This is a genomic window from Corynebacterium sp. Z-1 (genome assembly GCF_031844665.1).
In the GTDB taxonomy this organism is placed as follows: Bacteria; Actinomycetota; Actinomycetes; order Mycobacteriales; family Mycobacteriaceae; genus Corynebacterium; species Corynebacterium sanguinis.
The window spans coordinates 1,646,486-1,703,591 of sequence record NZ_CP134621.1; the positions used below are offsets into that span (position 1 = coordinate 1,646,486).

Below are 57,106 nucleotides of genomic sequence, written 5' to 3' on the forward strand. Positions count from 1 at the left end.
CCTACGTCGAAATCAACTCCGCATACAGCACCTAAGAGGGGCAACAACGTGTCACCTACCCGCAGCTTAAGCAACGCTGATCGCGCCTACGTCCTCGCCGAGGCGCTGCCGTGGCTTCAGCACTACCGCGACAAAATCGTGGTGGTCAAGTACGGCGGCAACGCCATGATCGACGAGTCGCTCAAGGCCGCATTCGCCGCCGACATGGTCTTTCTGCGCACCGTCGGCGCGAAGCCCGTGGTGGTCCACGGCGGCGGCCCGCAGATCTCCGCCATGCTGGCCCGGCTCGGGCTGGAAGGAGGCGACTTCGTTGGTGGCTTCCGCGTCACCACTCCGGAGATCCTCGACGTGGTCCGTATGGTGCTGTTCGGCCAGGTGGGGCGCGACCTGCTGGGCAAGATCAACTCCTACGGCCCCTATGCCGTGGGCACCTCCGGCGAGGACGCCGGCCTGTTCCGTGCCAAGAAGCGCTTCATCGAGCGCGACGGCGAGCAGCTCGACATCGGGCTGGTGGGCACGATTGTCGACGTCGACCCGTCCGCCGTGATGGACATCGTCGAGGCGGGTCGCATCCCGGTGGTCAGTGGCATCGCCCCGGGTGACGACGGAAACGTCTACAACATCAACGCCGACGAAGCTGCCGGCGAGCTGGCCGCCGCGATCGGCGCGGAGCGCCTGGTCGTGCTCACGAACGTCGAAGGCCTGTACACCGACTGGCCGAATAAGGACTCGCTGGTGTCCAAGCTCGAGCTGGGCGACTTGGAGGCGCTGATGCCCGGGCTCGACTCCGGGATGATCCCGAAGATGCAGGCGTGCATCACGGCGGTGCGCGGGGGAGTCAAGGCCGCCCACGTCATCGACGGGCGCATCGCGCACTCGGTGATTCTCGAGCTTCTGACCATGGGCGGGATCGGCACGATGGTCCTGCCGAACGACTACGATGCCGCTACCTACCCCGCGGGCACTGTTTTCAGGAAGGACGTGCAATGAGCGCGCTAGACAACTGGGGCGACGCCCTGATGAACAACTACGGCACGCCGCCGATTGAGCTCGCCTCCGGACGCGGCGCGGTCGTCACCGACGCCGCGGGCCGCAGCCACATTGACATGCTCGCCGGCATCGCCGTCAACGCGCTCGGCCATGCCCACCCCGCGGTGATCGACGCCGTCACCCGGCAAATCTCCAGCCTCGGCCACGTGTCCAACCTCTTCGCCTCCCAGCCCGTGGTGGAGCTCGGGCAGCGGTTGAAGGCCAAGCTTGACGACGACAGCGCGCGCGTCTTCTTCTGCAACTCAGGCGGAGAGGCAAACGAGGCAGCGTTCAAGCTTGCGCGCTTGACTGGCCGCCGCCGGGTGCTGGCCGCGCACAACGGCTTCCACGGCCGCACGATGGGCTCGCTGGCGCTCACGGGCCAGCCGGCGAAACGCGCGCCCTTCGAGCCGCTGCCCGCCGGCGTGGAGTTTTACCCCTACGGCGACATCGACTACCTGCGCACGCTCGTGGAGATGGACCCGGCGAACACCGCCGCTATCTTTTTAGAACCGGTGCAGGGCGAGACGGGGGTTATTCCCGCGCCCGAAGGCTTCCTCGAAGGCGTGCGAGAGCTATGCGACGACCACGGCATCCTCATGGTTACCGATGAGGTACAGACCGGTGTCGGCCGCACGGGCACGTTCTTCGCCTTCGAGCACGCCTGCGTGGTTCCCGACGTGATCACCATGGCCAAGGGCCTGGGCGGGGGACTGCCCATCGGCGCCACCATCGCCCGCGGCCGGGCCGCGGCGCTGTTTCAACCAGGCTCGCACGGCACGACGTTCGGCGGAAACCCGGTGGCCTGCGCCGCCGCGCTGGCTGTTCTAGACGTCGTGGACGACGCCTTCATCGCCGATGTGGCGCGCAAGGGAGCGCTTCTGCGCGAGCTGGTGTCCGACGTCGACGGCGTGGAATCCGTGCGCGGGCGGGGGCTGATGCTCGGTGTCGTGCTGGAGCGCGAGATCGCCAAGGAGACGGTCGCCGCCGGATTTGAGCACGGCGTGATCCTCAACGCGCCGTCGTCAAGCGTGCTGCGCCTGACCCCGCCACTGGTGATCACTGACGACGAGATCCGCGAGGCCACCAGCCGCATCGCGGCCTCGATCGCCGCCGCTACCGAAGGAGACACACACTGATGACCCGACACTTCCTCGCCGACGACGACCTCACGCCCGCCGAGCAGGCGGAGGTGCTGGCACTCGCCGCGCAGCTCAAGCGCGAGCCTCTATCGCGGCGCCCGCTCGAGGGCCCGCTTTCGGTGGCCGTGCTGTTTGACAAGACGTCGACACGCACGCGCTTCTCCTTCGATGCGGGCATCGCGCAGCTTGGCGGGCACGCCATTGTCACCGAGACGGGCAGCTCGCAGATGGGCAAGGGCGAGACCTACCAGGACACCGCCGCTGTGCTGTCGCGCTACGTCGAGGCGATCGTGTGGCGGACTTACGCCCACTCCAACCTGCTCGCGATGGCAGAGACGGCGACGGTTCCCATCGTCAACGCGCTATCCGACGACCTGCACCCGTGCCAGATCCTGGCCGATCTCCAAACCTGCATTGAAAACCTCTGCCCGGACGAGGGCGCGGCGGGCCTGCGCGGAAAGAAGGCCGTCTACCTCGGCGATGGCGACAACAACATGGCCAATTCCTACATGATTGGTTTCGCCACCGCCGGCATGGACATCGCGATTGTTGGGCCCGAAGGGTTCCTGCCGCGCCAGGAGTTCATCGACCGGGCGCAGACTCGCGCCGCCGAAACCGGGGCGACGGTGAGCATTACCTCGGATCTAGAGGCCGTCGCTGGGGCGGATGTCGTGATCACGGACACGTGGGTGTCCATGGGAATGGAAAACGACGGCAAGGACCGCCGTACCCCGTTCCTGCCGTACCAGGTCACCCAAGACGTGATGGATCGGGCGGGCGAGGGCGCGATCTTCCTGCACTGCCTGCCCGCGTACCGCGGCAACGAGGTCACGGCGGGGGTCATCGATGGTCCCGCCTCCCGCGTGTTCGACGAAGCAGAAAACCGGCTTCACGCGCAGAAAGCCCTGCTGGTGTGGTTGCTGGAGAACCAGTAATGGCGATACCGGTATCACGCACCGCGCGCCAGGCCAGGATCATGGAGATCCTCGGCACGGCCCGCGTGTTCTCGCAGGTGCAGCTCTCGGAGCTGCTCAACGACGAAGGCATCGATATCACCCAGGCCACTCTGTCTCGCGACCTCGACGAGCTCGGCGCCCGAAAGATCCGGCCCTCCGACGGTGGTAGAGCGTTCTACGTGGTCAGCTCGCTTCACGACGCGATGGGCGACACCGTCACCGGCCCGCGCGAGAAGCTGCGGCGGATGATCGAAGAGCTCGTCGTCTCCGTCGACCACTCCGGCCCGATGGCCGTGCTGCGCACCCCGCCGGGGGCCGCGCAGTATCTGGCCAGCTACATCGACCGCGTCGGCCTCGTACAGGTCGCCGGCAGCATCGCGGGAGACGACACGATCTTCGTTCTCGCCCGCGAACCTGCGGCCGGCAAAGACCTCGCAGAGAAACTCTTTATCCCCGGCGGAGCCATCTAGGCTCCCGCCGCGCCGCCCGTGTCTGGGCGGCGGGTAACCTAAACACAAAGCTTTAACTATCACAAGGAGATTTCAGCTCATGACTAACCGCGTTGTGCTCGCATACTCGGGCGGCCTCGATACCTCGGTCGCCATCCCGTACCTCGGTGAGATGATCGGCGGCGAGGTCATCGCAGTTGCCCTCGATCTCGGACAGGGCGGCGAGGACATGGAATCCGTGCGCCAGCGCGCGTTGGACTGTGGCGCGGCTGAGTCGATCGTGATTGACGCCAAAGATGAGTTCGCCGACGAGTACTGCCTGCCGACGATCAAGGCCAACGGCCTGTACATGAACGAGTACCCGCTGGTTTCCGCAATCTCGCGGCCGCTGATTGTGAAGCACCTCGTCGAGGCCGCGCAGCAGCACGGCGGCACCCACGTCGCCCACGGCTGCACCGGCAAGGGCAACGACCAGGTTCGCTTCGAGGTCGGCTTCCTCAACCAGGACCCAGACCTGGAGATCGTTGCACCCGCGCGCGACTACGCCTGGACCCGCGACAAGGCGATTGAGTACGCCGAGGCCAAGGACCTGCCGATCGAGCAGTCCGCGGCGTCGCCGTTCTCCATCGACCAGAACGTGTGGGGCCGCGCGGTGGAAACCGGCTTCCTCGAGGACCTGTGGAACCCGCCGACCAAGGACCTCTACGCCTACACCGAGGACCCGGCGATCGGCAACGCCCCCGACGAGGTCATCATCTCCTTTGAGTCCGGCAAGCCCGTGGCCATCGACGGCCGCCAGGTCACCGTGCTCGAGGCCATCGAGGAGCTCAACCGCCGCGCCGGCGCCCAGGGCATCGGCCGCCTCGACATGGTCGAGGACCGCCTCGTGGGCATCAAGTCCCGCGAGGTCTACGAGGCGCCGGGCGCGCTGACGCTGATCACCGCCCACAAGGCGCTTGAGGACGTCACCGTCGAGCGCGAGCTCGCGCGCTACAAGCGGCTTATCGACGCCCGCTGGTCCGAGGAGGTCTACGACGGCCTGTGGTTCGGCCCGCTGAAGCGCTCCCTGGACGCGTTTATCGAGTCCACCCAGGAGCACGTCACCGGCGATATCCGCATGGTGCTCAGCTCCGGCACGGCAACGGTCAACGGGCGACGCTCCAACCACTCGCTCTACGATTTCAACCTGGCCACCTACGACACCGGAGACACCTTCGACCAGACCCTGGCCAAGGGCTTCGTCCGCCTGCACGGGCTGTCCTCGCAGATCGCCAACAAGCGCGACCGCGAAGCCGGGAAGTAGGGGAAGCGCGCGTTGATGCAGCAGCACAAGACCAACGAGGGTGCCCTCTGGGGAGGCCGGTTCTCCGGCGGCCCGTCGGATGCGATGTTTGCGCTTTCGGTGTCCACTCACTTCGACTGGGTGCTCGCCCCCTACGACGTTCTCGCATCGAAAGCGCACGCCAAGGTGCTCCACCGCGCAGGCCTGCTGTCCGATCGCGACTTGGGCACGATGCTCGACGGTCTCGACGATCTCGGCCGCGACGTGGCCAACGGTTCGTTCGGGCCGCTGCCGACGGATGAGGATGTCCACGGCGCGATGGAGCGCGGTTTGATTGACCGCGTCGGGCCCGAGGTGGGCGGCCGCCTGCGCGCTGGACGCTCACGCAACGACCAGGTCGCGGCGATGTTCCGGATGTGGTGCCGCGACGCGGTTCGCGACATAGCGCTCGAGGTCGTAGACCTGATCAACGCGCTGAGTGACCAGGCAGCGGCTCACCCCGATACCATCATGCCGGGCAAGACCCACTTCCAGGCGGCGCAGCCGATCCTGCTCGCGCACTCGCTGCTGGCTCACGCACAACCCCTGCTGCGCGACCTCGAGCGCATCCGCGACCTGGACAAGCGCCTAGCTATCTCGCCCTACGGCTCGGGTGCTCTGGCGGGGTCCTCGCTCGCTCTGGATCCGGAGGCCGTTGCCAAGGAGCTTGGTTTCGCTGACGCGTGTGACAACTCGCTGGACGGGACGTCGTCACGCGATTTCGCCGCGGAGACCGCGTTCGTCTTGGCTCAGATCGCCGTTGACATCTCGCGCCTGTCGGAAGAGATCATCGCGTGGTCGACTCCGGAGTTTGGTTACGTCACGCTTGACGACGCCTGGTCCACCGGATCCTCCATCATGCCTCAGAAGAAAAACCCCGACGTCGCCGAGCTCGCGCGCGGCAAGTCCGGTCGCCTCATTGGCAACCTCGCCGGATTGATGGCGACGCTCAAGGCGATGCCGCTCGCGTACAACCGTGACCTGCAGGAAGACAAGGAGCCGGTGATCGACTCCGTGGCCCAGCTTCGGCTGCTATTGCCCGCGCTGACCGGGCTGGTGTCCACCCTGACCTTCCACGAGGAGCGGATGCGCGAGCTAGCGCCTGCCGGCTACACCCTCGCCACCGACCTGGCGGAGTGGATGGTGCGCCAGGGCGTGCCGTTCCGCGAGGCGCACGAGGCCTCCGGAGCGTGCGTTCGCCTTGCCGAGTCCAGGGGAGTGGGCCTCGATGAGCTGACGGATCAGGAGCTTGCGAGCGTCGACACGCGGCTTAAGCCCGAGGTCCGCGAGGTGCTGACCATCGACGGGGCGGTTGCCTCGCGCAGCACCCGCGGGGGAACAGCGAGGCCACGGGTGGAGGAGCAGCGGCAGCGAGTCGTCGACGCCGCGCGCGACCACCGCCAGTGGGCCCAGGCCCCAGTGCGCGACTTTTAAGTAGGATGACGGCCATGAGTCTCGATCCCAAGCTTCTCGACGTCCTCGCGTGCCCGCAGGACAAGGGGCCACTCGTCTACAAGGACGCCGAGCAGCTGCTCGTCAACGAGCGTCTGGGGGTTGCCTATCGCATTGACGACGGCATCCCGGTCCTGCTTATCGACGAAGCCCAAACGTACCCGGCCCGCTAAGCGCGGCCGCAGTCTAGAAGGATCCCCCAAAACTCCATGTCAACGCATACGGACATCATCGCCGAACTCGAGTGGCGAGGGCTGATCAACCAGTCCACCGACTTGGACAATCTCCGCGAGGAGACGCGCAACCCGATCACGCTGTACTGCGGGTTCGACCCGACCGGGCCGTCGCTGCATGCGGGGCACCTCGTCCCGCTGCTCATGCTGCGCCGTTTCCAGATGGCGGGCCACCGGCCGATCGTCCTCGCCGGGGGAGCAACGGGCAAGATCGGCGACCCGCGCGACGTGGGCGAGCGCTCCATGAACTCGGATGACACGGTCGCCGATTGGGCGCAGTGCATCTCGGGGCAGCTGTCGCGCTTTGTCAATTTCGACGGCGATAACGGCGCGATGCTGGTCAACAACAATGACTGGACGGCCGACATGAGCGTGATCACGTTCCTACGCGACGTGGGCAAGCACTTCTCCCTATCGACCATGCTCAGCCGCGACACGGTAAAGCGGCGCCTGGAAAACGACGGCATTTCCTACACCGAATTCTCCTACATGCTCCTGCAGGCGAACGACTTCGTTCAACTGCGTCGCAACCACGACTGTGTTCTGCAGATCGGCGGCGGGGATCAGTGGGGGAACTTGGTCGGCGGTGTCGACCTCAACCGTCGGATGGACGGCGCGCAGGTGCACGCCCTGACGGTTCCTCTGGTGACGGACTCCGAAGGCAAGAAGTTTGGAAAGTCCACAGGCGGCGGTTCGCTCTGGCTCGATCCCGAGATGACCTCGCCGTACACCTGGTACCAGTACTTCGTGAACACGGCCGACGCCGACGTGATCCGCTACCTGCGGTGGTTCACCTTCCTCGACAAGGAAGAGCTTTCGCGTCTGGAGACCGAGGTTGCGGAGCGCCCGTTCAAGCGCGAGGCGCAGATCCGCCTGGCTCAAGAGATGACCGACCTCGTCCACGGACCGGAGGCGACGCGTGGAGCCGAGCTCGCGGCCCAGGCCCTGTTCGGGCGCGCTGACCTCCGCGAGCTTAACGAGCGAACCCTTGCATCGGCCGTCTCAGAGACGCAGGTGTACGAAACGCCCGCCGATGCCGGGGAAACAATCGTTGACCTGCTTGTTGGGGCGGGCCTCGCTGACTCCAAGGGAGCGGCGCGCCGCTCGATTAAGGAGGGCGGCGTGTACGCAAACAACGAACGCGTGGAGTCCGAGGACTTCGTCCCGGCGAGTGAGGACTTCCTCCACGGGCGCTGGCTTGTGCTGCGGCGAGGCAAGAAGAACTTCGCCGGCGTTAAGCGCGTCTAGCGTCGCTCGATCTTAACCCCTTTGTACTGGGGATTTGTGTTGTGTGGGGTGGGGTGGTTATGGTTTTGTTCCGCTGCTTGTTGAGGTTGCTCTTGGGTTAACTTCTGGTGGTGGGTGAATTTCATAGCTGTTTGACTTTGTGTTGGGTGGTTGTGTAGATTCATTTTTCCGCGGTTGTTGTTGTGACTGCGGGTGTGTTGTGTGAGAACTCGATAGTGTGCCAATGTACTTTTTTGTTTTTGTTTGTGGTTTGTTGTGGTGTGCATTGTGGCGTGCCTGGCCTGCATTTTTGTGTGGGTGGGTGTGTGCTGGTGGTGGTGTCGTGAACCTTTGATGGCGATGTCACCCTGTGGCGCACGTTTTGTGTCATGGTGTGCGGTTTGATCGTAATGAATCGCGGGTGTGGCCTTGTTTGATGCATGGGTTGTGTGGTTTTCCTCGTCGGATGCGCATGGTCTGTGTTGGGGTTGCACGGTAAATATTTTTGAATTGAAGGTTTTGCCAGTACTGCCTTACAGGTTTTTTTGTGGGGTGGTGTGGTTTGTTTTTGTTGGGTTTGGGCTTTTCACGAGTTCTGAATTTCTTCTTTTTTGTGGAGAGTTTGATCCTGGCTCAGGATGAACGCTGGCGGCGTGCTTAACACATGCAAGTCGAACGGAAAGGCCACAGCTTGCTGTGGTACTCGAGTGGCGAACGGGTGAGTAACACGTGGGTGATCTGCCCTGTACTTCGGGATAAGCTTGGGAAACTGGGTCTAATACCGGATAGGAATCACATGTGGGTGTGTGGTTGGAAAGCTTTTGCGGTATGGGATGAGCTCGCGGCCTATCAGCTTGTTGGTGGGGTAATGGCCTACCAAGGCGTCGACGGGTAGCCGGCCTGAGAGGGTGTACGGCCACATTGGGACTGAGATACGGCCCAGACTCCTACGGGAGGCAGCAGTGGGGAATATTGCACAATGGGCGCAAGCCTGATGCAGCGACGCCGCGTGGGGGATGACGGCCTTCGGGTTGTAAACTCCTTTCGTCAGGGACGAAGCGAAAGTGACGGTACCTGGATAAGAAGCACCGGCTAACTACGTGCCAGCAGCCGCGGTAATACGTAGGGTGCGAGCGTTGTCCGGAATTACTGGGCGTAAAGAGCTCGTAGGTGGTTTGTCGCGTCGTTTGTGTAAGTCCACGGCTTAACTGTGGGATGGCAGGCGATACGGGCATAACTTGAGTGCTGTAGGGGAGACTGGAATTCCTGGTGTAGCGGTGAAATGCGCAGATATCAGGAGGAACACCGATGGCGAAGGCAGGTCTCTGGGCAGTAACTGACGCTGAGGAGCGAAAGCATGGGTAGCGAACAGGATTAGATACCCTGGTAGTCCATGCCGTAAACGGTGGGCGCTAGGTGTGAGTCCCTTCCACGGGGTTCGTGCCGTAGCTAACGCATTAAGCGCCCCGCCTGGGGAGTACGGCCGCAAGGCTAAAACTCAAAGGAATTGACGGGGGCCCGCACAAGCGGCGGAGCATGTGGATTAATTCGATGCAACGCGAAGAACCTTACCTGGGCTTGACATACACCAGATCGGCGCAGAGATGCGTTTTCCCTTGTGGTTGGTGTACAGGTGGTGCATGGTTGTCGTCAGCTCGTGTCGTGAGATGTTGGGTTAAGTCCCGCAACGAGCGCAACCCTTGTCTTATGTTGCCAGCACGTGATGGTGGGGACTCATGAGAGACTGCCGGGGTTAACTCGGAGGAAGGTGGGGATGACGTCAAATCATCATGCCCCTTATGTCCAGGGCTTCACACATGCTACAATGGTCGGTACAACGCGTGTGCGACACTGTGAGGTGAAGCTAATCGCTCTAAAGCCGGTCGTAGTTCGGATTGGGGTCTGCAACTCGACCCCATGAAGTCGGAGTCGCTAGTAATCGCAGATCAGCAACGCTGCGGTGAATACGTTCCCGGGCCTTGTACACACCGCCCGTCACGTCATGAAAGTTGGTAACACCCGAAGCCAGTGGCCTAAACCTGTTAGGGAGCTGTCGAAGGTGGGATCGGCGATTGGGACGAAGTCGTAACAAGGTAGCCGTACCGGAAGGTGCGGCTGGATCACCTCCTTTCTAAGGAGCTTATATTTTTTACACACCACACTTATTCTGACTGTGTTGGGGTGTGTGGTGTGGTGGTTGAGGTGCCGAGTGTGTACCTGCCACCTGTTTTTCAAATGAAATGTCCAGTTGTGGAGACACCCGCTACTGGCACGTGGGGTGCTACTTCGATGGTGGGCCTGTGATGCGTGTTGGTGGTGTGTGGGTGCGCCACGTGTTGGTGTGCACTGATATGTGATGAACCGTGTGAAGCAAACAAAAACGCATACGGCCGGCACCTACTCTGCTGTTTTTTGTGGTGGTTGGGTGTGGTTGTGTGGGAAGTTGTTGGCATGCTGTTGGGTGTCTGGGGCAGCACGTGTGTTGTTTCCTTGTGATCCTGGTGTCTTTTGCTTGTGTGCGTGTGTGCACGGGTGGGGGGGTTGGGGTGTGGTGTGTGAGAACTGTATAGTGGACGCGAGCATCTTTATTTTTTGTGTGTGTGTTTTGTAGTGTTTTTTATCAAGGGCGTACGGTGGATGCCTTGGCATGCTGAGCCGATGAAGGACGTGTGAGGCTGCGTTATGCCTCGGGGAGTTGCCAACTAAGCGTTGATCCGAGGATGTCCGAATGGGGAAACCCAGCACCAGTTGTGTGGTGTTACCCGCAGGTGAATTCATAGCTTGTGTGGGGGTGTACGCGGGGAAGTGAAACATCTCAGTACCCGCAGGAGAGGAAAATAATAATGATTCTGCTAGTAGCGGCGAGCGAACGTGGATGAGGCTAAACCATGTGCGTGTGATACCTGGCAGGGGTTGCGTGTGTGGGGTTGTGGGATGTGATTGTTACCAGGGCTGTCGACTTGGTGCGTGTGTGTTGTGTGTTAGCGGAAGTCACTTGGGATGGTGCGCCGTAGTGGGTGAGAGCCCCTGTACGTGAAAACATGCAATGTGTGCGTTGATTGTGTCCCGAGTAGCAGCGGGCTCGTGGAATCTGCTGTGAATCTGCCGGGACCACCCGGTAAGCCTAAATACTCAGTGTGACCGATAGTGGATAGTACCGTGAGGGAATGGTGAAAAGTACCCCGGGAGGGGAGTGAAATAGTTCCTGAAACCGTGCGCTTACAATCCGTCAGAGCACCTCGTGTGTGTGATGGCGTGCCTTTTGAAGAATGAGCCTGCGAGTCAGCGGCATGTCGCGAGGTTAACCCGTTGTGTGGGGTAGCCGTAGCGAAAGCGAATCCTAATAAGGGTGTTTTAGTGGCATGTCCTGGACCCGAAGCGGGGTGATCTACCCATGGCCAGTGTGAAGCAGCTGTAAGAGGTTGTGGAGGCGCGAACCCACTTAGGTTGAAAACTGAGGGGATGAGTTGTGGGTAGGGGTGAAAGGCCAATCAAACTCCGTGATAGCTGGTTCTCCCCGAAATGCATTTAGGTGCAGCGTTGTAGTAACTTGCCGGAGGTAGAGCTACTGGTTGGTTGAGCGGGACTATCATCTTAGCAATGTCAGCCAAACTCCGAATGCCGGTTTAAGTGTTCTATGGCAGTGAGACTGTGGGGGATAAGCTTCATAGTCGAGAGGGAAACAGCCCAGATCGCCGGTTAAGGCCCCTAAGGGTGTACTAAGTGGAAAAGGATGTGGGATCGCGAAGACAGCCAGGAGGTTGGCTTAGAAGCAGCCATCCTTGAAAGAGTGCGTAATAGCTCACTGGTCGAGTGGTTCTGCGCCGACAATTCAGTGGGGCTCAAGTACACCGCCGAAGCCGCGGCACACTATTTAGTGTGGGTAGGGGAGCGTCGTGTATGGGGTGAAGCAATACTGTAAGGGGTTGTGGACTGTACACGAGTGAGAATGCAGGCATGAGTAACGAGTGATAAGTGAGAATCTTATCCGCCGGATGACTAAGGGTTCCTGGGTCAAGTTCGTCTTCCCAGGGTGAGTCGGGTCCTAAGGCGAGGCCGACAGGCGTAGTCGATGGTTAACGGGTTGATATTCCCGTACCCGTGTATATGCGCCCAAGGGTGAATCGGTGATACTAACCACCCTGACCGCACCATATGATGATCCCTTCGGGGGTTGATCGGTGGTGTGTGATGCGTGGGGCCTAAACCGTAGTAGCCCAGTGATGGGGTGACGCAGTGAGGTAGCCTAGCCACTTATTGGATTGTGGTGTAAGCGTGTGGCACGACGATGAGTCAAATGCTTGTTGTCACAAAGTGTGAGGCGTGATGCGTAGCCCCTTAAGGGGTGATGTAGGTGATCCTGTACTGCCGAGAAAAGCCTCTAGCGAGTGTGTACACGGCCCGTACCCGAAACCGACACAGGTAGTCAGGTAGAGAATACTAAGGCGGTCGGGTGAACTGTGGTTAAGGAACTCGGCAAAATACCCCCGTAACTTCGGGAGAAGGGGGACCTCTACCGGTGCGCAGCTTTTACGGTTGTTGTGCTGGTGGGGGTCGCAGAGAATAGAGGGGAGCGACTGTTTATCAAAAACACAGGTCCGTGCGAAGACGTGATGTTGATGTATACGGACCGACGCCTGCCCGGTGCTGGAAGGTTAAGAGGACCTGTTAGAGCCCTTGTGGTTCGAAGCGGAGAATTTAAGCCCCAGTAAACGGCGGTGGTAACTATAACCATCCTAAGGTAGCGAAATTCCTTGTCGGGTAAGTTCCGACCTGCACGAATGGCGTAACGACTCCCCTGCTGTCTCAACCACAGGCCCGGTGAAATTGCAGTACGAGTAAAGATGCTCGTTTCGCGCGGCAGGACGAAAAGACCCCGGGACCTTCACTATAGCTTGGTATTGGTGTTCGGTGCGGTTTGTGTAGGATAGGTGGGAGACTGTGAAGCCGTCACGCTAGTGGTGGTGGAGTCGTTGTTGAAATACCACTCTGACCGTAGTGGATACCTTAACCTTGGCCCATGATCTGGGTTGGGGACAGTGCCTGGTGGGTAGTTTAACTGGGGCGGTTGCCTCCCAAAGAGTAACGGAGGCGCCCAAAGGTTCCCTCAGCCTGGTTGGCAATCAGGTGTAAGAGTGTAAGTGCACAAGGGAGCTTGACTGTGAGACGTACATGTCGAGCAGGGACGAAAGTCGGGACTAGTGATCCGGCACCAACGTGTGGAAGTGGTGTCGCTCAACGGATAAAAGGTACCCCGGGGATAACAGGCTGATCTTCCCCAAGAGTCCATATCGACGGGATGGTTTGGCACCTCGATGTCGGCTCGTCGCATCCTGGGGCTGGAGTAGGTCCCAAGGGTTGGGCTGTTCGCCCATTAAAGCGGCACGCGAGCTGGGTTCAGAACGTCGTGAGACAGTTCGGTCTCTATCCGCCGCGCGCGTTGAAACTTGAAGAAGGCTGTCCCTAGTACGAGAGGACCGGGACGGACGTACCTCTGGTGTGCCAGTTGTTCCGCCAGGAGCACGGCTGGTTGGCTACGTACGGAAGGGATAACCGCTGAAAGCATCTAAGCGGGAAGCCTGTTTTAAGATGAGGTTTCTTTTGAGGTTCCCCACAGACTATGGGGTTGATAGGCCAGATCTAGAAGACGGGCAACCGTTGAAGGTGACTGGTACTAATACACCAACAAAAAACACAAACACCACACACAAAGTGTGTGTGCGACGCGTCCACTATGCAGTATCTGACACACCACACCCCCCACCACCGTTAACAGCACGGTGGCAGTGTCACAACAACAATAAAATATGTGTACCCCACGATTGTGTCGGTGGTTGATGGCGGCGGGGAAACGCCCGGACCCATTCCGAACCCGGAAGCTAAGCCCGCCCGCGCTGATGGTACTGCCCCCGGGAGGGGGTGGGAGAGTAAGTTACCGCCGACCCAACAACTTAACAACAACAATCGCACCCCCCAACCACAGGAAGCAAGCCCCCAACAAAGGGCAACAACCCGGTGGTCGGGGGGTGCGTTCTGCTTTTGCCCACAACACATGGGTTACCTGATTGGTTCCTACAGCAAACTCCGCCACCGCAGAGTCAGGAAGGCGCTCTAATCCGCACCGCGGACTCCGCCACGGCAGAGTCCAGCCGGTTGGAGTTAGCCAGATCGTGGACTCCGCCACGGCAGAGTGAGATGATGCTCGAACCAACGCATCGCTCGATCCACGAGCGCTCCACCCCCGGCCACTCCGCATTGCGGACTCCGCCACGGCAGAGTCGAACCGCCGCTAAGCTAGCCGGCCCAGTAAATCCAGAAAGGCCCTCCTTGCTGAGTCCACTGGCGGACTCCACCGACTCTGCCACGGCAGAGTCCGCAACAGACCGATCCAACCCCCATCGAGCTCCCAATGGCGCATCGCGTTAAAGTCCAGCTCCGTGCACAGCCTATAATGGGCGCTACGTTTAGGAAGGGCATTAAATGGCAGACAATGTAGGTTCGCACTCTCGTGACGACCGCGGTCGCTCGGGCAGCGGTCGAGGCCGCGATTCGCAGCGAGGCCAGCGCGGCCAGGGCGGCCACCGCGGCCGCGACGATCGTCGCGAGCGCAGGGATAGCTTTAACCCGCAGCGCCAAGGTTTCCGCGAAGACCGGATGAACCAGAAGCTCTCTGAGCCCGATCTTCCCGACGATATCGACGTCCGCGACCTCGACCGCTCCGTTCTGCAGGACCTGCGCGTGCTGTCCAAAGACAACGCCGATCGCGTGGCCAAGCACATGATCATGGCTACGACGTTGCTTGCCGACGACCCACACGCGGCGCTTCGTCACGCGCGCGCCGCGAAAAACCGCGCTGGTCGCGTGGGTGTCGTGCGTGAGACCAACGGCATCGTCGCGTACCACGCCGGCGAGTGGAAGGAGGCGCTGGCGGAGCTGCGTGCCGCGCGCCGTATTTCGGGTGGCCCCGGCCTGCTCGCGGTGATGGCTGACGCCGAGCGCGGTCTCGGCCGGCCGGAGAAGGCGCTCGAGATCGGGCGTGGCCCAGAGGCGAGTGAGCTAGACCCCGCCGGCAAGATCGAGCTAGGGATCGTTCTGGCTGGCGCCCGCCACGACTTGGGCCAGCATGAGGCTGCTTTGGCCACTTTGCAGCGCCTGAACCCCTCGCTTGACTCCCGCGACCCCGAGTCCGCGCGCCTCGCCTACGCGTATGCTGACGCGCTGCTCGCGCTTGGTCGCGACGCCGAGGCCAAGAAGTGGTTCGAGCACGTCGCAGAGATTGACCAGGACGAAATGACGGATGCCGCGGCCCGTGTCGAGGAGCTTAGCTAGGGTGAGCTCTATGACTTTGAGCTCGCTTTTCGACGCCCTCCTGCTCGACCTCGATGGCACCGTGTGGGCCGGTGAGCTGGCGCTGCCGGGATCCGTTGAGTCAATCGTCGCATCGCAACTGCCCGCGCTGTACATCACCAACAACGCCTCGCGCGGCCCGGCCGACGTCGCAGCGAAGTTGCGTGCGGCGGGGCTGGATGCGAGCCCGGAGGACGTCGTCACGTCAGCCCAGGCCGCGGTGTCGCTGGTGAGTCAAAATCTCAACGCCGGCGACCCTATCCTCGTGGTGGGCGCGCCATCGTTCAAGGACTTGGTACGTGAGGCGGGTTTCCGTGTCGTCGAGTCCGCCGACGAGAAGCCCGTGGCGGTATTGCAGGGCCACAACCCGGAAACCGGGTGGGCGCAGCTGTCGGAGGCGGCGCTCGCCATCGCCAACGGTGCGCGGTACGTGGTGTCGAATCTCGATACGACGCTGCCGTCGGAGCGCGGTTTGCTCGTCGGCAACGGCTCGATGGTCGCGGCGGTCACCTCCGCCACGGGCGTTGTCCCCACCTCGGCCGGTAAGCCTGAACCGGCCATGTTCCTGCAAGCAGCGCAGCGTGCCGGGGCGAAGCGGCCCTTGGCGGTCGGCGACAGGCTGGATACGGACATCGCTGGGGCGGTCGCTGCCGGTATTCCCGCGCTGCACGTCCTCACCGGCGTCTCCGGGCCGTTGGCGCTGCTTGAGGCGCCGAGGGAGTTTCGCCCCACCTTTATCGCGGATGGCATGGCGGCCCTAGGGCACGAGCCGGAGAGCTTGCGTCCGCGCGCGCAAGGCGGATTCTCGGCGCGCGTCGACGGCCACGACATCATCCTCAGCCGCGGAAACCCGGGCGCGACCAGCACCGAGGCGCTGCGCACGGTTCTTGAAGTCGCGTGGCTCATGGAGGAGCCGCCGGCCCTCGTGCGCCCCAACTCGGACGCCGCCGAGGAGGCGACCGCGCAATGGTGGTAAACCAAGGTCCGATCCCGCGCGACCCACGCGGTGTGCACACAAGCCCCGAGGAGGTCTCCCAGCGCATCGCGGAAATTCTCGACGAGCCCGCGGACACACTGGCTGAGGAAGCCGACCAGCTGCACAGGGCTCATGCTGTGCTCAACCACGCGCTCAACGCCGAATAGCTAGCTTGTAAAAGGAGGCCGCTGCTATGGCTCCAGGACGCAGACGACTCGACGCCGAGATCGTTCGGCGCAAACTTGCGCGCTCGCGTGAGCAGGCCCAGGACTGGATCAAGCAGGGCCGCGTCGAGGTTGGGGGGTTCGTTGCCACGAAGCCGGCCACGGTGGTGGAGCCGGAGGCGTCCATCAAGATCAACGTCGAGGACGCCGACGAGTGGGCCTCGCGCGGGGCGCACAAGCTGCTGGGGGCGCTGGATGTGTTTGAGGCGCGTGGGTTGAGCGTCGAGAAGCGGCGTGCGCTTGACGCTGGCGCATCGACAGGCGGGTTCACCGACGTGCTGCTGGCGAAGGGTGCGCGCGAGGTCGTGGCGGTGGATGTGGGTTACGGGCAGCTCGTGTGGCGGTTGCAAAACGATCCTCGGGTGCGCGTGCTCGACCGGACAAACATCCGGCATCTGACTCCCGAGATGATGGGTGGGCAGGCCGACCTGATGGTGGGCGATCTGAGCTTCATTTCGCTGACGCTTGTGCTGCCCGCCATCGCGGAGTGCATGGCGCCCGGGGCGGACTTGTTGCCCATGGTCAAGCCGCAGTTCGAGGTGGGCAAAGAGCGCCTCGGCAGCGGCGGAGTGGTGCGCTCGCCGCAGCTACGCGCCGAGGTGACCGCGCACGTGGCGCGGTTTGCCCAGTCGCTGGGGCTGAGCGTGCGCGACGTGGTTGCCTCGCCGCTGCCCGGTCCGAGCGGCAACGTAGAATATTTCCTATGGCTCGTCAAGGATGCGCACGCATCCATGCTTGACGACGCCTCACTGAACGCACTGGTGGCACGCGCCGTCGAGGAAGGACCTTAAGTAAGACTATGACCGGTATCATCGAGCGCACGATCCTGCTTGTCCCGCACACTTACCGCGCGGGCAACATCTACGCCGCCGCTCGTGCCGCCGAGCTTCTGTCCCAGGCCGGCATCGAGGTGCGTTTGCTCGACCAGGGCCGAATGGGCCCCGTTGACGAGGAGCCGGCCTTGCAGAAGCTTGACCGCGCCGAGGACGGCCCCGAAGCCGCCGCCGGTTGCGAGCTGGTGCTGGTACTCGGCGGCGACGGCACCTTCCTGCGCGCCGCAAACTACGCCCACGAGCAGGACGTTCCCGTGCTGGGAATCAACCTGGGCCACGTCGGGTTCCTCGCGGAATGGGAGCAGGAAAGCCTTGACGAGGCGATCGGTCGCGTGATCGACCGGGCGTATCGCATCGAGGACCGTATGACCATCGACGTCGTCGTCACCGATACGGAAAACAACGAGATTGGCAAGGGCTGGGCGCTCAACGAGGCCAGCATCGAGAACGTCAACCGCACCCGGGTGATGGACGCCATCTTGGAGGTGGACTACCGCCCAGTGTCGTCCTTTGGCTGCGACGGCGTGCTCATCTCCACCCCGACGGGCTCGACCGCCTACGCGTTCGCCGCCGGCGGTCCCGTGCTCTGGCCCGAGGTCGAGGCGCTGCTCGTCGTGCCCAACAACGCGCACGCCCTGTTTACCAAGCCGCTGGTTGTCTCCCCGCGTTCCATGGTGGCGGTCGAGTCGGAGTCGAGCACTGGCGAGGCGAACGTCGTGCTCGACGGGTTCCGCACCATCGAGATGCCACCCGGGTCGCGCGTCGAGGCTGTCCGAGGGCGCCGCCCTGTGCGCTGGGTACGGCTCGACGAGCATCCCTTCACCGACCGTCTCGTGCACAAATTCCAGCTGCCGGTCTCCGGCTGGCGCGGACCGCTGAAGAAGTAGGAGCTCCATGCTCGCAGAAATCACGATCACCAACCTGGGGGTCATCCCGCGAGCCACCGCGGAGCTTTCCGCCGGATTGACCGTGCTCACAGGCGAGACCGGCGCGGGCAAAACAATGGTGGTCAGCGGGTTGCGCCTGCTCACCGGCCGGCGCGCCGAGGCGTCGCTGGTGCGCACGGGCACTGACCAGGCCGTCATCGAGGGTGCGTTTAGCGTCGGCGGGCTCGATGCCGCGCAGGCGGGTGCCGCTGCCGCCGTGGCGGAGGGAGCTGGCGCCGAGGCCGACGAGAACGGCGAATATATCGTCTCGCGCTCGGTGAAGGCGACGGGAAGGTCGAAAGCGCACATCAGCGGGCGCACGGTCCCGGCCGCCACCCTCGGTGAGTTCACGGGGCACCTTCTGACCATCCACGGCCAAAACGACCAACTTCGACTCATGTCGCCGGACCAGCAGCTCGCAGCCCTCGACCGCTTCGACCACGCGATCGGTGCCAAGCTCGACGCCTACCGCGCGGCGTGGTCGGCCTGGCGCGAGGCGGACAAGGATTTAAGGGACCGCACGGAGAAGCGCCGCGAGCTCGCCCAGGAGGTCGACCAGCTCACGTTCGCGCTCGCGGAGATCGACGAGGTCGCCCCCACAGAGGGTGAAGACACCGACCTGGTCACGGCGATTAACCGGCTCCAGGATGTCGACGCGCTGCGCGACGCCGCCCGGGCCGCGCTGGCCGCGATCGACGGCGCCGAGGCTGCCGGGGGTTATTCCTCAGGCGACGACGCGGCCGCTTCCACGCTGGTGGGCGTGGCGGCCGACGCGTTGGCGTCGTCAAGCGATGCCTCGCTCAAAGAACTCGGCTCCCGCCTCGGCGAGGTGGCCGCGGTGCTTTCCGACGTCTCCGCCGAGCTCGGCAGCTTCGTCGCGGACTTGCCTGACGACGTCGACGAGCTCGAGCGGATGCTGCAGCGCCAGCAGGAGCTCAAGACGCTCACCCGCAAGTACGCGCCCGACATCGCCGGGGTGATTGCGTGGCGCAAGAAGGCCGCCAAGCGACTGAGCAAAATCGACACCTCGGCCGAGGCCGTCGAGGAGCTGCGATCCAAAGTCTCCGCCCTGGAGCAGGACATGGCAGCCCGCGCGGCGACGCTGACGAAGGCGCGGGTGGCGGCGGCGAAGGAACTGGGGGAGAAGGTCACCGCCGAGCTGCAGGGCCTGGCGATGCCCAAGGCGCGCCTGATCGTCGCGGTGAGCGGGAGCGACTTTAGCCGCGACGGCGCTGATGCGGTGGAGCTGAAGCTGGCGCCGAACTCCGCGCTTGAGCCCCAGCCGCTGGCAACCAGCGCCTCCGGTGGTGAGCTCTCGCGCGTGATGCTTGCCCTCGAGGTGATCCTAAGCGGCTCGACGAGCGGCGCGACGCTGGTGTTTGACGAGGTCGACGCGGGCGTGGGCGGGCGCGCAGCGGTGCAGATTGGGCGCCGCCTGGCGCGGTTGGCGACCAACAACCAGGTCATCGTGGTCACGCACTTACCGCAGGTCGCGGCGTACGCGGACACCCACCTGCACGTGGCGAAGAACGTCGGCGACGACACGGTGACCTCCGGAGTTGCTGAGCTGAGCGGCGACGACCGCGTCGAGGAGCTGGCGCGCATGCTCGCCGGCATGGACGACTCCGCGACCGGCAGGGCGCACGCCGCGGAGCTTCTGCAGCGCGCCGCCGAGGATGTGGCAAAGATGCGGGGCTAAAACCCCGCGCGCCTCGAACAAATCTGCAGGTTGAGCGTGCATAATGTCGCGCATGACTGTCAATGCTTCCAATTCGGGCGCCACGGATCTCACCGGGCTGACCGGGCGCATCCGCGATTGCATGCCGCAGGGCAAGGGCCTGGGAAAGCTCGCCGCCGGCGACATCGCCGTCGTTGACTCGCCCGACATGACGCGTCGCGAGGCCGAGCTGCTTGCCGACGCCAAACCCGCCGCCGTGGTCAACCTCGCGAGCTTCTCCACCGGCTCGATTCCCAACTACGGCCCCCACGTGTTGCTTGACGCCGGAGTTCCGCTCGTCGAGGGCGCCGGCGCGGAGGCGCGTTCGGTGCTGCGCAGCGGCAAGAAGGCCACGATTTGGGCCGACGGCGCGATCTACGTGGGCAAGAAGCTCGCCGGCAACGGCGTGTTTGTCGATCGCGGCAGCGTGGATGCGAACTTCGCCGCCGCGCAGCGCAGCCTCGTGGACAACATGGAGGCCTACTTCGGCAACACCATCCAGTTCATCCACTCGGAATCGCCGCTGCTTATCGACGGCGTCGGGGTGCCCGAGCTGGGAGAAGCGATGGCGGGGCGCAAGGTGCTCGTCGTTTCCCCGCTGACCGATGCCGGCGCTGAGCTGCGGAACCGGGTTGAGAACCTGCGCAACTTTATCCGCGAATACTCCCCGGTGATCATCGGTGTCGGCCCCGCAGCCGACACGCTGGTGGACATGGGCTACAACCCCGACTTCATCGTCGGCGACCCAGTGGACATCTCCGCGGAGAGCCTGCGCGGCCATGCGCGCGTGATCCTGCCCGCTGACCCCGATGGGCACGCGGTGGGCCTCGAGCGCATCCAGGACCTGGGCGTCGGAGCGATGACGTTCCCGGCGGCTACGAACTCGCCGACCGATCTGGCGATCCTGCTGGCCACCTTCCACAATGCCGAGATGATTGTCACCGTCGGCGACCCGGTCGACCTTGACCGTATCTTTGCCAACCCGGCGGACGCCTCCCCGGCGGCCCTGCTCACGCGGTTGAAAGCCGGGGGGCGCCTGGTCGATTCGACCGCCATCGAAAACCTCTACCGCACGACCTCCGGCTCCGGCGTGGCCTGGGCGTGGGCGATCCTTGGGATCCTGGTGGCGCTGGCTGCGGTGATCCTCATCGTCGGCCTCGGCGGGCCGGGGGAGTTTACGGAGAACCTGGTCGACACGTGGAACCAGATCGCGCTGCGCGTGCAGGGGTGGTTTAGCTAAATGAGGCAGAACACAGGTGCACCGGGTTTCGTTGCCGCGGGGCTCGGCTGGGGACTTGCGGCGGGTCTCGCTCTGGGAGTGCTGCTCATCGCGCCAGCGATGGGGGCGTTGCAGGGGGCGTCGACAAGCGAGGCGCAAAGCCGGGACCCACAGGAGCAGTCCGCTGAGGCCGAGGCGGCCGCCGCGAACGAGGTGCTGGCGGCCAAGGCCGAGGAGATGGTCGAGGGCGAGCTCGAGGGCAACGCGATCGTAATGATTCGCGCCGCGGGTGTTGACGACGACAGCGCGGACAAGCAGCGCTGGCTGCTCAACACCGCGGGTGCCGACAACGCCGGCACGATCACGCTGACGGAGAAGTTCACCTCCCAGGACGCGGCAAACGAGCTAAGCACCATCATCTCCAGTACCTTGCCCGCCGGCGCGCAGCTGTCCGTGGACAACCGCTCGCCCGGCGTTCACGCAGGTGAGGCGCTGGCCGCGGGGCTCGGGGAGGCGAGCGCGACTGATCGCGACTTCCTGCTTGAGACGCTGGCGCAGGCGGGTTTTCTCACTTACGACGACTCCGTCACCGCGGCCGACGCCGCCGTGCTGCTGACGGGGCCCACCGCGCAGGATTCCCCCTACGCCGACCGGCTGCTCGCTGACATGGCGCAGGCCTTCAACGCCGCCGGGGGCACGCTCGTCGTCACGGGCGAGGGCACCGCCGCGAGCGAGGGCGCGCCGCGCGTCGACTACGCCGACACCGAGGCTGGCCGCGTCAACACCGTGTTCACCCTGCGCGACGAGCTGCCGTAGGGCAACTACAGTTGACAGACATGCCGCACAACTTCACCGTGACCCATTCCGAGCTGCTTGTCGACGCCCCCATCCTCGCCCTGCGCCGCGACACCGTGACCATGCCGGGCGGAGGCGATGCGAAGCGCGAGATCGTCGAGCATCTCGGCGCCGTGGCGGTCGTCGCGCTCGATGAGGGCAACCGCATTGCCCTGGTGACGCAGTACCGCCACTCGGTGAAGCGTCGCCTGCAGGAGTTGCCCGCGGGGATTTTGGATGTGGCGGGGGAGTCCGAGCTCGACTGCGCGAAGCGCGAGCTCTACGAAGAGGCCGGGCTTGAGGCATCCGACTGGAGCGTGCTGGTGGACCTCGTGACCTCGCCGGGGTTCGCGGAGGAGGCGGTGCGCGTTTTCTGTGCGCGCGATCTGACCGTGGTGGATCGCCCGGACGCCGAGGATGAGGAGGCCGACATGACGCTCGAGTGGGTAGCGCTCAATGAGGCCCGGTCGCGGGTTTTCGCCGGCGAGATCACCAACGCCATTGCGGTCGCCGGGGTGTTGGCGGCAGCGGCAGTTGCGGACGGGGTGGCGTCGCCACGCAGCACCGCCGAGCCCTTCGACCTGCGACCGACCTCGATGGCCGAGCGTCGCAAGGCGAATGGCAGCGACTTGAAGAAGCCGTCGTAGGGGCCGCCTGCATGAACCTGCGCCAGGTGGCCACGATGTGGTTAAACCACCTCGCGGTGGAGCGCGGGGTGTCCGCCAACACCCTGAGCAACTACCGCCGTGACGTCGAGCGCTACCTCGCCTGGCTCGAGGCAGCGGGCATCCGCCAGCTTGACGACGTCACCACCAACCACATCGAGGCATACGTCGCTGACCTGCGCCGCGGTGTCGGGGAGGCGAAGCCGCTGTCGGCGTCTTCGGCGAGCAGGGCGCTCGTGGTGGCGCGGGGGCTGCACAAGTTCGCCGCCGCCGAGGGGCTCATCCACGCCGACGTCGCGTCTGCCGTCGCGCCGCCGCGGGCGGGGGAGAAGCTGCCCGACACGCTGAGCATCGACGAGGTCGCGCGGCTTCTCGACGCCTGCCCCACGCGCACCCCCTTCGAGCTGCGCGACAAAGCGCTGGTGGAGGTGCTCTACGCCACCGGGGCACGCGTCTCCGAGGTCCTGGGCTTAGTTGTTGACGACATGGCCTCCGGCGCGGACGTGCTCACGGTCACCGGCAAAGGCGACAAGCAGCGGTTGGTTCCGCTGGGCTCGCACGCGCGCGAGGCGGTGGATGCCTACCTGGTGCGGGGGCGGCCGGCGCTGGCGACGGGGGCGACGCACGCACTGTTTCTCAACCGGCGCGGAACAGCGCTATCTAGGCAAAGCGCGTGGGGGATTATCAAAGACGCGGCCGAGCGGGCGGGGCTGGCCAAGGACATCTCCCCGCACACCCTGCGCCACTCCTTTGCCACGCATCTGCTCGAGGGAGGAGCCGACGTGCGCACCGTCCAGGAGCTGCTCGGCCACGCCTCCGTGACCACGACACAGATTTACACGCACGTCACCGCGGACAACCTACGCGAGGTGTGGCGCATGGCTCATCCCCGCGCGTGAAAGATGCGTACAGCCGAAATGACAGTGTTGTAAGCTTGACGTCGAGCAAGATCCAACATGCGCGCACAAGGGGAAGGAATGGCGATGACCAGCGAGTCGTTGTTCGAGCCAGATCAAGCTGGTGAGGAGAAAGTCGGCCTCACCGGCCGGCCCCTGCGCGAGTTTGCCCAGCCTAAGCAGCTCGACCGCCACGGCCCGGCGAAGGTGATCTCCATGGTCAACCAGAAGGGCGGGGTGGGCAAGACCACGTCCACCATCAACCTCGGGGCGTGCCTGGCGGAGCAGGGCCGTAAAGTCCTGCTCGTTGACTTGGACCCCCAGGGCGCGCTTTCGGCCGGGTTGGGCGTGCCGCATGACGAGGAGCAGATCACCGTTTACGACCTGTTGTTCGACAACACGGCGAGCATCCACGCCGCGATCAAGCACTCCAACGTCGCCGGGCTCGACCTCGTGCCGGCTAACATCGACCTGTCCGCCGCCGAGATCCAGTTGGTTAACGAGGTAGGCCGGGAACACACCCTGGCCCGGGCGCTTCGCCCGGTGCGCGGGGAGTACGACATCATCCTGCTGGACTGCGGCCCGTCGCTGGGCCTGCTCACGGTCAACGCGCTCGCCGCCTCGCACGGGGTGATCATCCCCATGGAGTGCGAGTACTTCTCCCTGCGCGGGCTCGCACTGCTGACGGACACGGTGGAAAAGGTGCGCGACCGCATCAACTTCGACCTCGAGATCGTGGGCATCCTGGTCACCATGTTTGACCGCCGCACCTCCCACGCGCGCGAGGTGATGGACCGGGTGCTTGAGGTCTTCGGCGACACGGTCTTCGACACCGTGATCACCCGCACCGTGCGCTTCCCGGAGACCTCCGTCGCCGGCGAGCCGATTATCACGTGGGCCCCGCGCTCGCAGGGCGCCGAGCAGTACCGCAACCTCGCGCTCGAGGTGCTCGAGCGCACGGACAACTAGCCGTGGCAGAACAGCCCGAGATCACCGGGTTTACCCTGGTGCTGAACAACTTCGAGGGCCCGTTCGATCTGTTGCTCAACCTGATTAGCTCGAAGAAGCTCGACGTCACCGAGGTCGCGCTTGCCGAGGTCACTGACGAGTTCATCGCGTATACCCGCGCGCTGGGTCAACACGCAGGGCTTGACGAGGTCACCGAGTTCCTCCTCATCGCCGCGACCCTGCTTGACCTCAAAGCAGCGCGCCTTTTGCCCCGCGGCGAGACCAGCGACGCCGAAACGCTCGAACTCCTTGAATCCCGCGACCTGCTGTTCGCCCGTCTTTTGCAGTACCGCGCCTACCAGCGCGTCGCAGAGCAATTCAGTCAGTGGCAGAAAACGGCGGCACGGCGTTACCCGCGCGCGGTGTCGATGGAGGAGCAGTTCGCCGACCTGCTTCCGCCGGTGTCGCTCGGCCACACGTCCGCGAGCTTCGCGGTGCTGGCGGCAAGCGTCTTCCGGCCCCGCCCGCCCGAACAGGTGCGCACCGACCACGTCCACGCCCAGGCAGTGTCCGTGCCCGAGCAGGCGGGCCACATCCTCGCCGCGCTCAAGCTGGCCGGCGCGCAGAACTGGGTCACCTTCGGCGCGTTGACACGGGACTGCACCCGCTCTATCGAGGTCGTCGGCCGGTTCCTCGCGCTGTTGGAGCTGTTCAAGGCCCGCGCCGTCGACGCCCGCCAGGAAGAGGCGCTCGGCGCGTTGGATGTGTCCTGGACCGGCCGCGACGTCGACCCGGCCGTCGTAGCGGCGAGCAACTGGACGTAGAATCAGCGCGCATGGACGCTCTCCCCATGGTCTCGCAGCTGCGCTCGCGGCTGGAGTCGGTGATGCTGGTTCTGGACTCCCCGGCGCCCGTCGGGGCGTTGGCGCGGGCTGTGGATGCGGGTGAGGGGGACGTCGAGAAGCAACTGCGGCTGTGGGCCGAGGAACTCGACGCGCGGGGTAGCGGGATCGACCTGCGCGAGACTGCCGAGGGGTGGCGGCTGTACACCCGGCCCGACAACGCCGCCGCGGTCGAGGCTTTTCTTCTCGACGGCACCCAGTCGACGCTGTCTCGCGCGGCGCTGGAGACGCTGGCGGTGGTCGCGTACCGCCAGCCGGTGACCCGTTCGCAGGTCTCCGGCGTGCGTGGCGTCAACGTCGACGGCGTGATGCGCACGCTGACCCTGCGCGGGCTGATCGCCGAGGTCGACCCCGAGGAGGCGACGGGGGCGCGCCGTTACGTCACCACCGAGCTGTTCCTCGAGTTGCTGGGGATTGACTCGCTCGAACGCCTGCCGGAGCTTGCCCCGCTGCTTCCGGAAATCGATTCCATCGAAGATGCCTGGTAGGGTCGTGAGAGTTCATAACCGCATACATTCTTGCCAAAGGATCACACATGACTCCCCCCGCTCGCCGAGACGGCACACCGGATAGAGAGAAGAACGACCCGTTCTATATCTCCTATGCGAAGCCGGCGAAGAAACAAAACGTCACCCCTCACCCGCTTGAAGACAATTGGTGGGACGACCCGTCGGACAAGAAACCAACCACTGAGGGCGTGCGCCTGCAGAAGGTGCTCGCCCAGGCGGGCGTCGCGTCGCGCCGCCACGCCGAGGTCATGATCGCCCAGGGCCGCGTCGAGGTCAATGGCACCCGCGTGACCACTCAGGGGATGCGCGTCGACCCCGCGCGCGACGTCATCCGCGTCGACGGCACCCGCATCAACGTCAACGACGAGCTCGAGTACTTCGTGTTCAATAAGCCCCGCGGCGTGCAGTCCACGATGAAGGACGAGATGGACCGCACCTCGGTGGGCAGCTACCTCTCGGAGCGCACGGCCTCGGGCCAGCGCCTGTTCCATGTCGGACGCCTCGACGCCGACACTGAGGGGCTGCTGATCTTGACTAACGACGGCGAGCTCGCCAACCGGCTCATGCACCCGCGCTACGAGATCGCGAAAACCTACATGGCCACCGTGCTCGGCGAGGCGAAGCCGACCCTGGTGAAGACGCTGCGCGAGGGCATCGAGCTTGACGACGGCCCCGCGAAGGCCGACTACGTCCAGATCGTGGACACCCACAACGGCCAGTCGATCATCCGCGTCGAGCTGCACGAGGGCCGCAAGCACATCGTGCGCCGCATGCTCAAGGCAGCCGGTCACCCGGTGCAGCGTCTCGTGCGCACCAAGGTGCACACGGTTCAGCTCGGCGACATGAAACCTGGCTCGCTGCGCGCGCTCAACGCGGCGGAGCTGACCTCTTTGTACAAGGCGGTGGAGATGTAATGGCGCTTTCGAACATGCCCAGCGGCGGGCTGATCGTCGCCGTCGACGGCCCCTCCGGGACGGGCAAGTCCACGACGTGCCGCCGCCTCGCGAAAGAACTTGACGCGAAGTACATCGACACCGGCGCGATGTACCGCGTGGCCACCCTCGCGGTGCTGCGCGCAGGCGTCGATCCCGCGGACGCCGAGGCGGTAATCGACGCCACCCGCGAGCTGCCCCTGTCCGTGTCGGACGACCCCGACTCCACCGAGGTTCTGCTCGGCGGCGAGGACGTCTCGGGCATTATCCGTGGCCCCGAGGTGACCCGCAACGTCTCCGCGGTCTCCGCCATCCCGCAGGTGCGCGAGAACCTCGTCGCGCTGCAGCGCAAGCTGGCGGCCGACGCGCACCGCGCGATCGTCGAAGGCCGCGACATCGGCACCGTCGTGCTTGTCGACGCCCCCGTCAAGGCGTTCATGACGGCCTCAGCGGAGGTCCGGGCCAAGCGCCGCTACGACCAGGACATCGCGGCCGGGCGCGAGGCGGACTTCGAGACCGTTCTCGCGGACGTGCAGCGCCGCGACGAGCTCGACTCCACGCGCGCCACCAGCCCGCTCGTCCCAGCCGAGGACGCGACCATTATCGACACCTCCGAGATGGACCGCGACGACGTGCTCGCAGCCCTGATCGCCCTGGTTGAAGGGAGCGCACTGTGAGCGAGCACGACGAGTTTGAGATCGAGTTCGACGAGACTAGCTTCGACGAATCGGAATTCGGTGAGGCCGACTTCGGCGAGCCTGAGTTCGACGATTCCGAACTCAGCGACGAGGAATGGGCCGCGCTCGAGGAGGAGTTCGGTGTCAGCGGCCCCGAGATGGTGGAGGAGGCCCTGCCGACCGTCTCTATCGTCGGGCGTCCGAACGTGGGTAAGTCCACGCTGGTCAACCGGTTCATTGGGCGTCGCGAAGCTGTTGTCGAGGACCACCCAGGGGTGACCCGCGACCGGGTGAGCTACATCAGCGATTGGAACGGGCGCCGCTTCTGGGTCCAGGACACCGGCGGCTGGGATCCCGACGCGCGCGGCCTCCACGCCGCGATCGCGCACCAGTCGGAGGCCGCGATGGAGACCTCCGACGTGATCGTCATGGTCGTTGACTCCCACACGGGCATCACGGAGACCGACGCGGTGATGGCGCGCAACCTGCAGCGCTCGGACGTGCCGGTGATCCTGGTGGCCAACAAGTTCGAATCCGAGTCGCAGTGGGGCGACGTCGCGGAGTTCTACTCCCTCGGCCTGGGCGACCCGTGGCCGGTCTCGGCACTGCACGGCCGCGGCGGTGCGGACGTCCTGGACGAGATCCTGCGCCTGTTTCCGGCCAAGCCCCGCGCGGCGGACTCGATTACGGAGGGTCCGCGCCGCGTGGCCATCGTCGGGCGGCCCAACGTGGGCAAGTCAAGCCTGCTTAACAAACTGTCGCGCTCGAACCGTTCGGTGGTGGACAACGTCGCCGGCACCACCGTCGACCCGGTCGATGAGCTGATCCAGCTCGACGGGGCGCTGTGGAAGTTCATCGACACCGCCGGGCTGCGCAAGAAGGTGAAAAACGCCCAGGGCCACGAGTACTACGCGTCGTTGCGAACCCGCGGCACCATCGAGGCGGCGGAGGTGTGCGTCGTGCTGATCGACGCCTCCCAGGAGATCTCGGAGCAAGACCAGCGCGTTATCTCCATGGTGCTCGAGGCCGGTAAAGCCATGGTGATCTGCTTTAACAAGTGGGACCTGATGGACGAGGACCGGCGCTACTACTTCGACCGCGAGTTCGACGAGATGATGGGTCACCTGCCGTGGGTGACCAAGCTCAACATCTCCGCCGACACCGGGCGCGGCCTGCACCGGCTTGAGGCGGCCATGACCGAAGCGTTGGAGAACTGGGACAAGCGCATCTCCACCGGCCAGCTCAACAACTGGCTGCGCGAGACGATCGCCGCGAACCCGCCGCCGATGAAGAACAACCGCCTGCCGCGCGTGCTGTTTACAACGATGGTGTCCACGCGACCGCCGACAATCGTGCTGTTTACCACCGGGTTCCTCGACGCCGGCTACCGGCGTTACCTTGAGCGGAAATTCCGCGAGCGCTTCGGCTACCACGGCACGCCGATCCGCGTGGCGGTGCGGATCCGGGAGCGCCGCCAGAAGCCGCGCTAGCGCTGCCGGCGGTAGATGAAGGCGTCCGTGCGGTAGGGCAGCGGCAGCACCTGGCCGGGATCAAACCCGAGGTGCTCGTAGAGGTACCAGGTCAGGTTCGCCCGCATCTTCGCGCGGGTGGCCTCGCTGGCGCGCAGCCAGTACGAGCGCGTGGCCATGAGCTGGAACAGCCCGTCGGTACTCATCGGCATCAGCCACGTCTCGCGGTGCTCGCGCGCCAGCGCCCACGGCGGGTTCACCTCGGGGTAGAAGCCGTCGCGCTGCACGTCCCCGGAGTGCATGATGCGGCTTAAGCGCAGCACCCACGGGTGGCGCACGTCGAGGGTGTTCCAACACAACAGCAGCTCCCCGCCGGGCGCGATCACGCGGTCGGCCTCGCTGCTCGCGGCGCGGACGTCGACCCAGTGCCACGTCTGGGCGCAGGTCAGCGCGTCGACGGAGGCGTCGGCAAGCGCTGTGGCCTCGGCGGTGGCGCGCCACACGGGCACCTCCGGCAGGCGGGTGGCAAAGACCCGGACCATGTCGTCGGAGGGGTCGCACGCGAGGACGCGGCGGCCGGGGCTGAGCAGCGTTTCGGTGAGCTTGCCGGTGCCGCAGCCGATGTCGGCGACGGTGGCGGGGGAGTCTAAGAGCTCGCCGACGCTCGCCGGGTAGGTCGGCCGGATGTCGTCGTAAAGCCCCGCACCCTGCGTAAACGCGAGCGCAGCGGCGGATCTGTGCGCTGCATCGCGAAACGCGGGAGAATCTTTCCGGCTGGGCTTCATGGCTAACAACATATATTGGTCAGCGTGGACTCCCAGCACCGAGACAAGGCCGTCGTCGTGTACAACCCCGCCAAGGTGGATGAGCGCGCGCTGCGCTCCCTCGTTACCACCCACGCGCCGGAGAACATGCGCATCGAGTGGGTGGAAACGACCCCGGAAGACTCCGGCTACGCGCAGGCCACCGCCGCGGCGCAGGCGGGCGCCTCCGTCGTGCTCGCCGCCGGGGGAGACGGCACCGTGCGCCTCGTTGCCTCCGCCTTGGCGTCGACGGGAGTCGCACTCGGCATCATTCCCGCGGGCACGGGAAATCTGCTCGCCCGCAACCTAGCGCTCTCCCTCGACCTGGAGGATTCCGTCAAGCGCGCCTTCTACGGCACCGACGACACCATCGACATCTGCGAGGCTAGGCTGCACTGGGATGACAACTCCAACGACGTGATGCGCTTCGTCGTCATGGCGGGCGTGGGCATCGACGCGCAGATGGTGGAAAACACCGACGAGGACCTAAAGAAGCGGATCGGCCAGCTCGCCTACGTACCGGGGGTGCTCCGGTCTCTCGGGGGCGGCAATAGCGTGAAGGCCACCTTTACCTTCGACGGCCAGCGCGTGGCCAAGAAGCGGCTGCACACGCTGATCATCGGCAACTGCGGCGACGTCTACACCAACGTGCCCCTGTTGCCGCACGCCGTGCCTGACGACGGCGCCCTCGACCTCGTGGCGATCGCCCCGCGCAGCCCGTGGGGCTGGATCCGCATCGGCGTGGGGATCGGCGTGAACACGCTGGTAAGGCTGTGGAACCGGGATCCGCGCAACGTCGATAAGCAAATGAACGTGCCGCGCCCGCCGAACGCGCTGACCTACGCCAAGGGGGAGCGGGTGACGGTGCAGTTCGCCTCACCCGAAGTGTTCGAGGTCGACGGCGACCCCGTGGGCCGGGTGCGCACCGTGGAAATTGACATCAAGCCCGGCGCGCTGAAGGTGCGGGTATAAAAAAGGGCCGCACCCAATGAGTGCGACCCGATTGGTCGGGCTAACAGGATTTGAACCTGCGACCCCTACACCCCCAGTGTAGTGCGCTACCAAACTGCGCCATAGCCCGTTGTAATCAATGTGCCGCGACGAGCGCGACAACGTGGTTAAGGTTATCGCACAGGCGCGCGGAAGAACTAATCGGCAGGTAGTGACCCCGACGGGTTGCGGTGACGTAGAGTCGAGCGAGGAATTTAGCCACCAACAGGTGACGGAAAGGTCAGGTGAGAGCGGATGGGCACATTCGACTGGTTCTGGAAGGCGATGGGCTCGACCAACGAGCGAGCCGACAAGAAGTCGAAGGGCATCGTCGATCGCGCAGGCGCGCTGGCCGCCGATCTGAGCTCCCGTAGCGACGACGAGGTCGCGGCCGCCGTGCGCTCGGCGGTCTCTGAGCAGGGGATCGTCGACAAGCCGCTGTTTCTCGCCGGCCTGTCCGAGGCGGCGACGCGCACCTTGCGCATGACCCCGTTTCACGTGCAGAGCCAAGCCGTGCTGCGCCTGCTTGAGGGCGACGTGATTCAGATGGATACCGGCGAGGGCAAAACGCTTGTCGGGGCGATGGCCGCGACGGGGTTCGCCCTGACCGGCAAGCGCGTGCACCTGATCACGGTGAACAACTACCTCGCCCAGCGCGATGCGCAGTGGATGCGCCCGCTGGTCGAGTTCTTCGGGCTGAGCGTGGCGGCGGTGACGGAGGCGTCGACACGCGATGAGCGCGTTGCGGCGTACCGCTGCGACGTCGTCTACGCGCCCGTCGCCGAGATTGGTTTCGACCACCTGCGCGACAATCAGATCACCCACCGCAGCCAGACGGTCCAAGCCCCAGCGGACGTCGCGCTCGTCGACGAGGCGGACAGCGTGCTTATCGACGAAGCCCTGGTGCCGCTCGTGCTCGCCGGCACCGTGGGCGCGCAGCAGGCCACCGGGCAGATCACCGAAGCGGTGTCGCACCTCGTCGAGGGGCGCGACTACGCAATCGACGCCGAGGGCCGCAACGTCTCGCTCACCGACGACGGGGCGCGCTCCGCCGAGCGCGCGCTGGGTATCACCTCGCTCTACGACGCCGAGCACGTCGGCGATACCCTCGTGCGCGTCAACCTCGCCCTGCACGCCAAGGCCCTGTTGATCCGCGACGTGCACTACATCGTCGACGAGGGCAAGGTCTCGCTTGTCGACGCCTCCCGCGGGCGCGTCGCCGAACTCCAGCGCTGGCCCGACGGGCTGCAGGCCGCGGTAGAGGCCAAAGAAGGCTTGAGCGTCTCCGAGGGCGGCCGGATCCTCGACTCGATCACCCTGCAGGCGCTGATGCGGCGCTACCCAATCGTCTGCGGCATGACGGGCACCGCCGTGGAGGCGACCGACCAGCTGCGCACGTTCTACGGGCTCGGGGTGTCCGTGATCGAGCGCGCCACGCCGACGCGGCGCTTCGACGAGGCGGACAGGATCTACGCCACCGCCGAGGAGAAGAACCGGGCAATTGTCGATGAGATCGCCCACCTGAACGCCACCGGCCAGCCCGTGCTCGTGGGCACCCACGACGTCGCGGAATCGGAGGCGCTCGCGGAGGCGCTTGAGCAGCGCGGCATCACGGCGAGCGTGCTCAACGCCAAAAACGACGCCGAGGAAGCCCGCATCATCGCCGAGGCTGGTGACGTTGGCCGGGTCACGGTGTCGACGCAGATGGCGGGCCGCGGTACCGACATCCGTCTCGGCGGTGCCGACGAGACGGCGCGGGAGGAGGTGGTGAACCTCGGCGGGCTGGCCGTAATCGGCACGGCGCGCCACCGCACCGCGCGACTGGACAACCAGTTGCGCGGCCGGGCGGGGCGCCAGGGGGACCCGGGCCTGACCCTGTTCTTTGTGTCCCTGGAAGACGACGTCGTGGTCGTGGGTGGCGCGGACAGCTCCGTGACCGCGCGACCGGGTGCGGACGGGCGTATCGACGACCCCCGGGTCCACAGCTTCGTCGAGCACTGCCGGCGCGTCACCGAGGGGCAGCTGCTGGAGATCCACGCCCAGACCTGGAAGTACAACAAGCTGCTCGCCGACCACCGCGACATTCTGGATACCCGCCGCGCGGCCCTGCTGGACACGCCGACCGCCTGGGAGGAGCTCGCGCGCCGCAACCCGCAGCGCGCCGCGGAGCTCGAGCACTTGCCTGAGGAGGTGCTCAACCAGGCGGCCCGCGAGATCATGCTTTTCCACCTCGACGATGAGTGGAGCGAGCACCTTGCCCTCATGGATGACGTGCGCGAGTCGATCCACCTGCGCGCTATCGCCCGGGAAACGCCGATTGACGAATATCACAGGATCGCGGTGCGCGAGTTCAAGGATCTCGCTAACCGGGCCGTCGACAAGGCGGAGCAGACCTTCGCCGATGTCGTCATCGACGAGGCCGGCGCGCACCTTGCCGACGCCGGCTGGAAGCGACCCAGCGCTACCTGGACGTACATGGTTAGCGACAACCCGCTCGCGGGTAGCGGAAACTCCTTCATTTCGGGAGTTGCCAACATGTTTCGCTAACCGTTGAGTTCGGCGGCGAAGCGCGGCGGTTGTAAACTGCACGTGTTGCTACAGCGAGTGCCATTGCCCCCGCCGCGGACGCGATGCCGGTACTATGGCAAGCAGTTGTTTAGAAATCCGCAGACATTCACAAAAAGCGTCAGGAGAGATAATGAGCGAGAACACTGGTGCGCCGGAGACCCAAGTAGAGACCACTTCGGTTTTCCGCGCAGACCTGCTGAAGGAAATGGAATCTGGCGCGGCGCCGTCGAACGCGGCAACTGGCGCTGAGAATCTTCCTGAGGGCGCTGCACTCCTCGTTGTCAAGCGCGGCCCGAACGCTGGCGCACGCTTCCTGCTGGACCAGGACACCACCACCGCTGGCCGCCACCCGGAGGCGGACATCTTCCTTGACGACGTCACCGTGTCGCGTCGTCACGCAGAGTTCCGCCGCAACGAGGGCTCTTTCGAGGTAGTAGATGTGGGCTCGCTCAACGGCACCTACGTCAACCGCGAGCCCCGTAACTCCCAGACCCTCGCCACCGGCGATGAGATCCAGATTGGTAAATTCCGCCTCGTCTTCATCTCCGAAGACAAGTAGGCCCCAGCTTCCAACCAACCGAGCCTGAGTACGAAGTTTGAGCACCGTGAGCGCGATTCGCAAAACCTCTCCGCAGCAGCCCGCCAAAGCTGCTAAGCCCGCCAAGACAATGTCGATCGGCGTTGTTTTGGAACGCCTGCGTGAAGAGTTCCCTGATGTCACGGTGTCGAAGATCCGCTTCCTCGAGTCGGAGGGGCTGATCACCCCGCAGCGAACCGCGTCCGGCTATCGCCGGTTTACCGATGCCGACGTCGACCGGTTGCGTTACATCCTGGTCACCCAGCGCGACAACTACCTGCCGCTGAAGGTGATCCGCGAACAGCTTGAGGCGATGGACTCCGGCCAGGTCACCGCGATCGTGTCACCGGCTGAGAGCGCGCCGATGATTTCCCCGGAGAACTTCCGCGCGCCGGCTGCAACCAAGCTAACGGACGTCGATGTCGCCGAGCAGGCGAAGGTGGACGGCGCTGTCGTCGACCAGCTCATCGCCGCGGGGCTGGTCACGCCTGACGCGGCGGGCCACTTCACGGCGGATGACGTGCACATCGCGTCCACCGCGGCGGCCCTCGCGGAGTTCGGTTTCGACGAGCGTCACCTGAAAACGCTGCGCACGACTGCCTCGCGCCAGGCGGATCTGATCGCCCGCGTCACCCAGCCGGTGGCGAAGTCGCGCCAGGTCAGCGCGGAGCAGAAGGCCGAGGAGATCGGCCAGCAGCTCACCGCACTTGTGGTCTCGCTCCACGCGTCTTTGTTGAAGAACGAGCTTAACAATTGGCGATAGCCCAGCTCGCGGGGATCTACCCGCTTGGTCCCGAGAAATACCTCTGCGCCGTTCTGCTCGTCGAGGGGACGTCGCGCTGCCTGCCCGTGTGGCTGCCGCCCGTTGAAGGTGCGCGCCTGATCGCCCGCGCGGCTGGCTGGCACCCGAACCGCCCCCACGCCACGGACGCTCTCGTCGAGCTCGCCCAGGCAATGGCGGTCGGGCCCGAATCGGTAGAGATCGCTAGCTACCACGAAGGCGTGTTCGCCTGCGCCCTCAACTTCGGCGATGGGACATCGGCGGAGATGCGCCCCTGCGATGCGCTCACGGTTGCGCTTAAGCTGGACCTTGCGCTCGAGGTCGATGAGTCCGTAATCTCAGCCGCGTCGCTCTGGTTGTCGCCAGAGGACGCCGCGCAGTACTTCGAGCTTGAGCTTGACGACGAGCGCTTGGACGACGACGCGCCCCAGCCGCAGGGTGACGACGAGTTTGAGCAGCTCATGCGCAACCTGGGCGTGGACGAGGACGACCTCGGTGGGGGGGATGGGACAGAAAAACTCTAAAGTTAAAGTTTGGGTTTAAAGTTCGGCGTGTTGCGCTCTGTGGGCTTGACCCCAGCCTAAGCTTGGCATTTAATAAGCATTAGGCCCACATCCAAACTTCATGGGAGTAATTACGTGAGCGAGAACTTCGAAACCCAGCCCCAGGGGACTGCCAACGCAGCCCCAATCCAGGAGACCTTGTTCGACGTGGGCCCCTCTGATGAGGTGGGCTACCGCGTTCCCATCGCCTGCCAGGTCGCGGGCATCACCTACCGCCAGCTCGACTACTGGGCCCGCACCAACCTCGTGCGCCCGTCGATCCGCGGCGCCAAGGGCTCCGGCTCGCAGCGTTTGTACTCCTTCAAAGACATCCTCGTGCTCAAGATTGTCAAGCGACTCCTCGACACCGGGATCTCCTTGCAGAACATCCGACTCGCCGTGGACAAGCTGCGCGACCGCGGCGTCAACGACATCGCGGAGATTACCCTCGTCTCCGACGGCACCACCGTTTACGAGTGCCGCAGCAGCGAGGAGATCATCGACCTTCTCGGCGGGGGACAGGGTGTTTTCGGCATCGCCGTCCCGCAGATCATGCGCGAGCTGACCGGCACCATCTCGTCCTTCCCCTCGGAGCGCATCTCCGAGGACGTGGCCGAGGCCGGCGTGTACTCCATCGACGAGCTCGCCGCCCGCCGTCGCCGCAAGACCTCCTAGGCTACGGCGCAATCCCCGACGCGGCCTTGACCGCGTCGGCAACCTGCCCTTGGCTCGGCGCATCCGCGGCCGAGGTGCTCGCCCGGCGCAGCGCCTGGTCCTGCTGGCCCTCGCCCACGTGGACCACTGAGACGGTCACGCCAGCGCCCGCCGCGTCAGTTACCGCCTGGGCAAACGCCTCATCGTCGCCGCCGTCCGCCGTACCGGTGGTGATCACCACGACGCGGCTCGGCAGGCCCGTTTCAGCGGTCTCTCGCACGGCTGCGGTAACGGCCTCCCTTGTCTGCGGCTGGCCGCCAGTCATGAACCGGTTCGCCGACTGCACAACCTCACCCGCGTTGGGCGTAAACGTCACGTTGCGGCGGTAGCCCTGGGTCACACCCGGGGTCAGCGGCGAGGAGTAGTTCCACAGCGCCACCTGGTGACCGGCGCCAGCAACGGACTCGGCGGCCGCCGCGATGCCCTGCGCGGCCGCGTCGAGGTAGGGGGCCATGGCCTCGGAGGTATCGAGCACGAACAGGGTGTTCGTCGGCCCGCCGTCGGCGATGGTCGCACCCGTTTCGGTGTTGCGGGTAATCTCCTCGCCGCCGCTCGGCGTCGCCGCCGCCCACACGATGTCCGAGATCGTCGGCTGCTCAGCCGGCTGCTCGGTGAAGTTCTCGGCCGCGACGCGAACGAAGTCCTGGCCAGCCCGGGATTGCTCCTCGGTGACGTTGTCGCCCTGGTTCAGCGGGATCGCGGTGTAGACGATCGCCGCATCCAGCGGGCTAAAGTTCAAGCCCTCGGGAACGCTGCTCTCCGCGGTGGCGATGTACTGGGCGTTTTCTTGGGCGTCGTCAAGCGTGGCGACGCGCTGGTTGGTCAACGCGTTGACCGCGTCCTGGTCGTTGGGGGCCAGCGTGGCAGCGACCAGGGCAGAGGCGGAGGGCTCGTCGTTGACCGGGAAGGCGACCGCGCCTAGCTCGACCTCCGCTGCAGAGGCCGGCGCCTGCGCTCCGGCCAGGCCGACCTTCTCCGCGTAGACGGGGCTGGGCTCCGAGGTCGCAGCCGTCCGGTTCTGAGCGGCCAGCTCCTGGTGCGCCACCGGGGTGTTGGGGGCGATGTAGACGGCTGCGTCGGCAATCGACTCAACGAGGGTGGGTTTGACGCAAAAGTCGCGGACGACGGGGTTGACGTTGGAGTAGGCGTCGATAAGCGAGGATGCGACGGCCTGATCGGTCGCGGCGACTGGGAGAGCGAGATCGCCCGCGACGCAGGCGGGCGCTTGCCCGCTAGCCTCTGTGTCGCCGTCGCCGCGGGTTGACACGAACGCTATCGCCACGCCGAAGAGCAGCACCGCGACGACGAGGGCCGCGATGACCCCGCCCGAGAGCGCGTAGTTATTCTTCCCGGATGCGTGCCGAGCCATAAGTGACCACCCTTTCAGCGTATAAGCTAACTAAAACCTATCTTAAGACTCGTGTGTCCAGTCGGACACCGTGCCGACGTACTCCTCAATGATGTCTTCGAGAGCGAGCACGCCGATGAGTTCGCCGTTGACGCGGACCTGCGCCATGTGCGCGGAGCGGCGGTGCATGGAGGTCAGGGCGTCGTCAAGCGAGCCTGTGCCGTCGACGATGCTGAGACGGCGGATCCGCGACACCGGGACCACTGGATCGACCTCGTCGGATTCCATCAGGTCCAGGATGTCCTTGACGTGCAGGTAGCCGACCAGCGCGCCGCCGGAGCGCTCTACCGGAAAGCGCGAGAAGCCGGTCGTGCGCACGGCGTGCTCGATGGTGGACAGGGCGATGCCGCGCGTCGAGTACGGGATCGTGGTCAGCTTCTCCAGCGGGATCATCACCTCCTTCAGGCTGCGCGATTCAGAGCGCAGCGCCTTGGCCAGACGCGCGGTTTCCTCCGCGTCGAGCAGGCCCTCCTCGCGCGACTCCATGATCATGTTCGCTAGCTGCTGCTCGTTGACGGTGGATTCGAGCTCGTCGCGCTGCTCGATGCCGAACGCTTTGAGCGTCTTGCGCGCAACCCAGTTCAGCGCGCGGATGATCGGGCCGGTGATGGTGACCCACATCTGCATCGCCGGCGTGAGCCACAGCGCGAGCTGCTCAGGGCCTGCGATCGCGATGTTCTTCGGCACCATCTCGCCGAAGAGGATGTGCAGCCAGGAGATAATCGCCAGGGCGATGACGAACGCGATCGGGTGCAGCAGATCCGCGGGCACCCCGAGCGCCATGAACGGCACCTCGATGTAGCGCGCGATCGCGGGCTCGGCGACCTTGCCCAAGATGAGAGAGCAGATCGTGATGCCGAACTGGGCGCCCGCGAGGTAGATCGAAAGGTGCTCAATTGAATGGATAACCTGCTGCGCCTCCTTTTTGCCCTGCGCGGCCATGGACTCGAGGCGGTCGCGGCGCGAGGAGACAAGCGCGAACTCCGAGGCGACGAAGAAGGCGTTAAACGCCAGCAGGACGGCGATGAGGAAGAGGGCGAGCCAGATGCTCATGAGGTGGCCTCCTTCGAGGCAGAGGGCACGGGGGTCAAAATCGCCCTATCCACTCGCCGCTCATCCATCACGGTGACGTGGGCGGTCCAGCGCCCCGCGTTGCCCGACTCGAAATCCTCCTGGAACCCGCCGCCGGTCTCTGGCAGTAAGACCTTATCGCCGAGGACGGGGACGCGGCCGAGGGTGGACATGATCAACCCGCCAAGGGTCTCGTAGGGGCCATCCGGGGCGGTGTAACTCAGGCGCTCGCTGAGCTCGTCGAGGCGGACGAGGCCGGAGACCTCCCAGGAGAGGCCGAAGCGCTGGAAGTCGCGCTCGGATTCGCGGTCGTCGTACTCGTCGTAGACCTCGCCGAGGAGCTCTTCGACGACGTCCTCGATGGAAACGAGCCCCTGGGTTCCGCCGTACTCGTCGGCGATGAGCACCACCTGCGAGCCCGCCGAGCGCACCCGGTTGAGCACCGAGTCCCCGTCGAGGGTGCCCGGGATGAAATGCACGGGGCGCGCCAGCTCACCGAGCTTAACGCTGCTGCGGAGCTCCTTGTCCACGGAGAAGGCATCCTTGATGTGGACCACGCCGACGGTGTCGTCGAGGTCACCGCGGCGGACGGGGAAGCGCGAGTGGCCCGAGGAGCGCGACAGCGCGATCAGGTCGTTGACGGTGTCCTCCACGTCGAGGGACTCGATCGTGGAGCGCGGCGTCATGAACTCTTCGGCGGTCGATTCGCCGAACTGCAGGGAGCGGTCGATCACCCGGGCGGTCTCGGCGTCGAAGCTGCCCGCTTCCACGGAGTTGCGCACCATCACGCCGAGCTCTTGGCCCGAGCGTGCCGACGCCAGCTCGTCCGCCGGCTCAATCCCCAGCTTGCGCACGAACCAGTTGGCGGAGCGGTTGAGCGCCTTGATGAACCACTTCAGAGCGGTGTTGAACGCGTTGACGGGAGGAACGACGAACCGCGCGGTCGCGAGCGGCTCAGTGATCGCCATGTTCTTGGGCACGAGCTCGCCGAACACCATGGACAAAAATGTCGCCACGATCAGCGCCAGGATCAGCGCGACCATCTGGCTCGCGTTCGCGTTCAGGCCGACGAGTTCAAGCAGGGGAGTGAAGAACTGGCCCAACACCGGCTCGGCCAGATAACCCGCGGCCAGGGTGGTCACGGTGATACCGAGCTGCGCGCCGGAGAGGACGAAGGAGAGGTTCGAGTGGTCCCTCGCTACGGCCCGCGCGGTGCGGTCTCCCTTATCGCGGACGTGCGCGTCGACGGTGGAGCGCTCGAGGCCGGTCATGGCGAACTCGATGGCCACGAACAGGCCCGTCGATGCGGTCAGCGCGATGAATCCGACTAGGGAGAGGATGGATATGAGTATGTCCATGTCTGTGAAAAGGACGCCGACCGTGCACCCGGGGGTGCGTTAGCTGCGCCCGCTACTGCTTCGTGGGCGGCGCCGTGAAGCGCGCCCTGCGGGGTTCGTTGGTTTGCCGTTGCGCACCGTGGTGGCCCGCTTCGTCTGCTGCGGTTGCCCGGGCGGCGGCAGCGGGGTGCCGGAGGGTGTGCGTGCGCCTGTAATTTTAGCCAACTCGGCGGACTCTGCTGTGACGCGCACCGGTGTCGCACTGACCCCGGCCTTGTTCATCAGCTGCTGGACTTCCTTTTCCTGCTCATCGAGCACGAGCGTGACGACGGTCCCGGACGACCCCGCGCGCGCCGTCCGTCCTGCGCGGTGCAGGTAGGCCTTGTGCTCGGCGGGAGGGTCGACGTGGACAACGAGGGAGACGTCGTCAACGTCGATGCCGCGCGCGGCGATGTCGGTGGCGACAAGCACGGGCGCGGAGCCGTCGCCGAAGCCCTCGAGGGCGCGGGTGCGCGCGCCTTGGCCCTTGTCACCGTGCAGGCCCTGGGCGTTGATGCCGGCGCGGCGCAGCTTCTTTACCTGTCGGTCCACGCCGTGCTTGGTGCGCATGAACATGATGGTCTTGCCCTCGCGCGCGCCGATGCGCAGCACCACATCTCCGCGCTCGTCGCGGTCGCCGACCAAGAGCCGGTAGTGCTCCATCGTGCCAACGGCGGCCTGGACCGGCGCGGTCGAGTGCGTCACTGGGTTGGTCATGTAGCGCGCAATGAGCTTTTCGACGTCCCCATCCAGCGTCGCTGAGAACAGCAGCCGCTGGCCGCCCTTCGGCGTGCGGTCGAGGAGCTTGCGCACCTGCGGCAAAAATCCCATGTCCGCCATCTGGTCCGCCTCATCCAGCGCGGTGATCTCGACGTGGTCGAAGAACAGCTTGCGCTGGTTGATCAGGTCTTCTGCGCGACCCGGGGTGGCCACGAGCACGTCGACGGGCGCGGCGAGGGAGCGCAGGTGGTTGTTAATGTTGACGCCGCCGACGACGTCGAGAAGCCGAAGGCCGAGCGCGGCCGCGGGGTCGTCGAGACGCTCGCGAATCTGGGTGGCCAGCTCGCGGGTTGGGGCGAGGATCAGACCCCTCGGGTGGCCAGGCTTCGACGGGGCTCCCGCCAGCCGGGCCAGCATGGGCAGGCCGAAGGTGAAGGTCTTTCCCGAGCCCGTCGGGCCGCGGCCGAGAACATCGCGGCCGGCCATCGCGTCCGGGATCGCCTCTTCCTGGATGGGGAAGGGCTCGGTGATGCCCTGCTTGGCCAAAACGTTGACTATGGGGCGGGGGAGGCCGAGGTCGGCGAAAGACGTCATTGCTGCGATGCTACCTGCTGCGGGGGCAAGCCCCCTAACCGCTAGTAGCTCAGCTCCTCGCGGTCGCCCGACCAAGCGGTGTGGAACGTACCCTCCATGTCCACGCGGCGGTAGGTGTGCGCGCCGAAGAAGTCGCGCTGGCCCTGGATCAGAGCGGCCGGCAGGCGCTCGGAACGCAGGGAGTCGTAGTAGGACAGCGAGGAGGCGAAGACCGGGATCGGCAGGCCGAGCTGCGTGGCGACGACCACGACGCGGCGCCAGGAGTCAATCAGCCCGCCCTCGAGCTCAGCCTTGAAGTAGGGATCCAGTAGCAGAGACGGCAGCTCCGGGTCCTTCTCGTAGGCATCGGTGATGCGGTTGAGGAACTTCGCGCGGATGATGCAGCCGCCGCGCCAGATGCGGGCGAGGTCACCGGGCTTGATGTCCCAGTTGTAGGCCTGAGAACCGGCGTTGATCTCGTCGAAGCCCTGCGCGTAGGCGACGAGCTTGGAGGCGTAGAGGGCGCGGCGCACGTCCTCGATGAACTGCTCCTTGTCCACGCCGAGGGCCTCCAGCGTGGTGGTTTCCCCGGAGGGAAGGCCGATGCGCTGTGCGGCCTCGCGCTGCGCGAGTGCCGACGACAGGGCGCGGGCGAAGACGGCCTCGCCGATGCCGGTGACCGGAACGCCGAGGTCAAGGGCTTCCTTGACGGTCCAGCGGCCGGTGCCCTTCTGGCCCGCGGCGTCGACGATGACGTCGATAAACGGGGTTCCGGTGTGGCGGTCGACCTGGCGCAGGATCTCGGCGGTGATCTCGATCAGATAGGAGTTGAGGTCGCCCTGGTTCCACTCGGCGAAGATCTCCGACATCGCCGCGGGCTCGATCCCGGCGGCGTAGCGCAGCAGGTGGTAGGCCTCGCCGATGACCTGCATATCCGCGTACTCGATGCCGTTGTGCACCATCTTGACAAAGTGGCCCGCCCCGTCGGGGCCGATGTGCGTCACGCAGGGCACGCCGTCGACCTTCGCGGAGATGTCCTCCAACAGCGGCCCGAGGGTCTCCCAGGATTCCTTCGGCCCGCCGGGCATGATCGACGGCCCGTTGAGCGCGCCCTCCTCGCCGCCGGAGATGCCGGCGCCGACGAAGTGGCGGCCGCGCTGGGCGATCTCCTGCTCGCGGCGGATCGTGTCGGTGAACAGGGCGTTACCGCCGTCGATGATGATGTCGCCGTCTTCCATGGCGTCGGCAAGCTGCTCAATCACGGCGTCCGTCGCAGGGCCGGCCTGGACCATGATGATGGCCTTGCGCGGGCGCTCAAGGGAGGCGACGAAGTCCTCGATGGTTTCGGAGGCGATGAAGTCGCCCTCGTGGCCGTGCGCCTCGATGACCGCGCGGGTCTTCTCCGGGGAGCGGTTGAAGATGGCCACAGTGTGGCCCTTGGAGGCGAAGTTGCGCGCGAGGTTGGAGCCCATGACGGCCATCCCCACGACGCCGATCTGGGCGAGCTTGTTACCGGTAGTCATGGGTGAGATACTACGCGGTGCCGAAACGCTACGTCATAGTTCTTTGCAAGTTTTGCATACTTTCTGACAGTGTTAAACGTATAGTGGTGGCATGGATCACAGGTTTGGCAGCGAGCCGATTACTTCACCATTAACCGATGAAGAGCTAGAAGGCGTCAACGCCGTAAATCAAGGGCTGGCGAATACCCTCGGGATCGTCATCACGTACGTCTCCCGCGACCACACGGAGGGCTACGTCGACGTAACACCGGAGCACCACCAGATCACAGGCATCGCCAACGGCGGCCTGTACTGCTCGATCGGGGAGACCCTCGGTTCTATCGCAGCGGTGGCTAACTCCGGCGCTGCGGCAGTCGGCATGAGCAACTACACCGACCTGCTCGGCAGCGTGAAAGAGGGGCGTATCGACGCCGTCGCGGTGCCCGTGCACATCGGCCGGACGACTCACCTGTGGCGCGTGGAGATGTACCACGAGGCCAAGCTCGTGGCCACCACGAACCTCAAGCTGATGATCCTGCGCGATCGCAGCTAGAACCCGTCCTTACAACCAGTGGTTCTTCCGGAACCACCAGTACATCACGCCCATCACGGTCGCCATCAGGATTAGGATCGCCGGATACCCCCAGCGCCACGCGAGCTCCGGCATGTACGCGAAGTTCATGCCGTAAATGCCGGCGATCATGGTCGGGGCGGCCGCCATACCAACCACGGCGGAAATGGTGCGCATGTCGCTGTTCTGCTGCATGTTAACCTTCGCCACGGAGGCGTCGAGAAGCGACGAGAGCCGCTCGTCGAACCCGGAGACGTGATCGCTGACAATCATCGCGTTGTCCTGGACGTCGCGGAAGTACGAGCGCAGCATCTTGCGCAGCATGTCCTTGTTGTTCATCAGCCCTGAGCGCAGCGCTGGTCCGAGCGGGTCGATGGCGTGGCGCATTTCCAAGATCTCTCGCTTGTACATGTAGATCTTGTCGATGTTGATGTCGCGCCTGGGCGTGAACACCTCGTTTTCCAGCTCGTCGACGTCGCGCCCGAGCGCGGTGGCAACCTTGAGGTAGTTGTCTACGACGTGGTCAAACACCTTCCACGCGGCGGCGGGCGGGCCGAGGATCGCCAGCTCCTCGTCCTCCTCGAGCTCGAGCGTCAGGTCGGGCAGGGGAGCCTTGTGGCGGATGGTGATGGCGAATCTCGGCCCGAGCACGACCTGCACCTCGCCGGTGGAGATGATCTCGCGGGCGTCGTCGACTTCCTCGTCGTCGCGGTAGTACACGGAGCGCACGACCATGAACAGCTGGTCGTCGTAACGCTCCATCTTCGGGCGCTGGTGCGCGTCAACGACGTCATCAACGATGAGGTCGTGCAGGTTGAAGATCTCGGCGATGCGCTCCATCTGCGTCGTGTTCGGCTCGCTGAGAGACAGCCAAAGAAACGCGTTCTCATGATCCTCGACCATCTTCAAAGCCTGGGTCACCCGCGCCTCGCCGGGCAGCTTCTTGCCGTCGAGGAAGATGCGGCAGAAGTCGACGTTGCGCTCAATCGGGATCGGCACGCTCCTTGAGGAGGGCTCAGATGCGGCATCGGGGCGTTTGCTGCGTTGCAGAGGCAGCGGTAGGCGTGGCGGCATGGTGTGTTGGCCCCCTTCAAGCGAAGCGCGGTGAATTACTTAAGTGAAAAAGAATGATACGCCATGGCGCGCAACAGCCCGGTTCCGCGAGCGGAGACCGGGCTGAAAACGGGGGTAGAGAACTAGTTCTCGCCGTTGGTGTCGCGCAGCTCCGGCAGAGCGTCCTCGTCGGTAGCCAAGTCGCGCAGCTTCAGCAACGCGGTGCGGCCGTGCATCTGCGACAGGGTAGTGGCCAGGTTGTAACGCTTCGGGCTCAGAGCGTTGGCGAACCAGGACAGCATGGTGACGAACTGGTTGCGCACGCCCACCAGGAAGGAGACGTGGACTGCAAGCCACATCAACCAGCCGGTGAAGCCGGTGACTTCAACCTTGCCGATCTTGACCACGGCGTTGAAGCGGGAGACGATAGCCATCGAGCCCTTATCGAAGTACTCGAAGTCGTCGCGGGCCTCTGGGGCCACGTCGTGCTCGACCTGCTCCTTGATGATCTTCGCGACGTACTCGCCGGTCTGGATAGCGACCTGAGCAACGCCCGGGAGGCGGTCGCGGCTCATCATGTCACCGATGATGAAGACGTTGGACTTGTCGCCCACGGTGAGGTCGGCGTTAACCGGAACCTTGCCGTTGCGCTCGGCCTCGACACCGACCTGGTCGGCGATCAGCTTGCCCAGCGGGGAAGCCTGCACGCCGGCGGACCAAATCTTGGTGGTCGTCGGGATCGTGGTTTCTTCCTCGGTTTTGGTGTCCTTGTAGGTGACGGAGTCCTCGTCGACGTTGACCACCATGGAGTTAAGAACGACGGTGACGCCCTTCTTCTCCAGCTCGCGCTGAGCTCGCTTGCCAAGGCGCTTGCCGAAGGGGGGAAGCACTTGGGGGAGGCCGTCGATAAGCACGATCTTTGCCTGCGAGGGGACGAAGTTGGAGTAACCGTGCGCGAAGGAGCGGTGGGCCATCTCGGCGATCTGGCCGGCGAGCTCAACGCCGGTGGGGCCGGCGCCAACGATAACGAAAGTGAGCAGGCGCTCGCGCTCCTCAGCGGTCTCAGCGACCTCGGCGCGCTCGAAGGCGGTGATGATGCGCGCGCGGATTTCCAGCGCGTTGTCGAGCGTCTTCAGGCCGGGAGCGAACTCGGCGAAGTGGTCGTTGCCGAAGTAGGACTGACCAGCGCCCGCTGCGACGATCAGGGAATCGTAGGCGTAGGTGCGCGAAAACTCGCCCTCGTACGCGGTCACGGTCTGGGCGTCGACGTCGATGTCGGTGACGTCGCCGCGCACAACGTCAACGTTGTCCTGTCCGGAGAGGGCTTGGCGTACGGAGGTCGCGATTTCGCCGGTGGAAAGCAGACCGGTTGCTACCTGGTAGAGCAGCGGGGCGAACAGGTGGTGGTTGGTGCGATTGATGATGGTGACGTCGACGTCGGCATCGGCAAGATCGCGAGCTGCGAAAAAGCCGCCGAACCCGGCGCCGATAATGACGACGTGGTGGCGGTTACCTGCGGGGCGCAATGGGGTTTCAGTCATAGGTGTGCCTTCCTTGCTGGACGTGGTTAGCTATCTGTTGCACATATTACGCCTTTGCCAAGATTTCGTGGACGCAAGCCCCGACGTGCCTGCCGCCTCCGGGGCATGTCAGTCGTTAGAGTTGGACGAGTGTTGACCGCCCCGGACGTTCCAGAGCACCTTGTAACGGTGGATGCCCACGCCTGGCCGGGTTTGCTGGCCATCCCAACAGGCCCAGCGGCGGGTTTGAAGGCGCGGGTCGCCGAGGCCAAATTCGCCGGCGCCTGCGCGGCTGCTGGGATCGAGCTTGACTCGGGCCGCGGCGCGGAACTCAGAGTCGAATACGACATGTTGTTCCGCCGCATCGCCGAAAGCGGCTGGGTGGGCCTCGCCGAAGGGTTCATGGCGGGGGAATGGTTTGCAACCAGCAGCGAGGTGCTTGTCGACGTCCTCACCAAGCTGCTTCAGTCCAACTACCGGCCTAAGACCCCGACAATTAGCCCGAAGCATCTCGACGGCGGCGGGGAGATCCCGGCCGAGCTAGTACAGCATTTTGCCGGCGACCGGATGAGCGGTTTCGCGGGTCATTTCGCGACGGGCGTGCCCACGACGCAGCGCGTTCGCGTGAAATCCCAGCAGTCGCGTTCCGCTCCGGCGTATTTCGTCGACGTGACGGAGTACTCAGAGCCCATCGACGCGTCCCGCGACGACCTGGGCGACGTGCAGCAGCGCTCTGTGCAGATGCTTCTCGACGCCTGCGCAACCGGCCGCGGTACGCATCTGCTGGAGTTCCCGTCCTCGGGGGGCGCGGTGTCGCTCGCGGCGGCAGGCCGGGGAGCGGTTGTCGACGCGTGGGCCGCCGATGAGCACGCCGCGGACGCGTTGCGCGACCGAGTGGTGTACGCGGGCGTCGGCGGTGCTGTCCACGTCGAGCTCATGGGGCCGGAGTGGACGCGTGCGACTAACCGGCGCAGCTTCTACGACGCAGTGGTCAGCGTGGAGCGGCTCGAGACGTTAACTCCCGCGAGCAAGGCGCAGTACTTATCCGCCGTCGGCCACCTCGTGGACCCGGGCGGGCGCGTGGCTGTGCAGACCGTGATGCGCACGGCGGCCTTCACACCGGCGGCCGACGCCGCGCTGCAGTCACTGCGGGCTTATATCTGGCCGGGGCTGAGCTTCTCGACACCCGATGAGCTCACGCGGATCGTCGACCGGCGAACGCCGCTGCGGATTGTCGCGCAGACGCGGGCACCGGCGCACCTCGCGGCGTCGCTACGCCTGCAGCGCGAGATGTTCGACAGCCGGCTGCGCGAGGCTGCGGCGGACGGATTCGATCAGGTGTACCGGCGCCTGTGGCAGTGGCAGTTCGCGCTGCGCGAGGCGCTGGCGCGGTTGGAGATGCTGGACGTGGTCCAGGTGACCCTCGTGCCGCGCGACCGGCGGGGGCGGCGCTAGGCGACGGGAGCGTGGGCGTCGTCAAGCTTTAGTTGACATAATGTACATTATCGGACAATGACTTGCGCAGGGCTGATGCCCCTTATTTACGTAACGTTACGTTTTTTAGCGGACCTTCTCCAGGTTCAGGCGGACGTTGACTTCGCCTTCGTCGGCGATCTTGGCAGCCACCAGCTCTGGGGTCTTCACGCCGAAGTCCTCGCGGCTGATTGGGATGTCGCCCGCGACTACGATGTTGTCGCCGGTGCGCAGAGCCTCGAACTCGTGGGTAATGCGGTTGGTCTCGCCGCGGATTGTCAGATCGCCCGTCAGTGTCACAGTTCCCACCGTGCCGTCGGATGGCAACTGGCTCACGTCCGCGGGCTCCGTCACGCTGAACTCGGCCGTTGGGTAATCATCGGTGTTGAGGATTGAGCGACGGACGTTAACGTCGCGCCGATCGTTGTCTGTGGCAACACTCCTCATGTCTACAGTGATCTCGCCGGCCGTCAGCGTACCCGCCTCGATCTGAACCTCGCCTTCGACTTCGCGCGTAGAGCCGGACGTCATCTTGCGCTCGGCCGGCAGGATCTCGAAGAAAGTGAATCCCGCCGAAGTCTGGTTTGGGCCGAGCTCGTTGGTAACGTCCCACACCCCGTCGACCTCCGTCGTCGCCGGGCGCGCGCCCTCAGCGTTGATGCCCTCTGTTTTCACACCGTGATCGCCGAACAGCAAGGCGTAGACGACCGGCACGATTGCCAGCGCCGCCAACGCGAGGATGAATATAATTGCGAAAATAAGGACTGGCTTGGGGATCTGACGTTGCCTGTTCACCATTCCTACCTTAGCCTTTCCACGCGTTTGGCCATATTTACCAGTTCCTCGCACAGCTCGGCGATCTCGGTATGGTCCGCACCTTCGCGGTGGGCAATGGCGATATCCTCTGCCGCGCAACGCAGCTGGAACAACTGATCCCGCAAGTCATCGGCCCGCTCAGGGGCCAAAATTACCGCCTCCGCCGGAATGGTAGTACCGCTAACCGACGCCCGCTGCTCGTACGCGCGCTGCTTGCACGACGGGCTACAGAACTTCCGTTTACGCCCTCTCCCCTCTTGCGGGGGCAATTCGACACCACACCACTGGCAGGTCTGTGGAGTCGTCGGCATGGTGCAAGCGTAATACACCGCTCGATGTCCAGGGCACGGGGTTGAGTACGGAGTATGGGACTCTTGGTGTGTTTTGTCGAATTGGTGTTCCGTCAACCAAGTCCGCAATGCGGAGTCGGCGCACGGTCGGATTCTCGATTTGGCCATGATGAGGGGTGGATTTTCATCTGGGACGCGTCACCGTAGTCCGCAATGCGGAGTCAACTCCCCTTCCCTAGCGACCAGCTTCCAGGCCAACTCGCCACGCAACCCTAAGCGAACAGTAGACGTGACAACCAAGTCCGCAATGCGGAGTCAGTATCCGGCAAGGTCCTCAATGCTGCCCCTGATAGGGACTAAACACTAACTTGTGACATGTCACCCTAGTCCGCAATGCGGAGTCGACCCGCCTCCCGGGCGACCTGCCTCGAAGCGCAGGCCGCAATGCGGACTCGAACCCACCACGAAACCTCAAGCAAACAGTAGACACATCGCCCAAGTCCGCAATGCAGAGTCGACCCACGGCCCAAGCCCCCATAACCGCACGAACACGGCCCGCCCGTTCGCACTGGGTGGCGGGAACATTTCGTAGCGCCCGGTCGTTATAATGGGGCGACTATCAAACGAGGGAAGGGATTCACACAGCATGGCTGATCGCGTATTGCGCGGAAGTCGGATGGGTGCCGTCAGTTACGAGACTGACCGCGACCACGATCTGGCGCCGCGCCGCATGGCTAAGTACCGCACCCCTAACGGCGAGGTGTTCGACGTCCCCTTCGCCGACGAGGCTGAGATCCCCGAGGAGTGGATGTGCAAGAACGGCCAGATTGGCACACTCATGGAGGGCGAGGGCGTCGAGGCCAAGCCCGTTAAACCGCCGCGCACGCACTGGGACATGCTCCGCGAGCGCCGCACCATCGAGGAGCTCGACGTTCTCCTCGAAGAGCGCCTTGATCAGCTTCGCAAGCGCCGCCGCACCGCAGCTCGTCTGGCGAAGGAACAGGAGCAGCAGGCCAAGGCCTAAGAACTAAAAAGCCCGGCTTTACGACGCTCTGTTCGTGCAGCTGGGCTTTGTCTTGCGTGCTCCTACCCGTGGTTCTTCTCGTAGTCCGCGATCCTGAGACCCTCGCGGATCAGGCCCACGAAATTGTCAGCCGCCCGGGCAGCCTTAGCCGGGAGCTCACGAACGCCGGACTTGTCCAGCTGGTAGCGGGCCAGCTTCGCGCTCTCTCCGATGACGTTGACGATGACCTCCGGGGCGTGCTCAATCTCGCGCTTCCACTTCGGCAGGCTCGAGTTGTCCAGTTCGGAGCGGACAAAACGGCTGGCCTCCTTGGCGCCTTCGCGAAGCAGCTCGGACTTCTCGGCCGCCGCCCACTTGGTCACCTCGGCCAGGGACTGCCCGGCGAAGCTCGCGTCGAGCTTGGATTCGCCGAGGGTGCGGTCGGTGAACGTGATGGGCACCTCGCGCACGTCGTAGCCAGCCTGCAACGCGCGGTGCGCGATCTCCGCCTGGAAGATGTAGCCCTTGTCCGAAAGAGAGTCGAGGTCCAGGTCTTCGAGCAGCTCGTGGCGGAATGCGCGGTAGCCGGCGGTCATGTCGGCGATGTCGTCGCCAAGCACGAGCGAAATGTAGCGGTTGCCGGCCTTGGACAGGAGGTAGCGCTCGCGGGGCCAGTCCTTAACCTCGCCGTCCTCGACGTAGCGTGAGCCGATGACCAGGTCGGCGCCGTTGTCGATCTCAGCAAGGAGCATCTCGAGCTCCTCGGGCGCGTGCGAGCCGTCGGCGTCCATCTGGCAGATCACGTCGTAATCGTGCTCGAGCGCCCAGTTGAAGCCCTCGCGGTACGCCGCCAGCAGGCCTTCCTTACCGGCGCGGTGCACGACATGAACCTCGTCGTGTGCCGCAGCGAGCTCGTCGGCCTTGGAGCCGGTGCCGTCCGGGGAATTGTCGTCGACGATGACGACGTCGACCGGCGAAGTCGTGCTGAGGACCCGATCGACGATCAGGGGGAGGTTCTCCACCTCGTTGTAGGTCGGAATGATCACGACAGTGTTGTTCGCCACGGCTACATCTCCTTGGGGTTTTTAAGTGTTAGGACGCTTCTTTGCATCATACTCGCGTCGTGACGCAGCCCACGCGGCGATCATCGCGACGACGCCCGCCGCGACCGCGATCCACTCGAAGTACCGGCCGATGCGGACGGCCGGGGTCACCGTGTCTTTGAGCGGAAGGTCCTCGGTGAGGTGCGCGGGCTCAAAAATCTCTGTGTGCTGGGAGACGCGACCGTCCGGATGGACGATGGCCGACACGCCCGAGGTGGCTGCCACGACGACGGCGCGATCCGTCTCGATCGCGCGCATGCGGCTCATCGCGAGCTGCTGGTACGTCATATCGGTAAACCCGAACGTCGCGTTGTTCGTCGGCGTCGCCAGAATGGTCGCGCCGTTTCGCACCGCGGTGCGGTAGGCCTCGTCGACGGCGACCTCGTAGCAGGTCGCGATACCGACCCTTACGTCGCGCATGTCGACCACGCCGTTGCCGCTGCCCGGCTTGAAGTCGCCAGCCATGTCGACGTACTCGGAGAAGTTGCGGAAGAAATCGCGCATCGGCATGTACTCGCCGAAGGGCTGGAGGTATTTCTTGTGGTGGTAGTCCCCCGTCCAGGTTTCCGGGTCGAAGACGACCATGGTGTTACGCTGACCGACCTCGTCGCGTGTCAAGGTGCCCACCAGCACGGGGGCGTCGATGCGCTGCACGGCGACGTTGATAATCGCGGCGGCCTCGGGGTCGGTGAACGGGTTGACGTCGGAGGCGTTCTCCGGCCAGATGACGATGTCCGGGTTGGCACCGGACTCCGCGAGCGCGATCGTCTCGTTAACGTGATTGGCCAAGACTGCGCGGCGCTGCGCGTTGAAGTCAAGCCCCATGCGCGGCACGTTGCCCTGCACGGCGGAGGCGGTCACCTCGCCGACCACTCCCCGCTCGGTGCCGACGCCGATCTGCGCGAGGAGCCCGAGAGCTAGCGGCGCGATGACGGCGACGGCGCCCGCAGCGCGGTGGCGAAACAGCACAGCAACCAGACCGCAGCCCACCAGCGTTGTCGCCAGTGTGACTAGCGCTGGGCCCCCATAGGCGGCCAGGTTGGCGAGAGGGCCGTTGATCTGGCCCCACGCCAAGCGCACCCACGGAAAGCCGCCGAAGGGGAACGACGAGCGGGCCCACTCGACGGCCAGGTAGATCAGCGGGAACACCGCGAAACCCCAGCGCTGACGTGCGGCGAGCACACCGAAGATGCCGGTGGGGATGGCGTAGAGGGCGCACGCGATCGCGAGCGCCACGTACGGCATGGTGCCCACGAACTCGCCGATCCACGGCAGGAGGTAGAGGTAACAGAACAGCGCGTGGGTGAAACCGAGCAGCGCGCCGAAGCCACCGGAGGGGCCGGGGCGCTCGCCGGACGCGGGACCGATCCAGCGGCTCCACGAGCTCGGCCACGGCGCCAGAGCGAAGTAAAAAAGCGCTATCCCGAAAATCGCCGCGAACCACAACCCGTGCGGCTCGTAGGAGTAGTACACGGCCGCTCCGGAGGCGGCGGCGAGGGTGAAGCGGAAGAAGGCTCTCACTGGGTGCGGCCCTCCGGGTTATCCCCGGGGCGGTGGTGCGGGTCGACGCTGTCCATCCGGTAGAGCTTCTCCAGCTCGTCGGCGTCGGTCGGCGCGGTAAAGCTGCCGTAAGAATCGTGTACCTGCGACATCGGCGAGACCGTGTAGGCGCGCACACCGAAATCCTCCACGGCGCGCTGCACCTTCGCCGACAGCCCGCGCCGCAGCAGGGCACGGGTCGGGCCGAACACCATGATCAGGCCGATCAACGAGGAGACAAACCCCGGGAGGATGGTGAGTACCCAGCCGGCGACGAGGATCGCGGAATCGCCCGCCAGTGTGCCCAGGCTCGAGCGCCCCTGCGCCGCCTTACGCACGGAGTTGCGCAGCGCGATGTTGGCGGCCAGACCGCCGATGACCATCAGCGCGAAGACGGCGACGAAGGCCCAGCCGATGCCGATCAGCTTAGCGACACCGAGAAACGCGAGGACCTCGACTAGAAAGTAAGCGAACAAGATCAGGCGCATGCGGCCAGACTACCCGCCCAACTGTCCGAGAAGCCATTTCGCGTCACGCGGCGCGTTGGCGAAGTAGGGCATGAAATGGTTCAGCCCCATCCGTCCCGGAATTTTCGGCCACGGGTGGTTATGAAGCTCCACCCCCCACTTCTCAGCGAGGCGCTGGGAACCGCCAAACGGAATAACGTCGTCGTTCTTCGATCCCCACAGCCGAAGCGGAATCCGCACGGGCTCCCGGTTGCCCAGCGCCATGCGGTCGAGGAACTCGCTGGATGCAGGGTTGCGGTCGAGCAGCTCACCGAGCGGGACGCCGGAGGTGGTCCACTTTTCCGTGCGGGTGTACCGGTACTTCATCACCGCGCCCGGCCCGCAGACCTGCGCGCCGAACGCGATCGCGGCTAGCCCCTCGTCGGACAGCTCAGGCGTGAGGTCGGCGAACGCGTCCGGGTCGGAGGCGAGCATCCCGGCGACGGCGTAGAGGATCACCGCCGCGGGCATCGCGCCGTCGACGTGCTTAAGCACCGCGGCGAGATCCGCGGGCGCCGAGCCGACCACCGCGGCCAACGGCTGCAGCTCGGGGGCGTATTCCGGCTGCTCCAGCCAGGCGCCGATCGCTCCCCCGCCTTGGGAAAAACCCCACAGACCGAGGTTGTCGGTGCCAACGCCCAAGCTTGTCGACGCCCTCACGGCGTCAGCCAGCGCCCTCGCGCCCGAGGCGTGGTCGCAGTAAAACTGCACGTTGCCCTCGGGGTGGCGCGGGTAGTCCGTGAGGACGACGTTGCACCCGAGCGCAAGCATGAAGTTGATCACGGGCTGCTCGTGGGCGGCGATGATGTCGAACGGCCGGGTGCGCAGCGCAACACCGACCGTGCACGAGTACGAGGGGTCGCAGCGCGGCGCCACGCCCTGGGTTGAGGGCGCGAAGGCGATGGTGGGCCTTGGCGTGTTTTTCGCCCACGGCACGTGCGAGCGGTACACCGCGCCGGTGGCGGTGAGGACGCGCCGCTCGGAGTCGCAGGTGGCGTAGTCGATGCGCCACGAGGAGGCGTCGTTAAGCCTCGTGCCCAAGCCAACCGGCGAGATCTCGACGGCGTTGATCAGCGTGCCCGGGGTCATGCCGCTGACCCAGGTGGCCTGGCCGAACTCGGGGTCGGTGCCTGGGTTGAGGTTGACGGCGTCGACGACAAACGGCGCGAGCGTGCGGGCGAGCTGGGCAATCATGGTGGTGTTCTCCTATCGAGGCATGCGGCGCCACACGGGTCGCGGCACGATCGCCATTATGGCGGAAAGCAGGGCGAGTCGGCGCGGGATCCATAGCGTCGTGCTCTTGGACTTGGCCGCCGCTGCCACGACCGCGTCGGCGACGTTGGCCGGGCGCACGGACATCGGCGCCGGGGTCATGCCCTCCGTCATAGAGCCGATGACGAACCCGGGGCGCGCGGTGATCAGGTTGAGCTCGGTGCCGTGCAGCCTGTCGGTCAGGCCCTGGCAGAAAAAGTCGAGACCCGCCTTGGTGGAGCCGTAGACGTAGTTCGCGCGCCGCGCCCGCCAGCCGGCGATGGAGGAAAACGCGAAGATCTCGCCGCGCGTCATGACGTCGGTAAGCACGGTCAGCGCGTTGACCTGCGCGAGGTAGTCGATAGTGGCGATGCGCGCCGCCTCGCGCTCGTCACGCTCCGCGAGCTGCTGGTCGCCGAGAATGCCGAAGGCGACGATCGCGGTGGTGACATCGCCGGCGGCCTCGATCAGCGGGCGGTGCGAGTCCAGGTCGGTCGCCTCGAACTCGCGAAAGCGCACCTCGCGGGCCCCAGCATCGAGCAATCGCTTCTCGACGCCCACAGCACGTGCCCGGTCGCGTCCCGCGAGCACCACTACCCTGCCCTGGCACATCCGCACGGCGATCTCGCCGCCGATGTCGCTGTTCGCTCCAAGCAGGAGCATCGTCCCTTGATTCTGTGCCATGGCTCTACCCCAACGTCCTTGGCTGGCGGTTGAGCTGCTCGCAGCCGTCAGCGGTGACCACGACGATGTCCTCGATGCGCATCCCCCACTGCCCCGCCACGTAGATGCCGGGCTCGACGGAAAACGCCATGTTCTCCCGGATCACCTGGTCATTGCCACCAACGATGTAGGGCGGCTCGTGGGTGTCAAGCCCGATGCCGTGGCCCGTGCGGTGGAAGAAGTGCTCGCCGTACCCCGCAAGCGTGATCACGCGCCGCGCGGCCGCGTCGATCTCGTGTGCGGCCACGCCGGGGCGCACCGCCGCAATGGCGGCGTCGAAGGCCTCCTGGAGAACGGCGTAGGCGGCGTCGAACGCGTCATCGCGCTCCCCCGGCACCTGGTAGGTGCGGGTACAGTCGGAGCGGTACCCGGAGGCGAACGCGCCGCCGATGTCGACTACGACCGGGTCGCCCGGCTCCAGCACGCGCGAGGAGAAGTCGTGGTGGGGGTTCGCCCCGTTGGGCCCGGAGCCGACGATGACGAAATCGACGCTGGCGTGCTCCGCGGCAATGAGCCGCTCAAGCTCCGCCGCGACCTCCTGCTCCGTGCGCCCCGGGGCGAGGAGCTCGGGCACGCGGGCGTGGACGCGGTCGATGGCTTCGGCGGCGGCGCGCAGCTGCGCGACCTCGCCGGGTTCCTTGACCATAAATAGCTCGGCGAGCACGTCCTGGGCCAACACGGTGCGCGGCGCGAGGGCCTGCAGCTTGAGCACGTGGTCCGTCGTCAGCGCGGTGCCAAGCCCGATAACGCCCTCGCCGGTTATCTGTGCACACAGCTCATAGGGGTCCTCGCCGTCGCGCCAGGAGACGATGGGCAGCGCGGTGAAAACGCTTGCGGCGTCGGTCGCTGGCACAACGAGCCGCGCCTCGCCGGTGGCCGGCACGACCAGCGCCGACAGCCTCTCGTGGGAGTCGATGTGCAGGCCCGTGAGGTAGAACAGCTCGGTGCCCGGCCCGACGATCAGCCCCGCCAGACCCGCTTCGGCGACAAGGCGCTGCGCCTTCTGAAGTCTGAAATCGTTCATTGTTCCACGCTACACTCGGCGCTCGTGCGTACTCACCTCGTAGCCAGGCTTGCCCACCCCGGCGGATACTGCTCCGGGGTGCTGCTCTCGCCGACGACGGTGCTCACCTGCGCCCACTTCTTCCGTGGCGTGGATCGCCTGGTCAACGTCTACGTCGCCGGCACTCGCCGCAGGGTCAAAGACCTCGAGGTGATCGCCGGGACCGACATCGCGCTCGCTACCGTCTCCAAGGTCCGTGTGGACGATGACACCGTCTTCCCCACCCTCGGAACCGCGCCGCCCGCCTTCGCGCACACCGCGACCTTCGGGTTCGGCGGGAAGCTGAGCCACCCTGCGGCCCGCGACGGGCGTTTCTTAAGCACCCTGCCGTTCGCGCTGTCGCGCAACCTGCGCACCGTCGTCCAACCCGCCGGCGTGATTTTCAACACCACCCCAGCCGTCAAGGGCGACTCGGGCGGGCCGGTTATCGCCGACGGCAAGGTCTTCGCCGTCCAGTCGCTCATCCTCGACCCCTTCGGCGTCAACTTGGGTGTGGCCACGGTGTCGCTTATCGACGACCGCGTGCGCGAGAGCGTCGACAAGCACGCGCGCTAGCTGCCGATGGCGACGACGCCGCGGCGGATTGCGTCGATGGCCTTGTTCGCCGAGTGACGGATCTCCGGGTTGTAGCCGGTCTTCACCACCTGCTCGAGCAGGTCAATGACCTGGCGGCACCAGCGCACGAAGTCACCCGGGGTGAGCTCCGCGCCGGACTCCGCCGCCGCGGCGAGGCAGTAGCCCAGCGGCGCGCCGGCCGTCCACTGGTGCACCGACAGGCTAAAGCTCGCGTCCGGCATGCGTGAGACCGGCAGCTGGTGGCGCTGCTCGTCGGAGACGAGCTCGTTGTAGATGCGCATGGTTGCGTTCATCGCCACCGCCATCGGCTCCGTGGGCACCTCCGGCGAGCCGAAAATGGACTTGCGGTTTTCGAACACGCACATCGACGCCACGCCCGCGAGCTCGGCCGGGTCGAGCGAGTCCCACACACCGCGCTTGAGGCACTGCGCGACCAGCAGGTCCGCGACGCTGTGGATGGAGGCGAGGCGCTCGCCCTCCTCGGTCACCTGGGGCTCGCCGTCGACGATCTCGACGTAGTCCATCTCCGTGAGCAGCCCGATGATGCGCTCGAAGGTGCGGCCGAGCGAATCGGTGGAAGAATCGACCGCGCGCTGCGTCTTCTCCAGGCGGCGCTGCTCGCGGACGAGCTGCTCGCCCACGCGCGCCAGCATCTCGCGGTCGGTCGCGGGCCAGGCGTGCACGGGGTGCTCGCGGATCGCCTCGCGCAGAGCCGTGACGCGTTTCGACGGCCGCACTCGCGCCTGCTCTTTCAGCTTGCGCGGCGACGTGAAGTTGCCGCGCTGAATCAGGCTGACGACCTTGCGCGCGTGGCGGCGCGGCTGGTCCGCGAGGTGGCGCGGGATTTTGACCCGGCCGACCACCACCGGCGTGTTGCGAAACGCCGAGGCGTCGATCCGTCCGGACCAGCCGCGCTCGGTGGTGACCCAGGGGCGCGGGTCGTCGTGCTTGCCGGCGGCCTGAACCACGGCGGCGAGCTCGGGCTTCTTCTTGCCGGGCAGGGCGATCACCTCGCCCACCTGCAGGCGGGCTAAGAGCTTGACGGTCTCGGTGTGGCGGTCGGTGAGCGCCGCGGCGCGGGCTTTTTTCTCCGCCTCGGTCAGCTCGCGGC

General features: G+C 65.2%; 52 protein-coding genes, 1 tRNA gene and 3 rRNA genes (2 of these 56 cut by a window edge). 38 read left to right on the forward strand and 18 right to left on the reverse strand.

Annotated features, from left to right (window positions below; genetic code table 11):
* The 28 genes from argJ to der all read left to right on the forward strand — a co-directional run.
* A protein-coding gene (gene argJ / locus RIU96_RS08020) for a bifunctional glutamate N-acetyltransferase/amino-acid acetyltransferase ArgJ (protein ID WP_144318313.1) crosses the window boundary here: on the forward strand, positions 1-35 show its end. It extends 1,138 nt beyond the left edge of the window; 35 of the gene's 1,173 nt are visible here — the last part of the coding sequence; its start codon lies beyond the left edge, outside the window; it ends in the stop codon at positions 33-35.
* A 13-nt stretch (positions 36-48) separates the two neighbouring features.
* Entirely contained in the window at positions 49-990 is a 942-nt protein-coding gene (argB, locus tag RIU96_RS08025; protein ID WP_136651824.1) for an acetylglutamate kinase, read from the forward strand.
* Positions 987-2,168 (forward strand): acetylornithine transaminase, encoded by a 1,182-nt coding sequence (locus RIU96_RS08030; RefSeq protein WP_136651825.1) that lies wholly within the window; start codon positions 987-989, stop codon positions 2,166-2,168. The genes argB and RIU96_RS08030 overlap by 4 nt, the downstream gene beginning before the upstream one ends.
* Positions 2,168-3,106 carry an ornithine carbamoyltransferase gene (gene argF, locus RIU96_RS08035; RefSeq protein ID WP_136651826.1) on the forward strand — a complete coding sequence of 313 codons (939 nt, stop codon included), beginning with the start codon at positions 2,168-2,170 and terminating at the stop codon, positions 3,104-3,106. The genes RIU96_RS08030 and argF overlap by 1 nt, the downstream gene beginning before the upstream one ends.
* Positions 3,106-3,597 (forward strand): arginine repressor, encoded by a 492-nt coding sequence (locus tag RIU96_RS08040; RefSeq protein ID WP_311204874.1) that lies wholly within the window; start codon positions 3,106-3,108, stop codon positions 3,595-3,597. The genes argF and RIU96_RS08040 overlap by 1 nt, the downstream gene beginning before the upstream one ends.
* Before the next feature lie 79 nt (positions 3,598-3,676).
* The gene (locus RIU96_RS08045) at positions 3,677-4,879 is read left to right on the forward strand and encodes an argininosuccinate synthase (RefSeq protein ID WP_136651828.1); all 1,203 of its coding nucleotides are present in this window, start codon (positions 3,677-3,679) and stop codon (positions 4,877-4,879) included.
* Positions 4,880-4,894: 15 nt separating this feature from the next.
* The gene (gene argH, locus RIU96_RS08050; protein WP_136651829.1) at positions 4,895-6,331 is read left to right on the forward strand and encodes an argininosuccinate lyase; all 1,437 of its coding nucleotides are present in this window, start codon (positions 4,895-4,897) and stop codon (positions 6,329-6,331) included.
* Between the two features lie 5 nt (positions 6,332-6,336).
* Positions 6,337-6,522, forward strand: coding sequence for a Trm112 family protein (locus RIU96_RS08055; protein WP_181730025.1), 186 nt, complete (start codon positions 6,337-6,339; stop codon positions 6,520-6,522).
* 36 nt (positions 6,523-6,558) lie between these two features.
* Positions 6,559-7,830, forward strand: coding sequence for a tyrosine--tRNA ligase (gene tyrS, locus RIU96_RS08060; protein WP_311204875.1), 1,272 nt, complete (start codon positions 6,559-6,561; stop codon positions 7,828-7,830).
* Between the two features lie 589 nt (positions 7,831-8,419).
* A 16S ribosomal RNA gene (locus RIU96_RS08065) occupies positions 8,420-9,940 on the forward strand.
* A gap of 479 nt (positions 9,941-10,419) precedes the next feature.
* Positions 10,420-13,507: ribosomal RNA gene (locus tag RIU96_RS08070) — 23S ribosomal RNA — on the forward strand.
* Positions 13,508-13,635: 128 nt separating this feature from the next.
* A 5S ribosomal RNA gene (rrf, locus tag RIU96_RS08075) occupies positions 13,636-13,753 on the forward strand.
* Together the 16S, 23S and 5S rRNA genes form the textbook arrangement of a ribosomal RNA operon.
* Before the next feature lie 536 nt (positions 13,754-14,289).
* Positions 14,290-15,138: a tetratricopeptide repeat protein gene (locus RIU96_RS08080; protein WP_181730160.1), complete on the forward strand. Its 849-nt coding sequence runs from the start codon at positions 14,290-14,292 to the stop codon at positions 15,136-15,138.
* A gap of 10 nt (positions 15,139-15,148) precedes the next feature.
* Positions 15,149-16,132, forward strand: coding sequence for an HAD-IIA family hydrolase (locus RIU96_RS08085; protein WP_170228701.1), 984 nt, complete (start codon positions 15,149-15,151; stop codon positions 16,130-16,132).
* Positions 16,123-16,299: a hypothetical protein gene (locus RIU96_RS08090; protein ID WP_153257541.1), complete on the forward strand. Its 177-nt coding sequence runs from the start codon at positions 16,123-16,125 to the stop codon at positions 16,297-16,299. Before RIU96_RS08085 ends, RIU96_RS08090 begins: the two co-directional genes overlap by 10 nt.
* 26 nt (positions 16,300-16,325) lie before the next feature.
* Positions 16,326-17,147: a TlyA family RNA methyltransferase gene (locus RIU96_RS08095; RefSeq protein WP_136648547.1), complete on the forward strand. Its 822-nt coding sequence runs from the start codon at positions 16,326-16,328 to the stop codon at positions 17,145-17,147.
* An 8-nt stretch (positions 17,148-17,155) separates the two neighbouring features.
* On the forward strand, positions 17,156-18,076 hold the full coding sequence (locus RIU96_RS08100) for an NAD kinase (protein ID WP_136648545.1): 921 nt from the start codon (positions 17,156-17,158) through the stop codon (positions 18,074-18,076).
* A gap of 7 nt (positions 18,077-18,083) precedes the next feature.
* Complete coding sequence (recN, locus tag RIU96_RS08105) at positions 18,084-19,814, forward strand: DNA repair protein RecN (RefSeq protein WP_136648542.1); 1,731 nt, start codon at positions 18,084-18,086, stop codon at positions 19,812-19,814.
* Between the two features lie 43 nt (positions 19,815-19,857).
* Positions 19,858-21,072, forward strand: coding sequence for a putative cytokinetic ring protein SteA (steA, locus tag RIU96_RS08110; protein WP_375544597.1), 1,215 nt, complete (start codon positions 19,858-19,860; stop codon positions 21,070-21,072).
* A complete protein-coding gene (locus tag RIU96_RS08115) occupies positions 21,073-21,867 on the forward strand; it encodes a copper transporter (protein WP_259809930.1) in 795 nt (264 codons plus the stop codon). It begins immediately after the preceding gene.
* A 20-nt stretch (positions 21,868-21,887) separates the two neighbouring features.
* Positions 21,888-22,532, forward strand: coding sequence for an NUDIX domain-containing protein (locus tag RIU96_RS08120; protein WP_259807266.1), 645 nt, complete (start codon positions 21,888-21,890; stop codon positions 22,530-22,532).
* 11 nt (positions 22,533-22,543) lie between these two features.
* A complete protein-coding gene (gene xerD, locus RIU96_RS08125; protein ID WP_259807268.1) occupies positions 22,544-23,449 on the forward strand; it encodes a site-specific tyrosine recombinase XerD in 906 nt (301 codons plus the stop codon).
* An 84-nt stretch (positions 23,450-23,533) separates the two neighbouring features.
* Positions 23,534-24,415, forward strand: coding sequence for a ParA family protein (locus RIU96_RS08130; protein WP_136648555.1), 882 nt, complete (start codon positions 23,534-23,536; stop codon positions 24,413-24,415).
* 2 nt (positions 24,416-24,417) lie between these two features.
* A complete protein-coding gene (locus RIU96_RS08135; RefSeq protein WP_259809928.1) occupies positions 24,418-25,218 on the forward strand; it encodes a segregation and condensation protein A in 801 nt (266 codons plus the stop codon).
* 11 nt (positions 25,219-25,229) lie between these two features.
* Positions 25,230-25,784 carry an SMC-Scp complex subunit ScpB gene (locus RIU96_RS08140; RefSeq protein WP_144318301.1) on the forward strand — a complete coding sequence of 185 codons (555 nt, stop codon included), beginning with the start codon at positions 25,230-25,232 and terminating at the stop codon, positions 25,782-25,784.
* Between the two features lie 47 nt (positions 25,785-25,831).
* Positions 25,832-26,719, forward strand: coding sequence for a pseudouridine synthase (locus RIU96_RS08145; RefSeq protein ID WP_259790496.1), 888 nt, complete (start codon positions 25,832-25,834; stop codon positions 26,717-26,719).
* Complete coding sequence (cmk, locus tag RIU96_RS08150) at positions 26,719-27,414, forward strand: (d)CMP kinase (RefSeq protein ID WP_144689298.1); 696 nt, start codon at positions 26,719-26,721, stop codon at positions 27,412-27,414. The genes RIU96_RS08145 and cmk overlap by 1 nt, the downstream gene beginning before the upstream one ends.
* Complete coding sequence (gene der, locus RIU96_RS08155) at positions 27,411-28,904, forward strand: ribosome biogenesis GTPase Der (protein WP_136648523.1); 1,494 nt, start codon at positions 27,411-27,413, stop codon at positions 28,902-28,904. Before cmk ends, der begins: the two co-directional genes overlap by 4 nt.
* Here the strand turns inward: der and RIU96_RS08160 are convergent.
* Positions 28,901-29,668 carry a class I SAM-dependent methyltransferase gene (locus tag RIU96_RS08160; protein ID WP_258562811.1) on the reverse strand — a complete coding sequence of 256 codons (768 nt, stop codon included), beginning with the start codon at positions 29,666-29,668 and terminating at the stop codon, positions 28,901-28,903. The two genes, der and RIU96_RS08160, sit on opposite strands and share 4 nt — an antisense overlap.
* A 24-nt stretch (positions 29,669-29,692) precedes the next feature.
* Between RIU96_RS08160 and RIU96_RS08165 the strand changes: the two genes are divergently transcribed.
* Positions 29,693-30,658, forward strand: coding sequence for a diacylglycerol/lipid kinase family protein (locus RIU96_RS08165; RefSeq protein ID WP_170228664.1), 966 nt, complete (start codon positions 29,693-29,695; stop codon positions 30,656-30,658).
* Between the two features lie 32 nt (positions 30,659-30,690).
* Here the strand turns inward: RIU96_RS08165 and RIU96_RS08170 are convergent.
* Positions 30,691-30,767 (reverse strand) — tRNA-Pro (locus tag RIU96_RS08170).
* A 164-nt stretch (positions 30,768-30,931) separates the two neighbouring features.
* Between RIU96_RS08170 and secA2 the strand changes: the two genes are divergently transcribed.
* The 5 genes from secA2 to RIU96_RS08195 all read left to right on the forward strand — a co-directional run bounded on the left by secA2 (position 30,932) and on the right by RIU96_RS08195 (position 35,819).
* On the forward strand, positions 30,932-33,223 hold the full coding sequence (gene secA2 / locus RIU96_RS08175) for an accessory Sec system translocase SecA2 (RefSeq protein ID WP_259790490.1): 2,292 nt from the start codon (positions 30,932-30,934) through the stop codon (positions 33,221-33,223).
* A gap of 151 nt (positions 33,224-33,374) precedes the next feature.
* Positions 33,375-33,803: an oxoglutarate dehydrogenase inhibitor Odhl gene (gene odhI / locus RIU96_RS08180; RefSeq protein ID WP_136648515.1), complete on the forward strand. Its 429-nt coding sequence runs from the start codon at positions 33,375-33,377 to the stop codon at positions 33,801-33,803.
* Between the two features lie 46 nt (positions 33,804-33,849).
* On the forward strand, positions 33,850-34,584 hold the full coding sequence (locus tag RIU96_RS08185; RefSeq protein WP_144822750.1) for a transcriptional regulator FtsR: 735 nt from the start codon (positions 33,850-33,852) through the stop codon (positions 34,582-34,584).
* Positions 34,575-35,126, forward strand: coding sequence for a bifunctional nuclease domain-containing protein (locus RIU96_RS08190; protein WP_144689304.1), 552 nt, complete (start codon positions 34,575-34,577; stop codon positions 35,124-35,126). The genes RIU96_RS08185 and RIU96_RS08190 overlap by 10 nt, the downstream gene beginning before the upstream one ends.
* A gap of 114 nt (positions 35,127-35,240) precedes the next feature.
* A complete protein-coding gene (locus RIU96_RS08195; RefSeq protein ID WP_136648509.1) occupies positions 35,241-35,819 on the forward strand; it encodes a MerR family transcriptional regulator in 579 nt (192 codons plus the stop codon).
* 1 nt (position 35,820) lies between these two features.
* Here RIU96_RS08195 and RIU96_RS08200 read toward each other — a convergent pair whose 3' ends face one another.
* Genes RIU96_RS08200 through gndA form a run of 5 tightly spaced genes read right to left on the reverse strand, consistent with a single transcriptional unit; the run spans position 35,821 to position 42,529 of the window.
* Complete coding sequence (locus tag RIU96_RS08200; protein WP_144741188.1) at positions 35,821-37,227, reverse strand: VWA domain-containing protein; 1,407 nt, start codon at positions 37,225-37,227, stop codon at positions 35,821-35,823.
* 42 nt (positions 37,228-37,269) lie between these two features.
* Positions 37,270-38,319 (reverse strand): hemolysin family protein, encoded by a 1,050-nt coding sequence (locus RIU96_RS08205; protein WP_259787974.1) that lies wholly within the window; start codon positions 38,317-38,319, stop codon positions 37,270-37,272.
* Complete coding sequence (locus RIU96_RS08210) at positions 38,316-39,695, reverse strand: hemolysin family protein (protein WP_259787975.1); 1,380 nt, start codon at positions 39,693-39,695, stop codon at positions 38,316-38,318. The genes RIU96_RS08205 and RIU96_RS08210 overlap by 4 nt, the downstream gene beginning before the upstream one ends.
* Positions 39,696-39,734: 39 nt before the next feature.
* A complete protein-coding gene (locus RIU96_RS08215; RefSeq protein ID WP_259809927.1) occupies positions 39,735-41,027 on the reverse strand; it encodes a DEAD/DEAH box helicase in 1,293 nt (430 codons plus the stop codon).
* Positions 41,028-41,068: 41 nt separating this feature from the next.
* Complete coding sequence (gndA, locus tag RIU96_RS08220) at positions 41,069-42,529, reverse strand: NADP-dependent phosphogluconate dehydrogenase (protein WP_181729527.1); 1,461 nt, start codon at positions 42,527-42,529, stop codon at positions 41,069-41,071.
* 91 nt (positions 42,530-42,620) lie between these two features.
* Between gndA and RIU96_RS08225 the strand changes: the two genes are divergently transcribed.
* Complete coding sequence (locus RIU96_RS08225; RefSeq protein WP_136648499.1) at positions 42,621-43,061, forward strand: PaaI family thioesterase; 441 nt, start codon at positions 42,621-42,623, stop codon at positions 43,059-43,061.
* A gap of 9 nt (positions 43,062-43,070) precedes the next feature.
* On the opposite strand, the gene RIU96_RS08230 is transcribed toward RIU96_RS08225, so the two are convergent.
* Both RIU96_RS08230 and RIU96_RS08235 read right to left on the reverse strand, forming a co-directional pair.
* Positions 43,071-44,153 (reverse strand): magnesium and cobalt transport protein CorA, encoded by a 1,083-nt coding sequence (locus RIU96_RS08230; RefSeq protein ID WP_144318292.1) that lies wholly within the window; start codon positions 44,151-44,153, stop codon positions 43,071-43,073.
* A 122-nt stretch (positions 44,154-44,275) separates the two neighbouring features.
* Entirely contained in the window at positions 44,276-45,673 is a 1,398-nt protein-coding gene (locus RIU96_RS08235) for an NAD(P)/FAD-dependent oxidoreductase (RefSeq protein ID WP_259801671.1), read from the reverse strand.
* Positions 45,674-45,802: 129 nt separating this feature from the next.
* Here RIU96_RS08235 and RIU96_RS08240 point away from each other — a divergent pair, with 129 nt between their 5' ends.
* On the forward strand, positions 45,803-47,107 hold the full coding sequence (locus tag RIU96_RS08240; protein WP_144318290.1) for an SAM-dependent methyltransferase: 1,305 nt from the start codon (positions 45,803-45,805) through the stop codon (positions 47,105-47,107).
* Positions 47,108-47,212: 105 nt separating this feature from the next.
* On the opposite strand, the gene RIU96_RS08245 is transcribed toward RIU96_RS08240, so the two are convergent.
* Together RIU96_RS08245 and RIU96_RS08250 are read right to left on the reverse strand one after the other, a co-directional pair.
* Entirely contained in the window at positions 47,213-47,923 is a 711-nt protein-coding gene (locus RIU96_RS08245; protein ID WP_259809925.1) for a YceI family protein, read from the reverse strand.
* 2 nt (positions 47,924-47,925) lie between these two features.
* Positions 47,926-48,252: a hypothetical protein gene (locus tag RIU96_RS08250; protein WP_186309871.1), complete on the reverse strand. Its 327-nt coding sequence runs from the start codon at positions 48,250-48,252 to the stop codon at positions 47,926-47,928.
* Between the two features lie 625 nt (positions 48,253-48,877).
* On the opposite strand from RIU96_RS08250, the gene RIU96_RS08255 reads away from it, so the two are divergent.
* On the forward strand, positions 48,878-49,255 hold the full coding sequence (locus RIU96_RS08255; RefSeq protein WP_136648488.1) for an RNA polymerase-binding protein RbpA: 378 nt from the start codon (positions 48,878-48,880) through the stop codon (positions 49,253-49,255).
* Positions 49,256-49,317: 62 nt separating this feature from the next.
* Here RIU96_RS08255 and RIU96_RS08260 read toward each other — a convergent pair whose 3' ends face one another.
* From RIU96_RS08260 to RIU96_RS08285, 6 genes are read right to left on the reverse strand one after another with little or no spacing between them, the layout of a single operon-like run.
* Positions 49,318-50,298, reverse strand: a complete 981-nt coding sequence (locus RIU96_RS08260; protein ID WP_136648484.1) for a polyprenol monophosphomannose synthase — start codon at positions 50,296-50,298, stop codon at positions 49,318-49,320.
* Positions 50,299-50,319: 21 nt separating this feature from the next.
* Positions 50,320-51,858: an apolipoprotein N-acyltransferase gene (gene lnt, locus RIU96_RS08265; protein WP_259809922.1), complete on the reverse strand. Its 1,539-nt coding sequence runs from the start codon at positions 51,856-51,858 to the stop codon at positions 50,320-50,322.
* On the reverse strand, positions 51,855-52,364 hold the full coding sequence (locus RIU96_RS08270; protein ID WP_136648480.1) for an FxsA family protein: 510 nt from the start codon (positions 52,362-52,364) through the stop codon (positions 51,855-51,857). Before RIU96_RS08270 ends, lnt begins: the two co-directional genes overlap by 4 nt.
* A 9-nt stretch (positions 52,365-52,373) precedes the next feature.
* The gene (locus RIU96_RS08275) at positions 52,374-53,576 is read right to left on the reverse strand and encodes a lipase family protein (RefSeq protein WP_144741217.1); all 1,203 of its coding nucleotides are present in this window, start codon (positions 53,574-53,576) and stop codon (positions 52,374-52,376) included.
* 12 nt (positions 53,577-53,588) lie between these two features.
* A complete protein-coding gene (locus RIU96_RS08280; RefSeq protein ID WP_144741220.1) occupies positions 53,589-54,317 on the reverse strand; it encodes an SDR family NAD(P)-dependent oxidoreductase in 729 nt (242 codons plus the stop codon).
* A gap of 4 nt (positions 54,318-54,321) precedes the next feature.
* On the reverse strand, positions 54,322-55,380 hold the full coding sequence (locus RIU96_RS08285) for a M24 family metallopeptidase (RefSeq protein ID WP_144741223.1): 1,059 nt from the start codon (positions 55,378-55,380) through the stop codon (positions 54,322-54,324).
* Between the two features lie 24 nt (positions 55,381-55,404).
* On the opposite strand from RIU96_RS08285, the gene RIU96_RS08290 reads away from it, so the two are divergent.
* Entirely contained in the window at positions 55,405-55,974 is a 570-nt protein-coding gene (locus RIU96_RS08290; protein ID WP_136648474.1) for a S1 family peptidase, read from the forward strand.
* Here RIU96_RS08290 and RIU96_RS08295 read toward each other — a convergent pair.
* A protein-coding gene (locus RIU96_RS08295) for a DEAD/DEAH box helicase (protein WP_144741226.1) crosses the window boundary here: on the reverse strand, positions 55,971-57,106 show its final stretch. Its footprint extends 1,633 nt past the window's final position; the window shows 1,136 of its 2,769 coding nt (coding positions 1,634-2,769); its start codon lies beyond the right edge, outside the window — the gene reads right to left on this strand; its stop codon occupies positions 55,971-55,973. The genes RIU96_RS08290 and RIU96_RS08295 overlap by 4 nt on opposite strands.

Excerpts from the sequence above, each read along its gene's own strand:
- RIU96_RS08030 (WP_136651825.1), top strand. The coding sequence starts at position 987 with ATGAGCGCGCTAGACAACTGGGGCGACGCCCTGATGAACAACTACGGC.
- argF (WP_136651826.1), top strand. The coding sequence starts at position 2,168 with ATGACCCGACACTTCCTCGCCGACGACGACCTCACGCCCGCCGAGCAG.
- RIU96_RS08040 (WP_311204874.1), top strand. The coding sequence starts at position 3,106 with ATGGCGATACCGGTATCACGCACCGCGCGCCAGGCCAGGATCATGGAG.
- RIU96_RS08045 (WP_136651828.1), top strand. The coding sequence starts at position 3,677 with ATGACTAACCGCGTTGTGCTCGCATACTCGGGCGGCCTCGATACCTCG.
- argH (WP_136651829.1), top strand. The coding sequence starts at position 4,895 with ATGCAGCAGCACAAGACCAACGAGGGTGCCCTCTGGGGAGGCCGGTTC.
- RIU96_RS08055 (WP_181730025.1), top strand. The coding sequence starts at position 6,337 with ATGACGGCCATGAGTCTCGATCCCAAGCTTCTCGACGTCCTCGCGTGC.
- tyrS (WP_311204875.1), top strand. The coding sequence starts at position 6,559 with ATGTCAACGCATACGGACATCATCGCCGAACTCGAGTGGCGAGGGCTG.
- RIU96_RS08080 (WP_181730160.1), top strand. The coding sequence starts at position 14,290 with ATGGCAGACAATGTAGGTTCGCACTCTCGTGACGACCGCGGTCGCTCG.
- RIU96_RS08085 (WP_170228701.1), top strand. The coding sequence starts at position 15,149 with ATGACTTTGAGCTCGCTTTTCGACGCCCTCCTGCTCGACCTCGATGGC.
- RIU96_RS08090 (WP_153257541.1), top strand. The coding sequence starts at position 16,123 with ATGGTGGTAAACCAAGGTCCGATCCCGCGCGACCCACGCGGTGTGCAC.
- RIU96_RS08095 (WP_136648547.1), top strand. The coding sequence starts at position 16,326 with ATGGCTCCAGGACGCAGACGACTCGACGCCGAGATCGTTCGGCGCAAA.
- RIU96_RS08100 (WP_136648545.1), top strand. The coding sequence starts at position 17,156 with ATGACCGGTATCATCGAGCGCACGATCCTGCTTGTCCCGCACACTTAC.
- recN (WP_136648542.1), top strand. The coding sequence starts at position 18,084 with ATGCTCGCAGAAATCACGATCACCAACCTGGGGGTCATCCCGCGAGCC.
- steA (WP_375544597.1), top strand. The coding sequence starts at position 19,858 with ATGTCGCGCATGACTGTCAATGCTTCCAATTCGGGCGCCACGGATCTC.
- RIU96_RS08115 (WP_259809930.1), top strand. The coding sequence starts at position 21,073 with ATGAGGCAGAACACAGGTGCACCGGGTTTCGTTGCCGCGGGGCTCGGC.
- RIU96_RS08120 (WP_259807266.1), top strand. The coding sequence starts at position 21,888 with ATGCCGCACAACTTCACCGTGACCCATTCCGAGCTGCTTGTCGACGCC.
- xerD (WP_259807268.1), top strand. The coding sequence starts at position 22,544 with ATGAACCTGCGCCAGGTGGCCACGATGTGGTTAAACCACCTCGCGGTG.
- RIU96_RS08130 (WP_136648555.1), top strand. The coding sequence starts at position 23,534 with ATGACCAGCGAGTCGTTGTTCGAGCCAGATCAAGCTGGTGAGGAGAAA.
- RIU96_RS08140 (WP_144318301.1), top strand. The coding sequence starts at position 25,230 with ATGGACGCTCTCCCCATGGTCTCGCAGCTGCGCTCGCGGCTGGAGTCG.
- RIU96_RS08145 (WP_259790496.1), top strand. The coding sequence starts at position 25,832 with ATGACTCCCCCCGCTCGCCGAGACGGCACACCGGATAGAGAGAAGAAC.
- cmk (WP_144689298.1), top strand. The coding sequence starts at position 26,719 with ATGGCGCTTTCGAACATGCCCAGCGGCGGGCTGATCGTCGCCGTCGAC.
- RIU96_RS08160 (WP_258562811.1), bottom strand. The coding sequence starts at position 29,668 with ATGAAGCCCAGCCGGAAAGATTCTCCCGCGTTTCGCGATGCAGCGCAC.
- secA2 (WP_259790490.1), top strand. The coding sequence starts at position 30,932 with ATGGGCACATTCGACTGGTTCTGGAAGGCGATGGGCTCGACCAACGAG.
- odhI (WP_136648515.1), top strand. The coding sequence starts at position 33,375 with ATGAGCGAGAACACTGGTGCGCCGGAGACCCAAGTAGAGACCACTTCG.
- RIU96_RS08200 (WP_144741188.1), bottom strand. The coding sequence starts at position 37,227 with ATGGCTCGGCACGCATCCGGGAAGAATAACTACGCGCTCTCGGGCGGG.
- RIU96_RS08205 (WP_259787974.1), bottom strand. The coding sequence starts at position 38,319 with ATGAGCATCTGGCTCGCCCTCTTCCTCATCGCCGTCCTGCTGGCGTTT.
- RIU96_RS08210 (WP_259787975.1), bottom strand. The coding sequence starts at position 39,695 with ATGGACATACTCATATCCATCCTCTCCCTAGTCGGATTCATCGCGCTG.
- RIU96_RS08215 (WP_259809927.1), bottom strand. The coding sequence starts at position 41,027 with ATGACGTCTTTCGCCGACCTCGGCCTCCCCCGCCCCATAGTCAACGTT.
- gndA (WP_181729527.1), bottom strand. The coding sequence starts at position 42,529 with ATGACTACCGGTAACAAGCTCGCCCAGATCGGCGTCGTGGGGATGGCC.
- RIU96_RS08225 (WP_136648499.1), top strand. The coding sequence starts at position 42,621 with ATGGATCACAGGTTTGGCAGCGAGCCGATTACTTCACCATTAACCGAT.
- RIU96_RS08230 (WP_144318292.1), bottom strand. The coding sequence starts at position 44,153 with ATGCCGCCACGCCTACCGCTGCCTCTGCAACGCAGCAAACGCCCCGAT.
- RIU96_RS08235 (WP_259801671.1), bottom strand. The coding sequence starts at position 45,673 with ATGACTGAAACCCCATTGCGCCCCGCAGGTAACCGCCACCACGTCGTC.
- RIU96_RS08245 (WP_259809925.1), bottom strand. The coding sequence starts at position 47,923 with ATGGTGAACAGGCAACGTCAGATCCCCAAGCCAGTCCTTATTTTCGCA.
- RIU96_RS08250 (WP_186309871.1), bottom strand. The coding sequence starts at position 48,252 with ATGCCGACGACTCCACAGACCTGCCAGTGGTGTGGTGTCGAATTGCCC.
- RIU96_RS08255 (WP_136648488.1), top strand. The coding sequence starts at position 48,878 with ATGGCTGATCGCGTATTGCGCGGAAGTCGGATGGGTGCCGTCAGTTAC.
- RIU96_RS08270 (WP_136648480.1), bottom strand. The coding sequence starts at position 52,364 with ATGCGCCTGATCTTGTTCGCTTACTTTCTAGTCGAGGTCCTCGCGTTT.
- RIU96_RS08275 (WP_144741217.1), bottom strand. The coding sequence starts at position 53,576 with ATGATTGCCCAGCTCGCCCGCACGCTCGCGCCGTTTGTCGTCGACGCC.
- RIU96_RS08280 (WP_144741220.1), bottom strand. The coding sequence starts at position 54,317 with ATGGCACAGAATCAAGGGACGATGCTCCTGCTTGGAGCGAACAGCGAC.
- RIU96_RS08285 (WP_144741223.1), bottom strand. The coding sequence starts at position 55,380 with ATGAACGATTTCAGACTTCAGAAGGCGCAGCGCCTTGTCGCCGAAGCG.